The sequence below is a fragment of the Chryseobacterium flavum genome (genome assembly GCF_003385595.1).
Taxonomy (GTDB): domain Bacteria; phylum Bacteroidota; class Bacteroidia; order Flavobacteriales; family Weeksellaceae; genus Chryseobacterium; species Chryseobacterium flavum.
In genome coordinates this window covers 1-49,498 of record NZ_QNUE01000025.1, presented here as the reverse complement: position 1 = coordinate 49,498, position 49,498 = coordinate 1, and the positions used below count along the sequence as shown (strand labels likewise).

At 37.1% G+C, this 49,498-nt stretch carries 54 protein-coding genes and 1 riboswitch; of the genes, 35 read left to right on the top strand and 19 right to left on the bottom strand.

Annotated features, from left to right (window positions below):
* Positions 1 to 590: 590 nt before the first annotated feature.
* From DRF59_RS19450 to DRF59_RS19440, 3 genes are all read right to left on the bottom strand, one after another.
* A complete protein-coding gene (locus DRF59_RS19450; protein ID WP_115964069.1) occupies positions 591 to 1,313 on the bottom strand; it encodes a YwqG family protein in 723 nt (240 codons plus the stop codon).
* Between the two features lie 32 nt (positions 1,314 to 1,345).
* Positions 1,346 to 1,900 carry a putative glycolipid-binding domain-containing protein gene (locus tag DRF59_RS19445; RefSeq protein WP_115964067.1) on the bottom strand — a complete coding sequence of 185 codons (555 nt, stop codon included), beginning with the start codon at positions 1,898 to 1,900 and terminating at the stop codon, positions 1,346 to 1,348.
* A gap of 141 nt (positions 1,901 to 2,041) precedes the next feature.
* Positions 2,042 to 2,971 (bottom strand): alpha/beta fold hydrolase, encoded by a 930-nt coding sequence (locus tag DRF59_RS19440; protein WP_115964065.1) that lies wholly within the window; start codon positions 2,969 to 2,971, stop codon positions 2,042 to 2,044.
* Between the two features lie 170 nt (positions 2,972 to 3,141).
* Between DRF59_RS19440 and DRF59_RS19435 the strand changes: the two genes are divergently transcribed.
* Entirely contained in the window at positions 3,142 to 4,485 is a 1,344-nt protein-coding gene (locus DRF59_RS19435; protein WP_115964063.1) for a M28 family metallopeptidase, read from the top strand.
* 41 nt (positions 4,486 to 4,526) lie between these two features.
* Here DRF59_RS19435 and DRF59_RS19430 read toward each other — a convergent pair whose 3' ends face one another.
* From DRF59_RS19430 to DRF59_RS19420, 3 genes are read right to left on the bottom strand one after another with little or no spacing between them, the layout of a single operon-like run.
* The gene (locus DRF59_RS19430; protein ID WP_115964061.1) at positions 4,527 to 5,063 is read right to left on the bottom strand and encodes a GNAT family N-acetyltransferase; all 537 of its coding nucleotides are present in this window, start codon (positions 5,061 to 5,063) and stop codon (positions 4,527 to 4,529) included.
* 11 nt (positions 5,064 to 5,074) lie between these two features.
* Positions 5,075 to 5,470, bottom strand: a complete 396-nt coding sequence (locus DRF59_RS19425; RefSeq protein WP_317126581.1) for a VOC family protein — start codon at positions 5,468 to 5,470, stop codon at positions 5,075 to 5,077.
* Between the two features lie 16 nt (positions 5,471 to 5,486).
* Entirely contained in the window at positions 5,487 to 6,365 is an 879-nt protein-coding gene (locus tag DRF59_RS19420; protein WP_123873717.1) for a hypothetical protein, read from the bottom strand.
* A gap of 17 nt (positions 6,366 to 6,382) precedes the next feature.
* Here DRF59_RS19420 and pafA point away from each other — a divergent pair, with 17 nt between their 5' ends.
* The 3 genes from pafA to DRF59_RS19405 all read left to right on the top strand — a co-directional run bounded on the left by pafA (position 6,383) and on the right by DRF59_RS19405 (position 11,353).
* Positions 6,383 to 8,029, top strand: coding sequence for an alkaline phosphatase PafA (pafA, locus tag DRF59_RS19415; protein WP_115964056.1), 1,647 nt, complete (start codon positions 6,383 to 6,385; stop codon positions 8,027 to 8,029).
* Between the two features lie 195 nt (positions 8,030 to 8,224).
* A riboswitch (cobalamin riboswitch) is annotated at positions 8,225 to 8,401 on the top strand.
* 35 nt (positions 8,402 to 8,436) lie between these two features.
* A complete protein-coding gene (locus tag DRF59_RS19410; RefSeq protein ID WP_115964054.1) occupies positions 8,437 to 10,275 on the top strand; it encodes a TonB-dependent receptor plug domain-containing protein in 1,839 nt (612 codons plus the stop codon).
* 16 nt (positions 10,276 to 10,291) lie between these two features.
* A complete protein-coding gene (locus DRF59_RS19405) occupies positions 10,292 to 11,353 on the top strand; it encodes a DUF5074 domain-containing protein (RefSeq protein WP_115964052.1) in 1,062 nt (353 codons plus the stop codon).
* Positions 11,354 to 11,501: 148 nt separating this feature from the next.
* On the opposite strand, the gene DRF59_RS19400 is transcribed toward DRF59_RS19405, so the two are convergent.
* The 8 genes from DRF59_RS19400 to gldB all read right to left on the bottom strand — a co-directional run bounded on the left by DRF59_RS19400 (position 11,502) and on the right by gldB (position 17,854).
* Positions 11,502 to 12,920 (bottom strand): CCA tRNA nucleotidyltransferase, encoded by a 1,419-nt coding sequence (locus DRF59_RS19400; RefSeq protein WP_115964050.1) that lies wholly within the window; start codon positions 12,918 to 12,920, stop codon positions 11,502 to 11,504.
* Positions 12,921 to 12,956: 36 nt separating this feature from the next.
* A complete protein-coding gene (locus DRF59_RS19395; protein ID WP_115964048.1) occupies positions 12,957 to 13,301 on the bottom strand; it encodes a nuclear transport factor 2 family protein in 345 nt (114 codons plus the stop codon).
* A 107-nt stretch (positions 13,302 to 13,408) separates the two neighbouring features.
* Entirely contained in the window at positions 13,409 to 13,957 is a 549-nt protein-coding gene (locus DRF59_RS19390) for an L-threonylcarbamoyladenylate synthase (RefSeq protein WP_115964046.1), read from the bottom strand.
* Between the two features lie 192 nt (positions 13,958 to 14,149).
* Positions 14,150 to 14,662 carry a DinB family protein gene (locus tag DRF59_RS19385; RefSeq protein ID WP_115964044.1) on the bottom strand — a complete coding sequence of 171 codons (513 nt, stop codon included), beginning with the start codon at positions 14,660 to 14,662 and terminating at the stop codon, positions 14,150 to 14,152.
* A gap of 112 nt (positions 14,663 to 14,774) precedes the next feature.
* Positions 14,775 to 15,221, bottom strand: a complete 447-nt coding sequence (locus tag DRF59_RS19380; protein ID WP_115964042.1) for a GNAT family N-acetyltransferase — start codon at positions 15,219 to 15,221, stop codon at positions 14,775 to 14,777.
* 62 nt (positions 15,222 to 15,283) lie between these two features.
* Positions 15,284 to 16,423 (bottom strand): cystathionine gamma-synthase, encoded by a 1,140-nt coding sequence (locus tag DRF59_RS19375; RefSeq protein WP_115964040.1) that lies wholly within the window; start codon positions 16,421 to 16,423, stop codon positions 15,284 to 15,286.
* Positions 16,424 to 16,519: 96 nt separating this feature from the next.
* A complete protein-coding gene (gene gldC / locus DRF59_RS19370; protein ID WP_115964038.1) occupies positions 16,520 to 16,843 on the bottom strand; it encodes a gliding motility protein GldC in 324 nt (107 codons plus the stop codon).
* Positions 16,844 to 16,870: 27 nt separating this feature from the next.
* Complete coding sequence (gene gldB / locus DRF59_RS19365) at positions 16,871 to 17,854, bottom strand: gliding motility lipoprotein GldB (RefSeq protein ID WP_115964036.1); 984 nt, start codon at positions 17,852 to 17,854, stop codon at positions 16,871 to 16,873.
* A gap of 51 nt (positions 17,855 to 17,905) precedes the next feature.
* Between gldB and DRF59_RS19360 the strand changes: the two genes are divergently transcribed.
* The 7 genes from DRF59_RS19360 to DRF59_RS19330 all read left to right on the top strand — a co-directional run bounded on the left by DRF59_RS19360 (position 17,906) and on the right by DRF59_RS19330 (position 21,998).
* Positions 17,906 to 18,544, top strand: a complete 639-nt coding sequence (locus DRF59_RS19360; RefSeq protein WP_115964034.1) for a leucine-rich repeat domain-containing protein — start codon at positions 17,906 to 17,908, stop codon at positions 18,542 to 18,544.
* 9 nt (positions 18,545 to 18,553) lie between these two features.
* The gene (locus tag DRF59_RS19355; protein WP_115964032.1) at positions 18,554 to 19,084 is read left to right on the top strand and encodes a GNAT family N-acetyltransferase; all 531 of its coding nucleotides are present in this window, start codon (positions 18,554 to 18,556) and stop codon (positions 19,082 to 19,084) included.
* The gene (locus tag DRF59_RS19350; protein ID WP_115964030.1) at positions 19,081 to 19,611 is read left to right on the top strand and encodes a GNAT family N-acetyltransferase; all 531 of its coding nucleotides are present in this window, start codon (positions 19,081 to 19,083) and stop codon (positions 19,609 to 19,611) included. Before DRF59_RS19355 ends, DRF59_RS19350 begins: the two co-directional genes overlap by 4 nt.
* 11 nt (positions 19,612 to 19,622) lie before the next feature.
* Positions 19,623 to 20,414 carry an NAD(+) synthase gene (nadE, locus tag DRF59_RS19345; RefSeq protein ID WP_115964028.1) on the top strand — a complete coding sequence of 264 codons (792 nt, stop codon included), beginning with the start codon at positions 19,623 to 19,625 and terminating at the stop codon, positions 20,412 to 20,414.
* A 79-nt stretch (positions 20,415 to 20,493) separates the two neighbouring features.
* Complete coding sequence (locus tag DRF59_RS19340) at positions 20,494 to 20,991, top strand: ribonuclease domain-containing protein (protein WP_241505641.1); 498 nt, start codon at positions 20,494 to 20,496, stop codon at positions 20,989 to 20,991.
* A gap of 159 nt (positions 20,992 to 21,150) precedes the next feature.
* Positions 21,151 to 21,699: a matrixin family metalloprotease gene (locus DRF59_RS19335; protein ID WP_157967477.1), complete on the top strand. Its 549-nt coding sequence runs from the start codon at positions 21,151 to 21,153 to the stop codon at positions 21,697 to 21,699.
* Positions 21,696 to 21,998 carry a barstar family protein gene (locus DRF59_RS19330; protein WP_115964022.1) on the top strand — a complete coding sequence of 101 codons (303 nt, stop codon included), beginning with the start codon at positions 21,696 to 21,698 and terminating at the stop codon, positions 21,996 to 21,998. Before DRF59_RS19335 ends, DRF59_RS19330 begins: the two co-directional genes overlap by 4 nt.
* A gap of 79 nt (positions 21,999 to 22,077) precedes the next feature.
* Here the strand turns inward: DRF59_RS19330 and DRF59_RS19325 are convergent, their stop codons facing one another.
* A complete protein-coding gene (locus tag DRF59_RS19325; RefSeq protein ID WP_115964020.1) occupies positions 22,078 to 22,560 on the bottom strand; it encodes a cytidine deaminase in 483 nt (160 codons plus the stop codon).
* Positions 22,561 to 22,661: 101 nt separating this feature from the next.
* On the opposite strand from DRF59_RS19325, the gene namA reads away from it, so the two are divergent.
* The 16 genes from namA (at position 22,662) to DRF59_RS19250 (ending at position 37,415) form a co-directional block, all read left to right on the top strand.
* A complete protein-coding gene (gene namA, locus DRF59_RS19320) occupies positions 22,662 to 23,714 on the top strand; it encodes an NADPH dehydrogenase NamA (RefSeq protein WP_115964018.1) in 1,053 nt (350 codons plus the stop codon).
* A 21-nt stretch (positions 23,715 to 23,735) separates the two neighbouring features.
* Positions 23,736 to 24,026: a DUF2752 domain-containing protein gene (locus DRF59_RS19315; protein WP_115964016.1), complete on the top strand. Its 291-nt coding sequence runs from the start codon at positions 23,736 to 23,738 to the stop codon at positions 24,024 to 24,026.
* A 174-nt stretch (positions 24,027 to 24,200) separates the two neighbouring features.
* Positions 24,201 to 24,605, top strand: a complete 405-nt coding sequence (gene tssD, locus DRF59_RS19310; RefSeq protein ID WP_115964014.1) for a type VI secretion system tube protein TssD — start codon at positions 24,201 to 24,203, stop codon at positions 24,603 to 24,605.
* Positions 24,606 to 24,748: 143 nt separating this feature from the next.
* The gene (locus DRF59_RS19305) at positions 24,749 to 26,677 is read left to right on the top strand and encodes a type VI secretion system Vgr family protein (protein WP_115964012.1); all 1,929 of its coding nucleotides are present in this window, start codon (positions 24,749 to 24,751) and stop codon (positions 26,675 to 26,677) included.
* Between the two features lies 1 nt (position 26,678).
* Positions 26,679 to 26,849, top strand: coding sequence for a hypothetical protein (locus DRF59_RS21030; protein WP_157967476.1), 171 nt, complete (start codon positions 26,679 to 26,681; stop codon positions 26,847 to 26,849).
* Positions 26,850 to 26,913: 64 nt separating this feature from the next.
* Positions 26,914 to 27,888 (top strand): DUF2931 family protein, encoded by a 975-nt coding sequence (locus tag DRF59_RS19300; protein WP_241505640.1) that lies wholly within the window; start codon positions 26,914 to 26,916, stop codon positions 27,886 to 27,888.
* 32 nt (positions 27,889 to 27,920) lie between these two features.
* The gene (locus tag DRF59_RS19295) at positions 27,921 to 29,327 is read left to right on the top strand and encodes a phospholipase effector Tle1 domain-containing protein (RefSeq protein ID WP_115964008.1); all 1,407 of its coding nucleotides are present in this window, start codon (positions 27,921 to 27,923) and stop codon (positions 29,325 to 29,327) included.
* 42 nt (positions 29,328 to 29,369) lie between these two features.
* Positions 29,370 to 30,410 (top strand): hypothetical protein, encoded by a 1,041-nt coding sequence (locus DRF59_RS19290; protein WP_115964006.1) that lies wholly within the window; start codon positions 29,370 to 29,372, stop codon positions 30,408 to 30,410.
* Positions 30,411 to 30,481: 71 nt separating this feature from the next.
* Complete coding sequence (locus DRF59_RS19285; protein WP_115964004.1) at positions 30,482 to 30,973, top strand: DUF4280 domain-containing protein; 492 nt, start codon at positions 30,482 to 30,484, stop codon at positions 30,971 to 30,973.
* A 12-nt stretch (positions 30,974 to 30,985) separates the two neighbouring features.
* Positions 30,986 to 33,640, top strand: a complete 2,655-nt coding sequence (locus tag DRF59_RS19280) for an OmpA family protein (protein ID WP_115964002.1) — start codon at positions 30,986 to 30,988, stop codon at positions 33,638 to 33,640.
* Positions 33,641 to 33,650: 10 nt separating this feature from the next.
* On the top strand, positions 33,651 to 34,004 hold the full coding sequence (locus DRF59_RS19275; RefSeq protein WP_123873716.1) for a hypothetical protein: 354 nt from the start codon (positions 33,651 to 33,653) through the stop codon (positions 34,002 to 34,004).
* Between the two features lie 93 nt (positions 34,005 to 34,097).
* Complete coding sequence (locus DRF59_RS19270; RefSeq protein ID WP_115963998.1) at positions 34,098 to 34,877, top strand: hypothetical protein; 780 nt, start codon at positions 34,098 to 34,100, stop codon at positions 34,875 to 34,877.
* Positions 34,878 to 34,999: 122 nt separating this feature from the next.
* Positions 35,000 to 35,674: a hypothetical protein gene (locus tag DRF59_RS19265; RefSeq protein ID WP_123873715.1), complete on the top strand. Its 675-nt coding sequence runs from the start codon at positions 35,000 to 35,002 to the stop codon at positions 35,672 to 35,674.
* Positions 35,674 to 36,234 (top strand): LemA family protein, encoded by a 561-nt coding sequence (locus DRF59_RS19260; protein WP_115963994.1) that lies wholly within the window; start codon positions 35,674 to 35,676, stop codon positions 36,232 to 36,234. The genes DRF59_RS19265 and DRF59_RS19260 overlap by 1 nt, the downstream gene beginning before the upstream one ends.
* Positions 36,218 to 36,595: a hypothetical protein gene (locus DRF59_RS19255; RefSeq protein WP_115963992.1), complete on the top strand. Its 378-nt coding sequence runs from the start codon at positions 36,218 to 36,220 to the stop codon at positions 36,593 to 36,595. Before DRF59_RS19260 ends, DRF59_RS19255 begins: the two co-directional genes overlap by 17 nt.
* 100 nt (positions 36,596 to 36,695) lie before the next feature.
* A complete protein-coding gene (locus tag DRF59_RS19250) occupies positions 36,696 to 37,415 on the top strand; it encodes a hypothetical protein (protein ID WP_123873714.1) in 720 nt (239 codons plus the stop codon).
* Positions 37,416 to 37,492: 77 nt separating this feature from the next.
* On the opposite strand, the gene DRF59_RS19245 is transcribed toward DRF59_RS19250, so the two are convergent.
* From DRF59_RS19245 to DRF59_RS19235, 3 genes are all read right to left on the bottom strand, one after another.
* Complete coding sequence (locus DRF59_RS19245) at positions 37,493 to 39,283, bottom strand: endonuclease (RefSeq protein WP_115963988.1); 1,791 nt, start codon at positions 39,281 to 39,283, stop codon at positions 37,493 to 37,495.
* A 241-nt stretch (positions 39,284 to 39,524) separates the two neighbouring features.
* Positions 39,525 to 40,052: a DUF4136 domain-containing protein gene (locus tag DRF59_RS19240; protein ID WP_115963986.1), complete on the bottom strand. Its 528-nt coding sequence runs from the start codon at positions 40,050 to 40,052 to the stop codon at positions 39,525 to 39,527.
* Between the two features lies 1 nt (position 40,053).
* On the bottom strand, positions 40,054 to 40,236 hold the full coding sequence (locus tag DRF59_RS19235) for a DUF5522 domain-containing protein (RefSeq protein WP_047492275.1): 183 nt from the start codon (positions 40,234 to 40,236) through the stop codon (positions 40,054 to 40,056).
* Between the two features lie 39 nt (positions 40,237 to 40,275).
* Between DRF59_RS19235 and DRF59_RS19230 the strand changes: the two genes are divergently transcribed.
* A complete protein-coding gene (locus DRF59_RS19230; RefSeq protein WP_115963984.1) occupies positions 40,276 to 40,605 on the top strand; it encodes a hypothetical protein in 330 nt (109 codons plus the stop codon).
* Positions 40,606 to 40,611: 6 nt separating this feature from the next.
* Here DRF59_RS19230 and DRF59_RS19225 read toward each other — a convergent pair whose 3' ends face one another.
* Complete coding sequence (locus DRF59_RS19225; RefSeq protein ID WP_123873713.1) at positions 40,612 to 41,223, bottom strand: hypothetical protein; 612 nt, start codon at positions 41,221 to 41,223, stop codon at positions 40,612 to 40,614.
* A 149-nt stretch (positions 41,224 to 41,372) separates the two neighbouring features.
* Here DRF59_RS19225 and DRF59_RS19220 point away from each other — a divergent pair, with 149 nt between their 5' ends.
* From DRF59_RS19220 to DRF59_RS19190, 7 genes are all read left to right on the top strand, one after another.
* Entirely contained in the window at positions 41,373 to 42,281 is a 909-nt protein-coding gene (locus DRF59_RS19220; protein ID WP_115963980.1) for a 1-aminocyclopropane-1-carboxylate deaminase/D-cysteine desulfhydrase, read from the top strand.
* A 15-nt stretch (positions 42,282 to 42,296) separates the two neighbouring features.
* On the top strand, positions 42,297 to 43,355 hold the full coding sequence (locus DRF59_RS19215) for a glucosaminidase domain-containing protein (RefSeq protein ID WP_115963978.1): 1,059 nt from the start codon (positions 42,297 to 42,299) through the stop codon (positions 43,353 to 43,355).
* A gap of 73 nt (positions 43,356 to 43,428) precedes the next feature.
* The gene (hemL, locus tag DRF59_RS19210; RefSeq protein ID WP_115963976.1) at positions 43,429 to 44,718 is read left to right on the top strand and encodes a glutamate-1-semialdehyde 2,1-aminomutase; all 1,290 of its coding nucleotides are present in this window, start codon (positions 43,429 to 43,431) and stop codon (positions 44,716 to 44,718) included.
* Positions 44,719 to 44,905: 187 nt separating this feature from the next.
* A complete protein-coding gene (locus DRF59_RS19205; protein ID WP_115963974.1) occupies positions 44,906 to 46,240 on the top strand; it encodes an amidohydrolase in 1,335 nt (444 codons plus the stop codon).
* Positions 46,241 to 46,253: 13 nt separating this feature from the next.
* A complete protein-coding gene (locus tag DRF59_RS19200) occupies positions 46,254 to 46,922 on the top strand; it encodes an ankyrin repeat domain-containing protein (RefSeq protein WP_241505639.1) in 669 nt (222 codons plus the stop codon).
* A gap of 139 nt (positions 46,923 to 47,061) precedes the next feature.
* Entirely contained in the window at positions 47,062 to 47,907 is an 846-nt protein-coding gene (locus tag DRF59_RS19195; RefSeq protein WP_115963972.1) for a helix-turn-helix domain-containing protein, read from the top strand.
* Between the two features lie 80 nt (positions 47,908 to 47,987).
* Positions 47,988 to 49,226: an amidohydrolase gene (locus tag DRF59_RS19190; protein ID WP_115963970.1), complete on the top strand. Its 1,239-nt coding sequence runs from the start codon at positions 47,988 to 47,990 to the stop codon at positions 49,224 to 49,226.
* Positions 49,227 to 49,498 lie beyond the last annotated feature (272 nt).

Genomic DNA, 49,498 nt, shown 5'->3' with positions numbered 1-49,498 from the left:
GTCTTTCTGCCAGATCGTTTCCTGGGCAGACATACCCAGGGCTGTGCATAACGTCAATGCACCAAGATAAATTTTTTTCATAGGCATTTGAATTTTTTTGAAAAATAAAAATTTAAAAATGAAATAAATAGGTTTTCATGTGTATTTCATTTGTAATTTTACATACACATTTATATAATTCTTCCGCAAAAAATCATAATATTGTACAACCTGCATACAAATTGTACAAGTTTTACGGTTTCTGGAGTTTTGATGGGAGGATATCAAAGAGATGATCAATATCCGGATTCGAAATAAAAAGAGCAGAATGCTCCGTTGTAAAATTCTTCATATCAGTGTTTAATTTAGGCACAGTTATTATAATACCACAAAAATAAGCTTTTCAGTTCACTATTAAAAGACTTATATCATTTTATGTGTGCTGATTTTAATCATAAAATCATGTGGATCAGATATTTTTTGATTAACATAGTACAAAGATAATCCGCTAATACGCCAAAACCTGTCGTATTTTATCCTAATCTCAATCGGCAAAAAATAATTCAATAAAAAAAGCACGTAAAGTGCTTTAAATATATGGTAAATGAAAATCAATAAAAATCATAATACAGGCTCCATGACCCGTTATGCCTGTTTTTGGCAAACATTAAGCTGCCACTGTCTATTACATTCAGGTTAGCCTTTCCGTCAGAAGAGATCTGAAACACATATTCAAAGCCTTTTCCGAATCCATCCCCGATACCAATGCCAGGTTGGCAGAAAGAGGGATATCCTCCCAGCTTGGTACTGTAACAATGTTTGATGATATCATAATAACTATTGATGATACCTTCTCTTTCGAGCTGGAGAATCTGACGGTAAATATTAGCTTCAAGGTCTTCGAGGCCACCGCCATCCCATAACGGAGCATCTTCAGGTACCAATTGAGACCTCAGGGGAAATGGTTTCAGATACGAATTTTCATTTTTCAGATCTTTGATTACAATCTGTTCGGTATGGCTATATTCCCTGATCAGCCAGTGTCCACCCATTTTTTCAAGTGTATCCGGGAAATTATAAGAGATGAATACAGTGATAAGCTTTGTATCCCGAAGCAGTTCCGGGACAAAAGGCTGATTGGGAAGATAAAGCTGGAGCAGGGGCATCATTTGTTCTCCATCCTGATCCAGAGGAATCTCTTCACCTTCAGCATAGGCAAATACACGTCCTATCCAGGATTCTTCCAATGTATTCTGTGGTCTGAATCCCCCTGTTATAAATTCTGTAGCCGGTCTCTCTATTTTATTTTTGATCTCCTGAATTCTAAGTTCCATTTTTACAGTTTAGTTTAATATCTGGTCCGGGTTTAATTTATCTCTGAAATTTTTTCAAAAAGACCGGGATAATGAATGACCAATCCCATATCATCCATCAGGATACCGGCTTTAAAGTCTGTCTGTATATTTTCATAAAGATATTCATGGGATGCAGTTCGGGTGTATTGTTGGACGGCAGGTTTAACCTGGCGGTTCAAAACATCAATATAAATCACTTTGATCTCCCGGGAGTCATTCTGGTTCATTTTTAAATGATTGACCGGCAGGGTATTGGTAAAAGGGGTTAAAGAAATATCGATGAATTTAAAATCTTTAAAATCCGGATTGATATTGCCGTTGATTTTCCATTCACCCTGGATTTTTTCGCCTTTCAGTTCATTATATATTCCATTAACTTCGGATTCAATAATAAACTTCTGTATCAGCCAGTCCTGAGCAATGACAAGATGGTACTGTACGGAATAGATATGGTCTTTCGTACAGCCAATAATCTTTGATTCGGCAATATGGTTTTCATTTTCCTGCTTTATAGTAAAATACTCCAGGGACTGATAAAAAATTCCTTTCCAGATTAATGTATTCATTGTAGTTATTTTTAGTAGAGGTCTGCTTATGTTCAACAATAAACAGTATTGCAGAGGGTTTTCAATGCTGAACAACCGGGATTCACTGTAATGTGGATTATCCCGGACCAAATGTAAGGAAATCCCGGTAAAAATACCAGATTACTTATGTTCGTGAACAAACTTCCAGACTGTATTCAGGAATTCAGTGTTTCTTTCATAGTACAGCAAATGACCGCCATCTATTGAGCTGACCTTTTGTCTGGGAAAACGGAAGGCTTTATAATGATTGGTCCCCACTGCCTGGTCTTTCTTTCCGGTAATAACCAAAACAGGAACCTGAATATTTTGAGTAAGAAGAGTATAATTTTCGTAATATTCCGGAAATTCTTTCGGTTTGGATATCACAGCCATTCCGAAATCAATGATTCTTGGATGGAGAGAATCTATCTGATCCATTTTTCTGATGGTCTCAATATCATCTGTGAGAAATTTATATCCGATACGCTTTTTCCGCAATGAACTGCTGATCTTTGAAAGTTCTGCCTGCAGGCTGTCTTCAGGGATAGGCCTGTCAGGAGAGCCGAGAAGCTTATTGCCGTATTCGATCTGCTCTTTCACCGATTCATCATTAAGAAAATGGAGTGTAACATTTGCGAGGATGAGTCCTTTGGTATATTGCGGATATCTTTTGGCATAGTTAACAGCAATAATCCCTCCGAAAGAGTGGGCAAGTAAAAATATTTTGTCCAGCTTCAGATGTACTCTAAGCTCTTCAATATCCTGAATCATTTTGTCAAGATGATAATTTTCTGATGCCTCTGATTTTCCTGATCCGCGCTGGTCCATATAGATCATTTTCAGGTTTTTTTCCAGATTATTTCCACCCAGAAGCTCAAACGATGAATATCCCTGTCCCGGTCCACCCGGAATATAGAGGCAGGCTTCTCCTTTTCCGGAAACCTTGTATCTGATCTTCACATGGTCAGAGGTTTCAAAAAATGCTTCTGTGGGCGGCACAGAATGAATTTGCTGGGCTGGAAGAACAGTCAGGGATGCAAAAAAGAACAGAATAAACCGGATCGCTTTCATATTTTTATAACATCTGAAAGGAAGGTTTTATTACCTGCGGCCGTAAGAAATTAATATTTGCCCGAAGTTAATTAAAATAGCCGCTCAAAGATCTGAACTTTTTGTTTAATCCGGCTCATCATAATTCGTATATTATAAGTAAATTGCAGTACACTGATGTATTCCATACTATGAAAAAACTGCTTTTTACCCTGTGCTTTATTCCTGTTTTTATGAATGCACAACAGACTGTGCATCAGGATCCGGAAATTGTAAATTATGTTTCACAGGTGAATACAGATTCACTGAAGGGGCATATCAATAAACTTGTAGGATTCGGAACAAGGCATACCATGAGCTCTGTTACAGATACCAAAAGAGGAATTGGGGCCGCAAGAAACTGGGTGATGAAAAAGTTTAGGGAGTATGGGAAGAATACCAATGGGAGGATGGAGGTTTTTATACAAAATCAGACCATCCAGCCTGACGGGAAAAGGATCAATAAGCCTACTGACCTGGGAAATGTTGTTGCCATTCTTCACGGAACAGATCCTGCTGATAAAAGAATATTCATGATGAGCGGTCACCTGGATTCCAGGGTAAGTGATGTGATGAATGGCAGGGACGATGCACCGGGAGCTAACGATGACGGAAGCGGGGTAGCAGCACTGATAGAAGCGGCACGGATTCTGAGCCAATCTAAATTTCGGGCAAGTATTGTGTTCGTTGCTTTTTCAGGTGAGGAACAGGGGCTGCTGGGATCTAAAATGCTTGCCGGAAAAGCTGAAAATGAAAACTGGGAATTGGAAGCATTGTTAAATAATGACATGATTTCCAATAGTCTCAGCAGTGAAACGAATCTTACCAATACCCATCAGCTGAGGATTTTTTCTGAAGGGCTGCCTCAATATGAACTGGATAAAAAAGCACAGAATATCAGAAATTTAGGTCTGGAAAATGATGGCAGATCCAGACAGCTGGCAAGATACATCAAAGAAACAGGAGAGCGGTATATAGACAATTTTCAGATCAAACTGATTTATAGAAATGACAGGTTCCTGAGAGGAGGAGACCATACTCCGTTTGTTGAAAAAGGATTTCCGGCGGTAAGGCTGACGGAATTCAATGAAAATTTTAATCATCAGCACCAGGATATCAGAAAAGAAAACGGAATTCAGTACGGAGATCTTCCCGAATTTATGGATTTTGAATATTTTAAAAAGAACGTACAGGTAAATGTTTCAGTATTGTCAAACCTCGCAAAATCTCCGTCCGGACCGGAAAATGTAAAGATAGATGTAGACAGGCTGACTAATTTTACGGCACTTTCCTGGAAACAGCCAAAATCCGGTACTGTTTTCGGATATTACATCCTGATGCGCGAAACTGATGCTTCAATGTGGCAGAAAAAGTTTTTCACAAAAGAAACCTCCATACAGCTTCCGTACTCCAAAGATAATTATTTCTTTGCGGTACAGGCGGTAACAGCTTCCGGAAACGAAAGCCTGGCTGTTATTCCAGCAGTAGCCAGATAGCCGGTGTATGAATTTTGTGAAATAATATCAGACAGGATAGATTATTCCAGATCCAGCGTCATATATAGGGCAATTTCATCAGAATCAGCATACAGCCTCGTATTCAGCCCGGTAATATTGAATCCCATTCTTCTGTAAAACTGTATGGCGGGATAATTGGTATTCTGGGTTTCAAGTTCAATAACCCGGCAACCTGATCTTCTGGCTTCTTTAATAGCGCTTTTTATCAGCTGTATACCAATTCCCTGCCTTCTGTAATCTTCCCGGATCAGTATATTTTCAATATAAAAACTGTTGTTCCATTCTCTGCGTTCCCCAATGATCCAACCTGTAAGCTGACCATTGTGATAGGCCCCGAAAGAATTCCCTTTCTCAATACAGTCATTAAGTGTTTCAAGTTCATCATCATTTGTCTCCCATTGCTTGGAATAGGACATGTTTTTTTCTTTCAGGATAAATTCAAAAGAACCTGAATATTCGATGGAGGAAACAGAATATATCCTGTCGGTTATATAACCGTTATATCCCCAATCTGCTGCCGGATTGCTGTTTAGTCTTTCAAGTTTTTTTATTTCCATCGGTCTGCTGTTTATTGAACTTCTGTACAGATTTCTATAAGATAGTTATCGGGATCTTTAATATATGCTGTTTTCTGTCCCCAGGGTTTTATGGCAATGTCTTCATACAGTACGGCTCCGTTTCTGATCGATTTTTCAACCAGTAATTCAACATTATCGGTGATGAATCCCAATTCGATTCCAAAAGGTTTGTTTCCGGCTCCGGAGGCAATAAAACCTTCTTTCAGATTGGTATTTGCCAGGCTGACAGAAGCAAAAGAAATGGTAGTTTCTCCGGTAATAAGCTCTCCGTAATCATGTTCCGGCGTAATGAACCTGATTTCAGTATCGAAGGTATTTTTATAAAAGTTCATTGATTTTTCAACATCTTCCACATACAGAATGACATATTTGAATCTGATCATCATCTTATTGGATTTGGGATTATTTATTTCTATTTAATATATAGCTCTCGTCTGCCATCAGTTCTACATGCGGCCCGTTCAGCGGATAGTATTTCATTCCTCCGAAATGACCGAAGTGAAAGGGGTATTTCTGAGCAAGATGCCTTATTTTACTTCCGAAAGAATTGATGTGGACCAACTGAATGTCATCTTTATACTGCCGGCCGTTGGTGAAAAAAAGCATCAGATTGCACTGGTCTTTAAAATCGTAATCCTGATAGTAAAATATACTGATGTTTTCTTCCCTGCATATTAAAGTGATATCATTTATGAAATTTCTCTTGTGAAGAATTGGGAGGTTACAGTCAATCCTGATAGAAAGGTGCTCCGCATTGTTAAGCATGAAATCTGAGCCGGTGAGCTGTATAAACCGGTGTTCCGTATTTTCAGGCTTTTTCCTTTCGGCGTTATAGATCTTTTGGGACAGGATTTCGAAAGACATCCGTTCCTCAAGGAGTATAGCATTTTCTTCAATGAGCAGGTCTTCTATTTCAGCAGCCAGCTGAAAATAATAATCAAAAAGATAATAATCTCCGATTGTAATGATCAGTTGGTTTTCATTAATGCTGAGATATAGATAGGTATGGGGAAACTGCGCCTTGATCTTTTCAAGTTTATTCAGGAAAGAGTCAATAGTATTTACCTGGACTTTAGCTTTCAGTTCTGCCAGGTTATCGGAGTGGCCGCCATATCCCTGAAAGAATCTGAAAAATTTGAAGTGATACAAGTTTTCAGGAAACTTAAAATACCAGTAAACTCCTAAAATCATAGCCGGATGAATAAATAAAATTGAATACTGATCAAAATTAAATAAAATTTCACACTCCAAAACTTTCAAAACCCTTAAATTTGTGCTCAATAAAAAATTTTACTTGGATGCTTAGGAAAATTTCAATTGCGGCAGCTGCTTTCTTGTCCGTAGTTACAATCAATGCGCAGAAGAACAAAAATACTCAACTTGAAAGACCGAAATTAGTCGTAGGTCTGGTGGTAGACCAGATGCGTTGGGATTATTTATACCGTTATTACAGTAAATTCGGGAATGACGGTTTCAAAAGATTACTGAACACAGGATATTCCTTAAATAATGTTCATATCAATTATGTCCCTACAGTTACAGCATTAGGCCATACGTCCATTTATACAGGATCTGTACCTGCAATTCACGGAATTGCCGGAAATGACTGGACTGATAAGGAGACAGGTAAAGGGGTATACTGTACTGCGGATGAAAATGTACAGCCGGTAGGAACAACCAATGTAAAAACAGGAAGCCATTCCCCGAAAAATCTCTGGTCTACCACGGTAACCGATGAGCTGAGACTGGCAACAAATTTTCAGGGAAAAGTAATTGGAGTATCATTAAAAGACCGTGCTTCTATATTACCTGCGGGCCACACCCCGAATGGTGCATTCTGGTTTGATGACAGTACCGGGAATTTTATTACCAGTACATGGTATATGAATGATCTTCCACAATGGATTAAATCCTTCAATGCCCAGAATTTACCTGAAAAACTGGTAGCTAACGGCTGGAATACCTTACTTCCGATCAACCAGTATACAGAAAGTTCTCCTGATAATTCTTCATGGGAAGGATTACTGGGAAGTGCTAAAACCCCTACATTTCCATATAATAACCTGGCTAAAGATTACCAGCTTAAAAAAGATAATATCAGATATACTCCGTTTGGTAATACCCTGACCCTGAAACTTGCTGAAGCTTCTGTGGAAGGAGAGCAGCTGGGAGGAGATTCTGTTACAGACTTTTTAGCAGTTAATCTGGCTTCTACAGATTATGCCGGACATAAATACGGACCGAACTCTATTGAGGTTGAAGATGTGTATATCAGGCTGGACCAGGATTTAGCACAGTTTTTCAATTATCTTGATTCAAAAGTAGGAAAAGGGCAGTATACTGTTTTCCTTTCTGCGGATCACGGCGGAGCCCACTCTGTAGGGTTTCTTAAAGAGCATAAACTTCCGACAGGTTTCTTTGGGGAAGGAATGGAAAAAGATCTTAATCAGAAGCTGAAAGATAAGTTTGGAGCTGATCAGTTAATCAATGCTATTGATAACTACCAGATTTACTTTGACAGAAAAGCACTGGCAGATTCTAAGCTAGAGCTGGATGATGTGAAAGAATTTACAGTAAAGGAACTTGAAAAGGATCCTACTGTTTTATATGCTGTTCCGGTGGATAAGGTTCAGGAAGCAAGTATTCCGGAGCCTATTAAACAAAGAATCATCAATGGAATTAACAGACAGAGAAGTGGAGATATCCAGCTGATCTCCCATGACTCTATGCTTCCTCCATATTCCAAGACAGGAACTACCCACAGCGTTTGGAATTCGTATGATTCGCACATTCCATTAATTTTCATGGGATGGGGAGTTCAGCATGGAGAGAGTAATAAGCCGTATAATATGACAGATATTGCTCCTACAGTCTCTTCTTTATTAAAAATCCAGTTCCCGAGCGGAAATATTGGAAATCCGATTACAGAGGTAATAGGGAAATAATTATAATAACATATGATTAATATATGGCTGCTTTTAAACAGAAAGCAGCTTTTTTATTTTGCAAAATAAACCGGCCGGCATCAAGTTCAGCAGTTATAAAGCAAAAATTCTGTAGGATCTTTAAGCTGATAATTATTCTTTTAAAGCATTAATTTGATGTATAATTCCACTTTTTGCCCAATACATTTAAAAAGCTATCTTTGCAAAAATTTTGGTTTCCAATCTATTGGAATGAAAAGGGAATCGGGTGTAACTCCCGGACTGTCCCCGCAACTGTAAATCGCAATTAAAGTTTCTGTAAAAAACCACTGTGAATAACGGGAAGGTACAGAAAGTGAAAGTCAGGAGACCTGCCAGAATGCTGTAACTTAAAAAATATATTGCTTTCGGAGGAAAAGTAAAATAGTATGGATATAAAAAGATCTTTAGTACTGTTATTGTCATCTTATGGCTGTTTTCTTTTTGCACAAGAGAAGACCGTAGATACTGTTTATGTATTTGACAGTCAGATGAGCAAAGTGAAACTCTTTCATCATATAGCTTCCATTACCAACGAAGATGCAGAAAAAAATTCTTCCAATCTTTCCGAACTGCTGAGGTTCCAGTCTCCGGTTTATATCAAAGAAAATGGCCGTGGGGCCGTTTCATCGCCTTCTTTTAGAGGAACTACAGCACAGCAGACTGCCTTTGTATGGAATGGCATTAATATTAATTCCAGTTTCCTCGGGCAGGGAGATATCAACAATATTGCTTTGTTCGGATATGATCAGATCGGAATAAAATCAGGAGGCGGAAGTGTAATCTATGGAAGCGGGGCAATAGGAGGAAGTATTCATCTGGATAATAGCCTTACTTTTAATAAAGGGTTCCATACGTCTTTATTCTCTGAATATGCATCTTTTGATACCTATAATAACGTTGTCAAAGGGTCTTACAGTAATGAGCGGTTAAGCTTTAAAGTATCCGGCAGTCATTCTATAAGCCGGAATGATTATAAAGTAGAGGAAAAGGGTAAAGACTACACCAATGACAATGGACAATATTACAATACCAATATCAATATAGCAGCAGCTTATAAAATAGCCTCCCGGCATCAGATTTCGTGGATTTCGGAATTTTTTAACGGTAAACAGCATTATCCCGTTCATTTCGGAAATATGGAAGAACAGACCAAATACCATACTCAGAATATCAGGAGTCTGATTTCCTGGGATTGGAATGAAAGAAAGTTCAGTAACTCTTTTAAGACCGCATATACAGAAGAAAACTTTCAGTATTTTGGTAATATCAACGGGCCGGAGACCAGCGGGGCAGCGGGAAAGAACTATATCCTGAAAAATGATTTCAATTATTTTATCAGTCCGGAATGGAATATCAATGTTATTGGCGAATTTCAGGTAAATAAAGGGTTAGGAGAAGGGACTTCAAGAATAGGTGATATCAGCAGAAATGCGGGATCTGTGGCAGGGTTACTCCGTTATTTCCCAACCAAAGATTTACGTTTTGAAGCCGGAATTAAAAAAGATTTTGTAGAAAAGATCAGCTCACCTGTTTTATTTTCATTTTCAGGAAAATGGAATGTGGTGAAATGGTACGATGTGGGATTAAATGTTTCGCGAAATTTCAGGGCTCCCTCATTTAATGATTTATACTGGTCCCCGGGAGGAAATATGGATTTAAAACCCGAAACCTCTTATCAGTTTGAATTGAGAAATCAGTTTAAGCTCGGGAATTTTAAACTTATGATTGCCCCTTTTTATATGAATATCCGTGATATGATCCGATGGCTGCCTGCCAACAGTGGGTTTTATGCTGCATTCAACACAAATAGGGTGGAGTCGTACGGATTGGAATCACAATTGGAATTTGAAAAAAAAGTGGGAAAGCATACTTTGAGAACCCATTTCGGATATTCTTATACAAAATCTACGGATCTTGATATTCAGAAACAATTGATGTATGTCCCTTTCCATAAATTTACAGGAATGGTTGACTATCAGTATGACTTTGTTAAAGTATATGTACAGGGAATGTTTAACGGACTTACCTATACCGATTCCAATGAAAAAAGAAAGGATGCCCTTGATCCGTACTTTGTAATGAATGCCGGTGTGAATGCAACATTTTTTAAACATTATACAGTAGGCTTCAAAGTCAATAATATTTTGAATGAAACCTATTATACAATGTTGTCCTATCCGTTGCCTGAACGAAATTACAGTGTACATTTAAATATCAGTTTTTAAAATAAATTAATTAGATATGAATATCAGAAAAATTTTACCTTTTGCATTTGCTACCATGTTAGCATTTAATGTTTCATGTAGCAATGATAGTGACAGCAACACTGAAGTGCCGGTTACCTATCAGTCAGGTGTCCTTATTTCCAATGAGGGCGGATTTACTACAACGACTGCTGAAGTTTCGTTCGTAAGCAATAGTTTTAGCAGTCTATATAATAAAATTTATGAATCCAGCAATAATGAGCCTCTCGGGAAAGTGCTTCAGAGTATAGGCCTGAATGGTGACCGTGCTTACCTGGTTTCAAACGTTCCGAATAAAATTGATATCGTAAACCGATATACTTTCAAAAAACAGGCTACAGTAACTGCTAATCTTGATGGTGCAAGATATATTGCTTTTTCAGGAAATCAATATTATGTAACCAACAATAACTTTACGACAAATAAAAGGAAACTTAATGTTTATAATATATCAGATAACTCTTTTGTAAAGAGCATTGATTTCACAAATGCAGCGGAAAAAGTAGTAGAAGCTGAAGGAAGAATTGTGGTTCAGACTGACGGAGTAGGGTATGACTCCAACTGGAACCCGATTGCTACAGGATACACTGTGAGTGTTGTAAATCCTTCTACCAATGCAGTGAGCCAGACGATCACTCTTCCGAGCAACGGAATTATTAAAGATCTTATTTCCTACAAAGGAACAGCATACGTACTTGCTTCAAGTGATACCAGCTCCTATATTTATAAACTGAATACAATAAACGGAACATACACTACCACGACTCTTACAACTATTCCAAAAGCTCAGAAACTAAGAGCAGACAATAACAGGTTCTATTTCATTACAGATACCAATCAGATCTATGGAATGCCTATTGCTTCCAGCATTGTTCCGCCAGCTCCGGTTGTAACAGCTCCAGGGAATGTATATGGCTTTGATGTTATTGACGGTAAGATCTTTACTTCTGATGCAAGTTTTACAGAAGATAGTAAAGTGAATGTTTACAATGCCAGTAATGGTATCCTGCTGATAAATTTCAAAACAGGTATCGGAACCAATGGTTTCTATAAAAACTAAAACACTACGTTTCGGCGTAACCTATAATTTTTTATTTTTTTTCATCATTTGTGTTTTTTTCCGGCCGGTTCTTTTATAAGAGCCGGCCGGCTTTGTTAAAATAAAAAACCGGCTGAAGGAATCCAGCCGGTTTTTATTATTATGTAAATTATATTTTTAATCCCAGTTTTTCAGCTTCAGCAATGACAAATTTTGTTGCTTCATCTTTCTTATTGGGTATTTCTCCTTCAAGAATGGCTTCTTTTACTTTTTCTTTTAAAATACCGATTTCACGGCCAGGCTTAAGCCGGAACATCTCCATAATCTCCTCACCCGTAATAGGAGGTTGAAAATTTCTTACCTGATCCTTCTCCTCAACTTCTTTGATCTTGACAGCCACATATTCAAAATTCTTTTTAAACTTTTCCTGTTTTTTAGAATTCTTGGTTGTAATATCCGCTTTACAAAGGATAAAAAGATCTTCAAGATCTTTACCGGCATCAAACAGCAGTCTCCTTAATGCAGAATCAGAGGCATCATCCGTGATCAGAGCAATGGGCCTTGAAGAAAGTTTAACCATTTTCTGAACATATTTCATGTCACTTCCCAAAGGTAGTTTGAGTCTCTGAAAAAGTGTTTTTACCATTTTTGAACCTAAAAATTCATGGCCATGGAAAGTCCATCCTGTACCTTCCACAAATTTTTTAGTCGGGGCTTTTCCTATGTCGTGCAATAACGCAGCCCATCGCAACCAAAGATTGTCTGTATTGGCAGATATATTGTCTACCACTTCCAGCGTATGGTAAAAATTATCTTTATGGGTTTGACCTTCCACTTCCTCTACTCCTTTCAACTCTATCAGTTCCGGAATAATAATTTTTAAAAGACCGGTCTGTTCCATTAATTTTAATCCTACAGAAGGTTGGTCAGACAACATGATTTTATTAAATTCTACCATGATCCTTTCCATAGAAACGATCTTAATTCTTTCAGCTTCCTGTTTGATGGCCTGTAAAGAATTTTCTTCAACCATAAAATTCAGGGTAGAGGCAAACCGTACAGCCCTCATCATTCTTAACGGATCATCCGAATACGTTTGAGCAGGCTCCAACGGGGTTCTCAGAATTTCTTTTTCCAGATCTTCTATTCCTTTAAACGGATCAATTAATTCTCCGAAGTTATCTTTATTTAAAGAGATCGCCATTGCATTGATCGTAAAGTCCCTTCTTTTCTGGTCATCTTCCAGAGTTCCTCCTTCAACTTCCGGCTTCCGGCTGTTTTCTGTATAGCTTTCTTTTCTGGCTCCCACAAATTCAAGTTCAAGGTCTTTATACCTGATCATTGCCGTACCATATGTTTTGAAAACAGAAACCTTCAGCTTAGGATCAATATCCCGGGCCACATTCTGTGCCAGCTCAATGCCGCTCTGTTCAGTCACAAAGTCTATGTCTGTAGAAGCCTGTCTTTTCATTAAGAGGTCCCGGACATAACCTCCTACTATGTATACAGATTGGTTATTCTTTTCTGCAGCTTCAGAAATTATTTTGAAAAGTTTTAAATTTTTATTTTGGTTGAGATTAATTTTCATCGTTAGTCAATAGCGTCAAGTTCTACAATGTTTCCATTAATCATAATGGGCATACATTTTATTAATTTTTCCTTCTTCATTAAAAAACATCACTTCCACAGCATGTTTATCCATAATGGATCTGTAAAATAATGCAACAGAGTCAATTCCTGCGGTAGAGTGTATCAATTCGAAATGAAGATCAGGAAACTTTTCCAAAGCCCTTCCCCAGTAATTACGAACAGCTTCTTTTCCTTTTAGCGAACTTTCTACACCACCGGTAGCCTGAGCAATCATAGGAGTTGTAATTTCAATATCGTCAGAATAATGAGTAAGAATATCTTCCAAATCATGAGAATTCCAGGCATTGATCCACTCTTGTGCAAAATCTTTATGGTTCATATTATATTTTTATGGATAAGGTTTTTGCAAAGATAGAACTAAAAAAAGAAATCCTGCCGATATGAACAGACAAGACTCTAAAATATAAACCGATCACTACTGTAATTTTATTCTCTGAGAACTTTTATCCTGTTATCATTCCATATTTTGATTACTGAAGAACCTGTATATTTGGAAACTTTATCCCGGTCTTCTTCTACGGCGTAATCTACAAGGCTGACAATCTCATCCGAAATATCTGAAAATTTCAAAGGGCTTTTCTCTCCGCTGAAATTGGCAGAAGTAGATACCAGAGGTTTGTTAAGTTTTGTAATTAATTTTTTACAAAAGTCATTCTTTACCAGTCTTATTCCAATACTTCCATCTTCAGCAAGCAATTCTCTGGGCAAGCCTCTCGGATTTTCGTAAACAATGGTTACCGGCTTTTCACTCAGGTCAATAATTTCCCATGCCATTTCAGGAACATCAACCAGATCCTGAAGTCTTTTTTCAGATTCGACCAAAATGATCATGGACTTATTTTTTTCACGTTTCTTAATGTCAAAAATCTTATTGACAGCATCTATATTAGTAGCATCACACCCAATCCCCCAGATAGTATCAGTAGGATAAAGGATGGTTCCGCCGGATTTTAATATTTCGATAATATGTTCCATAATTGTATTGAATTCAAAACAGTTTATAAAGGTAGAAAATATTGAAAATTCCCGCAAAAAATTACGGTAAATGATTTCCTTGTTTAGTAAAGTCCTGTAAAAAGTTAAGAAAAAAAACGGGCGAGCCCGTTTATATTAATTATTCTATAGATGATCTTATTTAAATATATGTTTCGAAAAACTATTCATTTATTACATCCATCCCAGTTTAGGTAAATATCTTTCTTCTATAATGGTAAGATGATGATAATTGTGTCCTACGATCAGTTTACCTATTGTTTCTGCTGAAATTTCATTACTGTTTGCCATACCTTGCGTCTGTAAAGCAGCGGGACTGGCTGTTTCCAGGAAAATACGGGATGACTTCCTTACAAGTTTATATTCATCCAGCAAAGACTCCAGTGATCTTTCATTGGCGAAAGACTTTTCAGCATATTCATTTTCATCAAATCCCGGAAGGTTGTTTTTATCACCCCTCGAAATAGCGAGCATTCTGTATTGAAAAACCCTTTCAGTGTCTGATAGGTGTAACAAAAGCTCCTTCAGGGTCCATTTTCCTTCAGCATAAGCAAAAGTAGATTGCTCTTCAGTGAGATTGGAATAAATTCCAACAGTTTTTTCTTCAGATCTTTTTAATTCAGCGAGTAAATCTCCGGTTGGGATCTGATCTAAATATCTTTGAATATATTTTTGAAAATCGGTCATGTTATTTTTTAATTATAAGTTGAGATATAGGATTTATTAGTAAATTCCTGAATATAGAGCCATGTTGCGCAATATTCAGGAGAAACAATCATACATTATACAGGTTCAATAATTAGGAATTGCTCCACTCATAGAAATTGGCAGAATCATAAAGCTCGAAACCGCAGGATGGATATAGCTGATTGCCGATATCGTTGCCTTTACCGGTTTCCAGTAAAATTCCACAGGCGTTTGAAGATCTGCATAACTCTTTAGATCTTTCGATCAGTTCTCTGGAATATCCTTTTCCTCTGTGGGTTATATTGACATACAGGTCATTCAGGAGCCAGTAACGCTGCATTCTTGTGGACGAAAATATAGGGTACAGCTGTACAAAACCTGTCAGCTCACCGTTTTCTTCTGTCACAAAAATTTCGGATTCTTTATTTTCAATTCTTTCCCGCAGGAAATTCTCTGCAGAAGGAATATCTGATTCTTTATGATAAAAGATCCTGTATTGATCAAATAAAGATGCCAGTTGGGGCAGGTCAGCAATACCTGCTTTTCTTATGTTTTTCATAGATATCCGGTGTTGGTAACAAAAAGAGAAGGATTAACACCCTTCTCTTTTAAATATATTTGTTAGGAAAAAGCTTTCTCAAGATCAGCAATAAGATCTTCTGCATCTTCAATTCCTACACTTAGACGAACAAGGTCATCAGTAATTCCCAGTTCGGCACGTTTTTCTGCAGGAATAGAAGCATGTGTCATTAAAGCCGGGTGGTTGGCTAAAGACTCCACACCTCCCAATGATTCTGCCAAAGTAAATACTTTTACTTTCTCAAGGAATTTGATGGCATCTTCTTTTTTTCCGGATTTAAAAGTAAATGAAACCATTCCTCCGGATTCTTTCATTTGCGATTTAGCCAGTTCATATTGTGGATGAGATTCCAGGCCCGGATATATTACTTTATCAACAGCTGGGTGAGTCTCAAGATATTTTGCTACTGCAAGGCCATTATCAGAATGTCTCTGCATTCTCAATGCTAGAGTTTTGATTCCTCTCAATACAAGATAAGAATCGTGAGGTCCTAAAATACCTCCACTCGCAAACTGAATAAAGTGAAGTTTTTCTCCCAGCTCAGCATCTTTTGCAATGAGAGCTCCGGCAATAACATCAGAGTGTCCTCCTAAGTATTTGGTTGCAGAGTGCATTACAATATCAGCACCTAAATCAATCGGTCTCTGGATATAAGGCGTAGCAAAAGTATTATCCACTGCCACTAAAATATCTTTCCCCTTTGCAACTTCTACTACTGCTTTGATATCTACCAGTTTCATCAATGGATTGGTTGGAGTTTCTACCCAGATCAGTTTTGTTTTATCAGTAATAACATCAGCAATTTTAGAAGCATCATCAAAATTTACGAAAGTAAATTTCAACTGATATTTTTCAAAAAGCCTGGTAAACATTCTGTATGTACCGCCATAAAGATCATCTACAGCAATTACTTCATCGCCGGGATTTAATAATTTTAAAACACAGTCGATGGCTGCAAGACCAGAACCAAAAGCCAACCCTCTTGCTCCGTTTTCTATACTTGCCAAAGAGTCTTCCAATGCCTGTCTTGTAGGATTGGCCGCTCTTGAATATTCATATCCGGAATGTACTCCCGGACTTTTCTGTGCAAATGTAGAGGTTAAAAATACAGGTACATTTACAGAACCTGTTGCAGACTCATGATGCTGCCCTCCGTGAATTACTTTTGTATTAAAATTCATAATATTTTATAATTTATCAATAAGACAATCTAACAATGTACCAATGTTTAATTCTTGAGTATACTGATATATTGTTGCATTGAGTAGGTTTAACTATTACTTTATAGCAGATTTTACGGCAAATTCCTCTGCAACTTCTTCCATCCACTGAGCTACATCTTCTTCTCCTGTTGCCCTCTGGTAAGTATTTCCCAAAGAAATCAAAATCTGGTGGATAAACATCTTCATCTGATCTACAGGCATTTCTTTAGTCCAAAGGTCAATTCTTAGGGCTTCCATGGTTTTATCATCCCAGACAGAAATCATTGTTGCCTTGGTTTCTTCCTTTTCAATTCCTCCGTCTTGTGCATTCCAGGTGATGTTTTCCGGGATATGGTTTTCGTCCAGCTCTACATCTATCGTAATCTGAGTCTTTCTCATTTTTCTATTTTTCTAAATTCTAATTTTCTATTTAAGTTTTGGCTTATAACCGGATTCATTAAAAATTGTTGTTGCATCCATTTTCAGAAAGTCCGTCAGTTTGGTTTCCGGTTTTTCTTTAAGATAAGCCTTACAGATCTGCCAGCCGGTAAAAATTCCGATCTGAGGAGAAGATTCATTGTCAATCTCCGTATAAAACTTTGAAAATGGCCCGGGAGCAATAAAACGTTCCCCTAATCTCGGATCATCTCCAAAGATCAGGTTACTTTCCACGAAATAATTCCAGATATTCGCTTCATTGGATAAGGCCCACTCGTATTGTTTTTGGGTATAATTTATTTTCAGGTAATCAGGAAAATCAGGTAAGAAAGCATCCTGGAGAATCATTACTTTTCCGTTTAGTATCATCTGATCAATAAATTTCTGATGATCCGGTGACTCTGTTACAATATTTTCTGCAAAAACCTGTGACACCTTAGGAACAATATTCTGTGGATTCATTGATTTCTGAAAATAAAGTTCCAGCCCTTTATAGTTTGCGTTACCATCTCCCATAAATCCGGTAACATCAATAAAAAGCAGGTTTTTTTCTGAATTGTACAGAATAGGATCCTGAACCATTTGTAATGCTGATGAAAACAAATACACTTTAGGGCTCTTGAATTGCGGGAAATAATGTCTGATATGTGAAAACAAATCCTGCAGCTCTTTTTGAAGTTTTACGATGTCAATTTTTCCAATGGCTTCTTGATAGATCTTTATTTCCTCTGCATCAGTTCTTCTTTTCCCGAAATCCGTATCAGAAACCGTTCCCTGAAACCATGGAAATTTAGCTTTAAACTGCTCTAAGGGAATCTTCGGATCATAAAATTCCTTTGAAATATCTGTCATTTCAATTTTTTCAGCAGTATCTTTTACCTCAATTTTCCATTGGTTTTCCGGATCTTTTTTACAGGAATCCAATGTTAAAACTAAAACAGAAGAAAGCACAATAAATCTAAAAATCTTCATTATTTTTACATGAAATTAAGTTTACAAAAATAAGGATTAAAAAGACAATTAATGATGAAAATAAAATTATTTGCCACACTTTATCTTATTACAGTAATTTCTTTTTTCTATGGGCAGAAGCTTGAATTTAAAGATAAAAATTTTGAAAAAGCAGTACTTGAAAATTTCGATCTGAATAAGGATGGAATGTTGGAACAACAGGAAGCAGAAGCTGTTACCAACTTATTTCTGACACAGAAAGGAATTACATCAGCTGATGATTCAGGCTTGTTCCGTAATGTGAAAATGATTGTTTTGGATGATAATGCAATTCCCAGTATAACGATCAATAATCTGGAGAAGCTGGAATTGTTCTCCTGCACCGGATGTAAAACCTCATCAGTAAAAACTGAAAATCTTAAAAATCTGGCTTCACTATATCTGGATAATAATCTTTTGGAAACAATTTCATTGAAAGGAACTCCTGGTATTGACCAGTTAACATTATCTTTAAATCAGCTAAAAATAATTGATCTTACTCAGCTTAAAAAGCTGAGAAGACTGAATGTAGAACATAATAAGATTCAAAAACTTGACATTTCAAGAAATCCTGTTTTACAAACTGTAAATGTTGCCGGAAATAATATGAAAGAATCAGATATAAATAAAGGAATAAAAACTGATGTTACTATATTTGGAACCGAAGAATAAACAGATACTATGAGACTGGAAAGTGAAAGGCTGATTTTAAGGAAGCTTGAGGAAGCAGATGTTGACCGGATGTTTCTGATGGACTCTGATCCGGAGGTAATGAAGTATCTCGGGACTCCGGTTAAGAATATTGAAGAATCAAGGGAGATCATCAGGATGATTCAAAAGCAATACAAAGAAAATGGTGTTGGAAGATTGGCTGTGATTGAGAAGAAAAGCGGATTGTTTATTGGTTGGAGTGGGCTAAAGCTACTAACCATACCTGTCAACGGGTATGTGAATACCCTGGATCTGGGTTATCGTTATATCCCTGAATTCTGGGGAAAAGGCTATGCAATGGAAGCCGCTAAATTGTCACTGGATTATGGTTTTAATGAACTGAATACAGATGCGGTCTATGCCTATGCTGATTCTGGAAATACAGGTTCCAATCACATTCTGAGAAAACTGGGATTTGAAAAAAACGGAGAGTTTATGGAGTCCGGAGTGTTGTGTTTCTGGTATGAACTTAAACGTGAAAAATATTCAGGGATTTTATGAAAATAAGACAGGAAAAAGAAGAAGATTATAAACAGGTATTCTTTCTGATAAAGGATGCTTTTAAAAATATTGAGCACAGCGATCATCAGGAGCATTTTCTGGTGGAAAAACTAAGAAGATCAGATGCCTTTATTCCTGAATTATCATTAGTGGCAGAAAATGAAAACGGAGAAATTGCAGGCCATATTCTGTTTACCAGGATTACGATAGAGAACGGTCCGGAATCTTATGTATCCCTTGCTTTAGCCCCTGTTTCTGTTAAACCTGAGTTTCAGAACAGAGGAGTGGGTGCAAAGCTTATTCAGGAAGGACACACAATTGCTGAAAATCTTGGATATTCATCGGTTATCCTTATCGGTCATGAAAAATATTATCCTAGGTTTGGTTACGAAAAAACCAGTAATTTTGGAATTTCTTTTCCGTTTGAGATTCCGGAGGAAAACGGAATGGCTATAGAACTGGTAAAAGACGGATTAAAAAATATAAAAGGAGTGGTGAAATATCCACAGGAATTTGGAACAGATTAAAAATATAAACGATGCAGACACAAAAAGTAATAGATCACATTGTAAACTGGTTAAAGGATTATGCTACAAATGCCAAAGTAAACGGATATGTAATCGGGGTTTCAGGAGGAGTAGATTCAGGAGTGGTTTCTACACTGGCAGCAATGACGGGCATGAAAACGTTGCTGATCGGGATGCCGATCCGCCAGAAAGCCGATCAGGTAGATTGTGCACAGGATCATATGAATGACCTTAAATCCAGATTCCCCAATGTAGAAACAATATCGGTAAATCTTACGCCGGCTTTTGAAGAGATCTATAAAACCTTCCATGTAAACGGTGAGGTGTATCCAAATGAGAATTTGACCTTTGCCAATACAAGAGCACGTCTTAGAATGCTTACTCTTTATTATTATGGCCAGCTGAACGGACTTTTAGTATGTGGAACCGGAAATAAAGTTGAAGATTTCGGAATCGGGTTCTATACAAAATATGGAGATGGTGGAGTAGATGTTTCCCCGATTGCAGATCTTTATAAAACAGAAGTTTACACCCTGGCCAAAGGATTAAACCTGATCAGGAGTATTCAGGAAGCTATTCCTACCGATGGGCTTTGGGATGTAGACCGGACCGATGAACAACAGATCGGAGCCACATATCCGGAACTGGAAAAAATCCAGAAAGAATACGGAACCAAAACAGCAGAAGACTACGAAGGAAGGGATAAGGAAGTATTCCTGATCTTCGACAGAATGCATAAAGCAGCAAAGCATAAAATGGATCCTATCCCGATTTGTGATATTCCTGAAGAATGGAAGGCATAAGATGCCATGCAACAGTTTGCAAATGTTTGTGTTTTCTTACTGTTATATGGGTACATTGTTACATTAATGCAAATTTATTATGAACAGTAAAATAAGAGCCGTACTTTTCATGTGCCTGGGACTTCTCTTTGGAATGTCTGTAATGTATATCTACAAGAATTTTATTGAGGATAAGAAAGAACAGGTACATTCGAAATCAGAAACCATTAGTTATGGTAGTGCTTCTGCAGGAACTTCAGAGGTACAAATTTCTATAGACGAACTGACAGAAGAGAAGAAAGTAATTGCGTATGTGAAGCAAAATCATAAATTACCGGATTATTATATCACAAAAGGTGAAGCAAGAAGGCAGGGATGGAATCCGTCAAAAGGGAATCTCTGTGAAGTGCTTCCGGGAAAGGCTATTGGAGGAGATAAATTCGGCAACAGGGAAAGAAAGCTTCCGGACGGAGAAAAATATTTTGAAGCAGATGTAAACTATCACTGTGGCACCAGAAATGCAGACCGGATTATTTATACTCCAGATGGAGAGGTTTACCTGACAAAGAACCATTATAAGAGTTTCGAAAAACAATAGGTTGAATACAGACAGCTGTTATTTTGTTCCATGAATCTTCCCAATGAATGTACAGCATTTGCATCAAAATAATTATAAATCTTAATTTTGAAAAATAATATTTTTTTTTGCCTTACTGCAGTTTTAATTTTAATACTTGCATGTTCGGAGAAAAAGCAAGTGATACAGAAAGAGGAAAAACCTGCTGTAACAATACTTATTCAGCCTTTTAAGGATGTTACACCTGAAAGTCTGGAAACAGTAGCTGAAGGCATAAGAAATGTATACCCGAATGTGAAGGTGCTGGAACCTATTGATTTTCCGGAGAATACTTATTATCAGGAAAGAAACCGATACAGAGCTGATTCAATTATTAAATTTCTCAGTAAAAGGACAAAAAGCGGTTTTGTAACTATTGGTTTAACTTCAAAAGATATAAGTGCTTCAAGAGGGAAAATTAAAGATTTCGGAATAATGGGACTTGGATACAGGCCGGGAAAAGCCTGTGTGGCGTCAAAATTCAGGCTGAGCAAAAAAAATCAGGATGAGCAGTTTTTTAAGATAGCCATTCATGAACTTGGTCATACACAAGGGTTGCCACATTGCCCTGAAAAAAAATGTTTTATGAGGGATGCGGAAGGCAAAAACCCAACAGATGAAGAAACTGATTTTTGCAGAAAGTGCAAGTTTTTTTTAAAGAATAAAAATTGGAAATTTAATTTGATATGAAAACAATATATATAGACTTCACGGATATAGGTGATTATGAAGATTTTTATACCCAGCTAAAAGAGAAAATTCAGCTTCCGGAACATTTCGGGGATAATCTTGATGCCCTTTATGATACGATTACCGGAACTCTTGAGATGCCGCTCCACATGGAATTCGTCAATATGACAGTAGACCAGCTTGAGATTTTTGAAGATCTTTTAACAACCCTGGAAGATGCAGAGGAAGAAGTGGAAGACTTTAGTTTCAGCTACTATCTCGAACAATATGAAGACGACGAAGAAGAGTCGGAAGAATAAAATTAAAATTAAAAATGTTGTTTCTGATCAGAAACAACATTTTTAATTTTATTGCTCTCAAATAAGTCTTTTTTATTTTCTACAAAAAAGTTGAATCAAAATAAAAAGGAAGCAAATCTTTTACCGCATGTACCTTTACCACTTCTTCATTCATGCTTGAAAAGTAAAGATCAATGTTTTCGTTTTGCTTGGTTTCATACTCTATCAAACTCTGCCGGCAGGCCCCGCATGGAGGTATCGGAGGATTGCTCTCATGAAATTCCTTTGGTCCGCCTACCACAAAAATTTTCTTTATTTTCACATCCGGGAAATTTGCCGCTACCCAGAAAAGAGTGGTTCGTTCGGCACAAAGTCCCGATGGATAGGCTGCATTTTCCTGATTGTTTCCGGAATAGATCTCACCATTTTCTAGTAAGACGGAACATCCTACCAGAAACTGGGAATAGGGTGCATAAGCATTTTCGCGTGCCTCTTTGGCCCTGGCAAACAATTGGTTTTCTATATCGTTCAGTTCACTACTGTTTTTAAAATATTCGTAACTGATCTGTATGTCTTTTTTCATATATTGTATGACTAAAAAAGGGGGGTAAAATTAGTTCTTTTTAATGAAGTGGGCAATATTTATTCTTCATAGAAACATAACCGGAAATTATTTAAGATAAAATGCTGTATACACCAATAAAATTCAGAAATGTAGAGTTGAAAAACCGATGGGTGATGTCCCCGATGTGCATGTATTCCTGTAATGACGGAATGGCAAACGATTTTCATTTTGTTCATTATGGAAGCAGGGCACAGGGAGGAACAGGACTTATCATTGTTGAAGCTACAGGAGTTGAACCGAAAGGAAGAATCACCAATCATTGCATGGGAATATGGAATGATGATCAGGCAGAAAAGCTGGGGAAAATTGTTGATTTTATTCACAGCAATTCAGAGAGTAAAATAGGGATACAGCTGGCCCATGCAGGAAGAAAAGGATCGACCTGGAATAATAAACAAATCTCCATCGAGGAAGGCTGGGAAACTGTAGCTCCGAGCTCAATACCTTATCATCCGTCTGAAAGAATTCCACATGCATTAAGTGTGGCAGAGATAAAAGAAATTGTACAAAACTTTAAAAATGCTGCCGCGAGAGCTGTAAAAGCAGGTTTTGATATTATTGAAATTCATGGAGCACACGGATATCTTATTCATCAGTTTTTGTCTCCTCTTTCCAATATTAGAACAGATGAATATGGTGGAGACTTTGAAAACAGGATCAGGTTTCTCCTTGAAATTGTAGATGCTGTAAACGAAGAATTGAATGAAAACACGGCACTTTTTGTAAGAATATCCGGTACGGAATATGCTGAAAACGGATGGGATATTGAAAATAGTGTGGCATTGGCGAAAATTTTAAAAGAACATTCCGTGGATCTTGTGGATGTATCAAGCGGAGGAAATATTCACGGCGCTAAAATTTCTGTTTTTGACGGTTATCAGGTCCCATTTTCTTCTCAGGTAAAAAATGAGGGTGATATCAGAACGGGTGCTGTAGGTTTGATCACCAAAGTGGAACAGGCTGAAGAAATTCTTCAGAAAGGAGATGCAGACCTTATTTTCATCGCAAGAGAAATTCTGAGAAACCCATATATGGCTGTACAGGGCTCATTTGAGATGAAAGAGGATTGTTTTTTTCCACATCAGTATACCAGAGCTAAGATCTCGTCATAATCAAAAACTATAGCTGTACAGATGGATATAGAAGATTTTATGCTGACCTGTCCCAGTAAAAAATTTCTGGGGGTGGAATGTCTCGGATGCGGAGCACAGAGAGCGGTTATGCTGGTCTTCGAAGGGCGGTTTACCGAAGCATTTGAAATGTATCCTGCAGTGTATACTTTATTGTTGTTTTTTTGTTTACTTGGCATAAGCTTTATTGACAGGAAAAGAAAATATACAACAGTATTGCTGTTTATGGCATTGATTAATCTGATGATTATGATTACCTCTTATGTGTACAGGCACAGCACGTTATTTTCCTGATCGATTCGAAGAGTATATCCGTGCTATTCTTGGTAATAGCTGTTAAAAAAGTCGTAGAACTACTACAATTTATGAATCTGTTGACTAAAAACTTTTTAGATTAGAACATGAAGTCTATCTTTGTTATATAAATCCTATATACGGGATAATTATTAAGGAATAAAATTTAAGAATATGGCAGGAAATTCAAGAGGAATCTTAAAATTCAATGGAGGTGAAGGTCAAAAGTTGTTAAAGCTTAATTACAGTGTGTCAAGATCTACAGATGTTTCAGGACGTGTAGCATCTGATCCGTCAAATGCTTTGATTAAGGTAACCATTGAGGCAACAGAGAAATCTGATGTTCTGGAAAGTTTACTGAACAGTAAATATAAACCTACAAGTGGAGAAATTAATTTCAATAAATCTCATGAAGAAGGGACATTGATTACCCTGAAATGGGAAAATGGATATGTCATTCAGCATGAGGTAGATTTTGATGCTTTAGACAGTAATAATATGCTGATCAGTTTTGTTGTAAGTGCTGAAAGTATTACTTACGGAAATTCATCCTATGAGGGACTTTGGCCTTTAAGCTAAGTCTTCAGTATTGAGATATAAAAAGACTGTCCTTGTAAGACGGTCTTTTTTTACCTGGTGTAAAAACATTTTGAGGGAATTAAAACAAACAAAAATTCCTGTTTTCTTTAATAATTTTAAAACTATAACAAATCACTACAAATATGAACACATCTGAAAAATCAAATGCAACGTCTTTTCGTCCGACGCAGAATGCAGATGGTGTATCTGAGAATCATCATACCGGTATCAACCGTTTGGTAAAGCTTTCTCTGGTCATAGAAGGAAAAATTATCAAATACTATAAACATTTCAAACTAAAGCAGAGCACCAGTCATCATCACGAATTTACCCTCATCCTGGCACATGACACCTTGGGAGGCAGGCAAACCCATGCCCTGGAGGATGCCAATAAGTTCCTGGGAAAACGTCTGACTGCTGTTATTTCCTATAAAGATATAGACAATAGCCCTGAAAGAACTTTTGTAGGAGTTATTACAGGAGTTGGTTTCAGCCAGGAAAAGATGAGCCTGGGGAATATTGTACTTAGCGGCTACAGTCCGACAATTCTTCTTGACGGGGCTCCTCACATTCAGAGCTTTGGAGGTGGGCAGGCTGTTAATATGGGAATTATAGCTGAAGAAGTGATCAAGCAGGGTATTGATAAGAGTCGTTTTGATATCAGGGTAGATGCCAATAATTTTTCACAGATTATTTACAGCAGCCAATATGATGAAACCCATTACAATTATCTTGCAAGAATGGCGGAAGCATATGGGGAACAATTTTATTATGATGGGGAAGTCCTGCACTTCGGCAAGCTACCCCCACAAAACAAGCCTATTGTTTTAACCTATGGAAGCAGTGCAAATGATATCAGGGTTGAACTGAAAGCTGTTCATACCAGACCACAATTCTACGGATATAATAGTAACAGACATGAAAAACTGACTTCGGGATCTACCCCGATCAAACATGTAAGTGATCTGGCAAGAACGGCATACAGTCATAATGAAAATATTTATAAAACCCCTGCGTTACAAATTGCTCCGATAAAAGCATCTACACATCTGGATGTTGAGTATTCACAGAAAAGTGCTTCAGGCAGTGAAGCCGTAAATGTATTTTCAGTTTCGGGAAATACAACGGTTCCTTTTCTGCACCCGGGTTGTGTAGTAGATATGCAGATGCGTAAACCTGACTCCAATGAAACCTCATATTTTACAAAAATTATGATTACGGAGGCTGAACACGAAATTGATACCATAGGACATTATAAAGGAAGTTTTGCAGCGATAGCGGCAGACACAGGCTTTCTTCCAAAGCCGGAATTTACCATTCCAAAAGCGGAACCACAAACGGCTACCGTAATTTCCAACACCGATCCTGAAGGGCAGGGCAGAGTACAGGTACGGTTTGACTGGCAGACCAGCGATACCACTCACTTTATCCGTATGATGAGCCCTGATGCCGGAGGAACAGATCAGATTACCCAAAACAGGGGATATGTTGCGATTCCCGAAGTAGGAGATCAGGTGATGGTTAACTTTGTTCATAGCCATCCGGACAGGCCTTTCGTCATGGGAGGGATGTTTCATGGAGGAGTTGCTTTGGGAGGAGGAGTCAATAATCATTTAAAATCCATTCAAACCAGAAGCGGTATCCGAATATTGATGAATGATGAAGAAGGAAGTGTAACGATCCTTGATCCGAGTGGGAATAGCTACTTTATGGATGGAAAAGGAAATATCAGCATGAAAGCACCTAAAAATTTTACGTTAAATGCTGGAGAAAATATTAATATTACTGCGGGTAAAGAAATTTCAGTAAGTGCAGGAGCAAGTATTACAAGTTCCGCCAATGAAGATATTATTTCAACGGCAGGAAAAGATATGAGATTTACTGCTGCAGGTGATATCCGGGAGTCATCAGATACCAGAACAGAAATGGTGGAAAAAGAATTTAAAAGACAATCTGAAACCTCTAATGAAATTGCAGGCGAAATTTCCATGTTCAGCGAACTTGAAAATATGACCATGCAGAGCGGGAAAATTGTAGAGTTCAACAGTGCGGAAAAATCAAAACTTTTCTGATATGGCAATTATAAAAACAGCAACTAATATAGTGATAACCGTTAAAGACTCTTATCACCTTAATGTAGGTAAGAAGGTTGAAAAAATTGCCAAGAAGATTAATGTCGAGGCACAAAAGGAAAACCTTATTTTAATCAGTAATAAGAAAATAATGTCTCATGGGAATAAGTAAATTAAAAGTTCTGATACTTTTGATTTTATGCAGTTTCTCATTAATGAATTGTCAGAAGAAAAAAATGGAAGAAAAATACAACTGGCTGGGAACTATTTCTGCACCACAAGAATACCCGATGGAAATTTATCAGGGAGCTATTGTGGGCAATGATTTTACCTACAGTTTTGACAGCATATGGGGGACCCAGAATACAGGTTGGGGAAATGAAGGAGGGACGATGAGTGTTGATACTGAAACCATGGACCTGCCTCATCAACTGGAATTTACCTGGTACTCATTAGTAGAAAAGAAATTCTTCACCGGGAAATGGGATCTTGATCAGAAAAAGATTAAGAACCTTTTTGATGAGGGCTTTGTTGATCAGGATACCCGGAAAAGAACAACATATAATTCATTTGTGGTAGGGCTGGCTCCAAAAGGAAGAGTAGTTTTATGGATAAAAGGAGCAGGTAATCAGAAAGAAGTGGGTGTTTTCCAGGCTCATGATACCATCATTACCAAAGAAAAAGCATACGAAAATGCACAATATATGTTTAATGATGGATTTGCAGACAGAATGCTGAATGATCCGGAATATAAAACCTTTAAGCCGGAAATCCGGGAAAAGATAAAAGAAGAAGGATATCCTGAGCCCGATATATATGATATTTACAGGGAAAAATTCAATTGGAAACCTGTTGTTATTCTTCCGGAAGGATCTGTATGGATTGACTTTGGATTTAACAATTACAATGGAGAACAGGAAAATCTTTTTGCAAAAACTCTGGATGATAATACTTATAAAAACAGGGCCGTTCCAAAGTTCTGTGGGTTCTACTGGAGGGACAAAAATAAAAACAGATATGCTGTATGGGTAGATTCTTTTGATGAAAAAGAGATTTTTGAATTATTTCAAAAGCTGGGGAAGGACGAAGAAATTGATTTTACAATTAAAGTCAATGAAGATAATACCAGGGTATTTTTGTCTTTAGTAACTGAAAAAGAAGAACTTTCCATTACAAAAGCAAAAATCAGATTATCCCGGAAGATAGAGTGATGTATTTCTGTCATTCATAAAAAACAAGAACTATGCACAACAACCAATTTGGAAATTATACCCCTTCTATATCCAAAGAAGAAGTACTGGATATTACCATTGGGATTTTTTTTGACGGGACTTTAAATAATAAGACCAATACCGACGAAAGAAAGAAGAATACGGACGCACATAAAAAGCATGGTGGTAAAGCTAAAGATAATACCAGCTATAACAATGATTGGAGTAATGTTGCACGTATGTGGGACAATTACGATAAAAACTATGGTATTTATATAGAAGGAATCGGTACCGAAGATAAGCAGGGAGATGCTACTCTGGGATACGCTTTCGGAACAGGAGAAACGGGAATCCGATCAAAAGTAAGAAAAGGCTGTGAGGAGATCGTAAAAAAAGCCAAAAACATTAAAAGTTCAAAAAAGGCAGATAAAATTGCCGTACTTACATTTGATGTGTTTGGTTTCAGCAGGGGAGCTGCAGCTGCCAGGAATTTTGTTCATGAAATAGGAAAAGCAAAATATAAAGCAAATGCACACACCGTTTCTAATGAAGGGATGACAGTTACCTCGTATTCAGATGATGATGGAAAGAGTGTGGCTTCAGAAGATCTTCCTAAATGGGGACATCTGGGACTGAAATTACAGGAAGCCGGTCTGACGGTTGATGTTATAAAAGTAAGATTTTTGGGAATCTACGATACGGTATCTTCCTATTCCAAATATCCTCTGCCGCATTTCAGTAATGACGTGGAAGAACTGAGCCTGAATGATATTGGAAAAGCGCAGACTGTAGTACATTTTATTGCAGAAAATGAGCACAGGGAAAACTTTGATCTCACTCAGGTACATATCGGAACCGAAAAAACATTTCCAGGAGTTCACTGTGACGTTGGAGGAGCCTATGAAAACGGACAAGAAGTATGGGAAGAAGTTGAAACATCCTGGACAACCAGCAGTAAATTAGAAGCATTAAAGTCACAGCTTGAGGCAGAAGGCTGGTATACAGAGGGACAGCTTACCATTACTCCCGGATTTTATCTATCCTTAAGAGGTGTCCGTGATCTGGTAAAGACCTTCAGTTATATTCCTTTACATTTTATGGCGGAATATGGTATTCAGAAAAATCTGCCCATCACCGATAAGAAAATGATTAATGAAACATATTCTATTACATCAGATGCTTTGCTGGTAAGGGTAAAAGACCGCCTGAGACCTTATGTAATGGGAGATGGTAGGCCGTATACTTTTAAAAGGTTTAAAGATCTGCGAGATGCTTACGGAGGAAATGAAATTCCTGAAAATCAATATGCTGCCTATCAGAAAGAAGTGGAGGAACAGGATGACCTGAGAGTTCTGAGAAACAAATATCTTCACTGGTCTGCCAGGAGAGAAGGTATAGGAATGGATCCAAGGTCGGACAGAAAAAGGGTTATTCACTAAATAGACGGAGTAAAGAGTCTGAATTTTGAAGCAGGATAATTTATGCAGAAATATAATATACATACCGTTCAGAAAGATGAAACCTTAAGAAGCATAGCTTCATTGTATGGTTTTGAAAAAGATGTAATAAAGCTCTTCCACAACAATCACTGTGATGTTAAGGATATGATCCTGATTGAACTGAACGGGCAGAAACAGCTTTTTCTACCTAGAACTGCTGTTGAAGATAAAGGCAGGCTCGTGAAATTCGGAAGGGGAAACAGCCTGGTCTTTCAGCCGGAAAATAAGATCAGAAGATACGGTGTAGTGATTACCATTGAAAAAGGAGAGGCTAAAAATGAGCTTAAATTTGAAACATCGGTGCGATGGCTGAAAACTGAAAAAGGGCGGCATTTTTTTGAGATAGACAGGACATCAAATCTTTATCTGAATGAAGAAGAGGTTAATGAAATAGCAGATCTGCTGGCTTACAGGACATCCAAAGTCTTATATCCTTTACAGGTCAGTACAGATGATAAGGGAAAATTTGAGGCTGTTGAAAACCCTGAGGTATTTATACAAAGATGGGCAGGAATTAAAGAAGAACTTTATAAAGAATTTGAAGGCGAAATAGTAGAGGAGTACTGTAAAAAGATTGAAAGAGTTATCGGAGAACCTGAAAGTATAGACCTCTATCTGAGAAATGATTATTTTATAAGAACTTTATTTTTCGGGATTTACCAAAGCTTTGGCAGGAATTATTCTATTGAAGAAACAAAAAGTTTCCCTGTTATTCATAATCACATAGAGCCTCAATATCGGATAAGGCTGGAGATTGATCCGCTGAAAGACGAATATGATTTAATTAATATAGAAGGAGAAGGAAAGCTGAGTGACGAAAGAACGGTACATGATTTTATCAATAATTTACCTTTCTCACTGATTGTTAAAGATCAGCCGGATATGAATGAAGAAGGAGAGATGAGAATTCAGTCTTATCTGAATGGGAAAAACGGGTTGTTGGAATATATGTATTTGGAATGCAGTATGATGCTGAATGAAATAAAGAAAATATCAGTTGCCATAGCTATTCTTCCGGAGTGAAAACATCATAATATGAAAAAAAAGTCAGATCATAAATTTAAACTTGTAATCTCAAATAAAGATTTTCAGCCATGTCAGAAAAACATATCGTAGTGCAGGGAGCGATGTGCAAATGCCAGTTCGGACAGGCACCGGACAAGCTTAAGGTACTCACCCATCAGAAAGAATATGCAAATGATAAAAGTGCTTCTAAAAAACTGATCGTAACTACGAAAGAAATAGGAGGAGCTACTTTTGAAAAAAATACATTTGGAAACTGTACGAAAAATGGGGGGCCACCCCCGCCCTGTAAGATTATGGTTACTGAGTGGCAAAACTTTTATGATAAAGTACAGCTCAGCAATGGTGGATTTATTATTCTTGAAGATAGTAAAGCAGTATGTGCTGTTGCCGGTGCACCGTGTATTGAGATTATTGATCATGGGCAAAGAACTGAAGCCAGCCAGCAAAACTTTAAAAATGCAGATAAAGATGTGCAGCAACAAATAAATCCATTGGTGGATTCTGAAGAAATATATAATAACCAATCTTCCGGTGGTGGAGGGGAGGATAAGGGAATCTAAACAATAAAAGCAATGGCAAAAGGCGTTAAAAAAATTAAAGTTACCAGTGGTTTTACTTATCCGAAAATGTCTGTTTTGGGACAGAGAATTACGATAAAACCGGGTGAATGGGTGCAATTTGAAGTGGATGAATGGTTGCCGGGTACTACTGCAGAAGAGAAAAAGAAGGAGCTTATCTGGATGAGGCAAAGCGGAGATCGAAAAATTATTATCTATCAGGTTCCATCAGTAATAGGATATCGGTTTAGAATATCGAAGCAATTGTGTGGCAGTTACTTCTATTATATAGAAGCAAGTATGTCCGGTAAAAGGGACTTTAAAAATAATACAGGTATATATGTAAAAGGATGGTGTGAACCTAAAATAGTCAGCAGCAAATGGTCTACACAAAAAGGTAGTAAAAGCATTAAAAACAGCAATAAAGTTAATTATATTTCCTACGGACATATTGTACACCTGAACCTGATGACTGAAGGACTGAATGGGAATACTCTTATTATAGAACTTTGGAATCAGCAGAGGGCAAAAAATGATAAACTGGTGTTTGTTTACACTGATGTTCAGGTAATCGATGGTGAAGTAAATCTGAGAATAGAAAATACATATGCCTGGATGGCTTTTGTAGACAATATTCAGAATGTAGAGGAATTTTATATTAAAGTAAAAGATACCGCTTCTAAACAATATATTAAAGATAAACTCGGTGATGACCTTCATGCGATCTATCTGAATGTAAAAAATAAAGTAGCTACTTCCAATACCAATGGAGTGTATAATCAGACTCCTACCAAAGTATACAAACCTGATGTAAGTAATGCCCGCTATGAACCATGTAAATTTGAAGTGATTAACATCACTGAAAACGAAGTAAAAGACGGTAAGGCAAATAATACAACAGTTACCGTATTTGAAAATGGAAAAGGTCTGAAACATAAAAATGCCCCTCAGGAAAATATTCATAGAACGATTTTTTATAAATTTGATTCCACAATCATAGATAAAGATGGTGAGGAGATATTGAATAATATCCTGAAATTCCTTTTAGAACATAAAGGTTCAACCATAAACTTAAGCGGATACGCGTGTGTTATTGGAAAAGAAAACTATAATAAAGGATTGTCACAAAGAAGAGCAGATATTGTTAAAAAATTTTTTGCAGACGGAGGGCTGGATCCTGCAAGAATCATCTCAGTAGGTAAAGGTGAGGTGGATCCTACTGATGACAAAAAGGGAAGAGATAATATCAGGTACAAAAATGAAAAAGACTATGAGAATAACAGAAGAGTAGATATTTCCTTCACATTTAATGCGCATGATGCCCATACAATTGTTTATGAGGCTTTAGCTCCCAGCTCGGATATCAACCTTACGGTTGCAACCTCCGGACTTATCAATAAAGGCTGTTTCAGGGGTAAAGATAAACATGAGAAGAAAGTTATTGTAAAATCTCCTGAATATACATCTCCTTACGAAATAAATCAGAGTTCATTAGCATTTCCGGTTCATTCTCAGCTTGCAGCAGCTAATGTTGCTCCTTTGAATTATATATGGCCATCATTTAATCTGCTGTCCATGCAGAGCTCAGCTACAATATATAATGTTTTTATTAATTCCTGCAGATGGTTTTCCAATAAAAATAATGCCGTTGTTCAGGTAAAGGTTTTTCCGGACATCAAATGGACCGTTGAGTTTAAATGGAATCATGATCAGCCTTTTGCATACAGTTTTGGGAACAAATTACACCCTTATGATATTCAGGAAGGAAGGAAAAAGGTAATTGGTGCTGAATTTGATCGTGCAACATCCAAAAGTTTTGGAGAGATGGATCAGTCATTTGCCCTCTCACTTAAAGCAGAATGGAACAGGATTACACAAGGCAGGTCCTCGGCACCCCAAACTTTGGAGCTTGGACATAAATGGGATGGTAAAATCAGAAGAACACTGGCCCTTTTCAATAAGATGAAAAGTATGACTGAGAAGATTTCTAACTCTCCGTTATCTCAGGGAAGGGCAAGGTTTACAATAGAATCACCTAAAATTGCATTTTCAGCCCAATGGTATCTTGAAAGAGCGCCAAAAACTTCTTTGGATCTGACCCATATGGTGGTCATTGGAGTATCTGCAAAACCATTGGTTGAAGCTAAAATTGAGATCGATCTCTGGAAAATTTTTATAAAATTTGGAGGAGATGCAGTTTGTCCGGGTGCCGGAAGTATTATTTCATGGATATTGGATAAGCTCGGTAAAGAAGCCGGAATGCATTTTCTCATCAGCTTTAGTGGCGGAGCTTATGTAGATGGTAAAGTTACTATTAATACTTCTTATCCTAAAGAGACTACAGGAGAAGTTAAAACTACCGGAAAAATACAGGTGGTTGCAGAATTTAAAGCATGGGCAAAAGGAGGAGTAGGATATCTTGGATTTGAAGGAGAAGTAAAAGCGGATGCAAGTACATCTGTAACAGCAGGAATAAAGGTTGGAGCAGATAAAAATGGAATTTATACCGCTCCGGTAGCAGAATTTGCCGGTGTAAAAGCTACTTTTGTTGCTATCGGTACTGTGAAATTAGGCGTATTTAAAAGAACATTGACTTATGAAGGAGAATCAAGGTTAGTTATGCCTGATGAAATTAAGTTTGAGAAGAAATATATGAATTTTGACAATTAATAAAATTAAGATGAAACAAATATTAGTTATTTTAGGTTGTTTTTTAGCAATGAGCTGCAATTCACAAAAACAGGAAGATCCGAAACTTATTGGGAAATGGAACGGATCATTAAAAGATTCAGAAACAGGAGGTTCTGTTGAAAAAATTATTCTGGAATTTACAAAAGATGGAAAATTCATTCAGTATCTGGGAGAAGGTAAAATGCAGAATACCATAGAATCTACCTATGAAATTCAAGATGATAAAATAATCACTGTGGAAAATGAAACCAAAGAAAAGGCTGAAGGAAGTTACAGTGTGAAGAATGATACATTAACGATTACGTATGAAGGAGTAGAAAATAAATATGTGAAGCTTAAATAAAAGCTTGGTCTCCTTATTTTTCAGATCTCCACAGAAAGTAACGGAGAAGCTTTGGGAGCTCACTTAATTATTTTAGTAATAAACTTATTCAAAATGACCAGATTTACAGAACCTTATTATATTGTAGATTTTAATTCATCGGTATGTAACTTTGATATTTTTATCAATGATTTACCTGCTTTTACCCATCACGTAGGAGGGGGAATATCATCACATACTCCGATTAACCATTTTATCCTGGAATCGGGAATACAAAATATTAAATTAAACATATTACCATTAAAAGGAGAAACGTCTTTAAGATCTGATGGATTTTTCAAGATAAAAATATTCAGCTATGACTCCTCTACAGGGCAATATGACAATATAAATGAGGTCTTTAGATATGAACAGGATTTTTCACAAAGTGATGTACCTGTTAAAAATGTGATTAATGAATTTAAAGCAGAAATAAATTATAAAATTCCAGGCTGGCAGATTTCTGAATCACTTGACCCTGAATCTGTAAATAAAAATGAAATTGTAAGTTATTTTAAGTTGATTTACGAGATGTTTAAGGAGAAAAATATAGATGGTATTTATCATGAAATGAAAGATAAATTCGGAGAAATTGATACATCCTTATACCTTGGCGATGTAGATAATAAGGTTGAATTATCTACATTGTTTGAAGAGCTTGATGGCGGAAAGTATATATTGGAAGAATTTCCTGCTTCTACAGAACTGATGTTTTTTGCAGATAACAAAGTTTATACGATAGTCAGAACAGGAGGAAATCCGATAATCCGATACTACAACAAACAAACAAATGAAGAATTTCTATTTCCTGTCTTAATTCATAAAAAGAATGAAAGCTACAGGATTATCAGATAATTTCGGACAGTAACATGGAGGATAACAGGAAAAAATCATACATCAGTTACCTGATTGGGGGAACAGTACTGGTCTGTTTTCTTTATTTCATACTGTGGTTGATTTTCAAAGAAAAAATGCCAATGCATACCTATATTTCTGATTTTTATACAAATTATGATAAGTATATGCAGCGGATATTGATCCTAATTCCTTTGTTTATTTTTGTTTTCATTTTTCTTTCTTTGCTGAAGCCGAATTCTGCAAAACGTTTCTTAAGATTACAGGCTTCACTTCCAACTTCAAAAATTTATTCAGTAGCTAAAGGATTGGCAGAGGTTGAAGGAGAACTAATTATGAAAAATCCTTTATTCTCACCGGTTGCAAACGAAGCTTGTATCGGTTATTATTATACCATTGAAAATATAGACAGAGATTCAGACGGTAAAGAAACTTACCGTACAATTCACAGGGAGACACGATGTAATTTTTTTGAAATAAAAGATGATACCGGAATTATAGAAGTGGAACCGGAGGGAATTGAGCTGGTGCTATTGGGGGAAACCAATATCAATCAGGATGGCAGCAAAAGATATAAGGAAACCTTGCTTAAAAATGGTCAGAAAATGCTGTTGGTAGGCTATGCTGATTCTAAAGACGGAGTTCCTTTTATCAGAAAAGACGAATATTATAAAGTTCTGGGAATTACTTCATCATCAGGAATCACAGTTTGGAACAAATATCAGCCATTGCTGAGATCCTTTATGTTTACCTGTTCCATCATCCTTTTAATAATTATTTATATACTTACACAATAATGAATCAGACGGTCGCTATCATATTACTTATCCTGCTTGGAGTAGCCATAATCAGTTTCCTGATCAATCTGTATAACAAATTAGTCATGCTCAGATTTAATGTTGAAAAAGCTTACGGAAATATTGATGTAGTGCTGAAACAGCGTGCAGACGAAATTCCTAATTTAGTAACTGTTGCCAAGCATTTTATGAATTATGAAGAAAAAGTTCTTGCCCGCCTTACAGAGCTCAGGACTTTTTATAATAACAGTACGGATGCAAATCAGAGAACAACTTTGGCCAACGAAACTTCAAAGGCTTTGTCTTCATTTTTTGCCGTTTCAGAAAATTATCCTGAGCTGAAATCTAATAATAATTTTGTTGAATTGCAGAAGAGAATTTCTGAATTAGAGAACAGGATTGCTGACAGGAGAGAATTTTTTAATGACAGTGTAAACCTTTATAATATCGGAATTCATGAATTTCCGAATGTTATATTGGCAAAAATACTTGGATATAAAGATAAAACATTACTGGAGATAACGGATTCTGAAAAACAATATCATGGCGTTCAGTTTTAATACTTTTTTCGGATTGGAAGATAGAATAGCAGATTATCCCGAAATTACCCTATTCGGTGCAATGTTTCTGCCTCTGTTATTATTTATTCCCGTTGCGCTGATAGGCTGGATATTCAGAAAACTTTCATTCAATATGTATATTATTCATGTATTGATGTATACTTTGCTTTTCACGTTTATAGCAGGAGCAATTACAATGTTGATACTTTTTTTTATTACCGATAAAACTGGCATAAAACTGGCCTATTGCTGGCTTACGGTTTTGGTTGGAATGTTCTTTTTTAGCCTGATTAATGCCAATACAATTACCAAAATGTTCACAGATTGGTCTAAAATAATTCAGGAAAAGAAAAATCAATAACAATATATAACAAATAAAACTCTTCATGATATCGTTATAATATATTAAAAGGACAACATTTCAATCATATGATATAATTAACGATCCAAACCACAGCAATATGAAGAATGTAAAATATCTACTAATACCGATCATCTGTATAGGATTGCCGTCGTGTAATCAGCAGGAGAAGAATGGTAATATATCTCAGGTCGAGATCAGTAATGATACCCAGACCAGCCCTTTTAATCTTGCCTCACTTACTGTGGGACAGAATATCAACGATATTTTAAAGGCAGCTGGAATAACCGCAAAAGATACTGTTCATAGTGATGAGGTTACCCTGATTGGAAATGAAAGACTGGCTTTTTCTTCAGAAAAATTATTACATTTTAACGGAATAAATTTAGCGGGGAAGCATTATAAAAACACCAATAAAGTTCTCCTGCATTATGGAAAAGTAGATCAGGAAATAGGTCCTCTTGCTCATGAAAAGGAAGATGAACTTGGGATGTATCAGCTTGATATTTATACTGAACCGGAGCAAAAAGCATTGTATGAGAGTTTAAGTGAAAACCTTAATACTCCTGTTTTTAATACCATACATGAAAGTTTTGAATCTGAAGTAAAAGATAATGAGATTATTCAGACTCCCAATAAGCTCAGACAGGAAGTAGCCATCTGGAAGGATAAAGATCTTATTTATTATTATTGTGAAACGAAGGTGGATCATAAACCGGATGAATCCCTCTGTCACCTTTTTGTTTTTAAAGCGAAAGAATGGAAAGACCTTCTGAAAGGATCGGGATATCCTGATCTTGACAGCATTTCCCTGGGCTGAACTGTACTGAAGGTTGTTTATAAATTAAAAATGGCGGATCTTAAAGAGGTCCGCCATTTTTATTGTGCATGCTTAGGTTATTTTACCAGGAACTGCATTGTGCTGTTATCAAGTTTTAGAATATAAATTCCCTGACCAAGATTTTGGGTCTTAATTGAATTCCCATTCTTAAAAGGCTGGTTAATTGTCTGAAGAGATTTTCCCTGAAGATTATAAATCTCAGCTTTTTTGATCTTCTGAAGATCATTACCTTTCACATAGATCTCCTGATTTGTAACCGGATTAGGGGATATTTTAATGTTTTGAACTGTGGCATCAGAAATTTGTCTGGCTGCAGATTCCGAGTAGCATGTCCATTTAAGATCATCAATAGCGACTCTGTTAGTTGTTGAATTATTAACTAAGCTTACCGTTACATTCCCTGAAATGTTGATATTGCTGATCGTTGTTGTAGCTGCAGTTGCTCCGTAAGGAATTGTTCCTACAGTTGTGCCGTTTACTTTTACAGTAAAAGTTCCGTTGCTGCCAGAGAATTTCAGCTGTGTAGTTACCGTTAAAGAGCCGATACCGTTGGCAGAACTTCCGGATGTTAAAGAACCGTTTCTTACTGTAATTGCTTTGTTGTTGATTGTCTGGTCGGTTCTGGCATCCGTAGCTGTCCAGGAAATGCCGCCATTGCTCCATGTTCTGGTTGAATACGAAGAGGAAGTACCGGTTGGGATGTTCTCAAAATTTTCATTCACACAATCCGTAGTTGGATTGGTAGTTCCTGCATTGGTAGTTCCAGAAATGGCAGAGCTGTTTGAAGAAGAATTTCCGGCAGCATCTTTGGCCACTACATAGAAGCTGTATGTAGTAGATGGAGTTAATCCTGTAATGGTTGCAGAAGTAGAAGAAACTGTTGTTTTAAGGCTTCCGTTCATGTAAACAGCATAAGAAGAAACTCCTACGTTATCTGTTGAAGCATTCCATGTAAGAGAAATACTGCTTGAAGTGGTTCCACTGATATTTAACCCTGTAGCAGCTGTTGGAGCCTGAGTATCATTACTTGGTTGCTGAGATCCCCAGATAAGACCTACATAGTTCGGGTTATCAATAAACGGGTTTCTGTTCCCCTGAAATGTGTAGGAAGCATTATTTCTGTTGATTTCTGCCTGAGAAACCGGATCCTGGTTATGCCATGCTAAAAGAACATCAAGTTCCCATGCCTGTAGTCCCGGAAAAGTAGAACTTCCCAACATATTTCCTGAAGAAAAGGAAGAGAGTTTACTTTCGTAACGGGTTACGAAATAGAAAATCATACGGGCTACATCTCCTTTAAACTCATCAATAGGCTCGAAAACGGTCCCCGAATATCCTGAAGAAGCAGAACTTCCAAGCTTGGATCCGTTTTTAGAAGTAAATGTAGCAGACCCTACTTTTCCAAAAGGATAATTACTTCTCATTCCATTTACTTTCCCATCTGTGGCTCTGATAAAGTGGATGTCAGAAACCATTGGTGAATTCTGGTTGAATAAGCTTTGTGGAACAATATGCTCTCTGTTATAGCAGTTTCCTTCAGTAGAATATGTACCACACTGGTTGGTTCCCGGAGTATAATTATAGGGATCAATACCTGCAGGTTTTTCTGAATAGATATCCAGAATAGATCCGTCGTTTTCGTAATTTTTATCGATATCGGTTGTTTTATAACCGGTCCATAGCCCACTGTAACCTTTATCCTGATGCCCGTTGGTGATAATTGTGCTTAATGCTGTTTTTAGCGGGGCACCACTCAGTCCGTTGGCAGAGTTATAGTATCCGGCAGGCGCTTGAGCATAAACATTCACAAGTCCTGCAAATACAGAAAATAAAAAGATTTTTTTCATATTACATAATTTTCAACAAGATTACTATAATTTTCTGAATAAAAAATTACATTATTATTAATTTTTTAATGTGCTGCATTCAGTTTAAAGAAATAGTATCTAAAAAGCTGATAATCATGTGAAATATTTAAAATTCTAATATTTTCCTTAACCTTGATTCTGCATATTCTTAAAAAAAATCTACTGAAAAGACATAAAAAAAGCCAGTACGTTTTGTACTGGCAATATAATAGAGACTATTTTATTTTCTTTGTGGAGGATAGTTTTTCATGATTTCAGCCATGATTTCAGGAATTTGTTTCTGCTTTGATCTTGGAGAATCTACAGAAATTCCACTTCCGATTCCTTGCCAGACCAGTTTGTTTGTTTTGGAATCAATGAGGTCAACAATTAATGCCCCTTCATTATAGTTGCTTGTCCAAGTTCTGTTCATTCCGACACCCCAACCGAAAGGACCACCCCAGCCCCACATTCCATAAGGTGAACTGGAAGTAACATCCGTTATTTTTTTGTGGTTGGCTTTTACATTCACAATCAGATCAGGATTTTCTCCCGATTGAAGCCCTTTGCTCTGAAGTTGTCTTGAAAGCTCATTCAATACCCTGTCTTTATCAATATCATTCAACTTTAAATCATCAATTCTTATTTTGTATGTTTTATAAGAATTGAAATTGGCTGTTTCAGCATAATCTGAACGTACCTGAAAAGGACTACATGAAGTAAGACCTAATGTAGCAGATGCCAACAAGATAAAAATATATTTTTTCATTTTATTTATTTTTTTTATCGTTTTTAATGAATGTATCTGTCTTTTTATCGTACCCGTAAGGACAGTGTCTGCAGCCGCTTTTACAGCAATGACCTCTTTTCAGATGGAATTTCTCTGTAAAAACCTTGTAACCCTGTTCATTATAGTAAAAGTCTTCACCTTCTTTGATGTCAAAATGGGCCATAAGTTAAACGTTAGTCAAAAACTTTTTATATTTGTTATTATGATAATTGTATGCCAAAAGCCATTAAAAAGACTAAAAATTAACGGCATTGCTCTCTTTCCCTTTATCTTCATTAGGAAACCCGAAGATAAGGAAAATAAAGTACTTATCAATCACGAAAAGATTCATTTAAGACAGCAGCTGGAAATGCTGGTCATTTTCTTTTATATTTTTTATGTTATTGAATACTATTACTGGTTTTTCCGGTTAAAGGACAGCTATATGGCCTACAAAAGAATATCATTTGAAAGAGAAGCCTATGCCAGGGAAAAGGATTTGGGATATCTCAAAAAAAGAAAATTGTGGAGTTTTTGGAAGTATTTGAAATAATTGGTCTTACTGCTGATTCTCCCATTCGCGGTCAAAATCTTTCTGACTTTTTTCCGGTTCAAAATATTTATCATGATTTCTTCTTATGTCATAAGAAATTGTTTTTTCAATCAATGTATTCAAATCGGGCATAATCCATTCCGGTGAACCTTTCTTTTCCTGGCCGTTGGTAAATATTTTAACTGCTTTTCCGTTATTCATTTCTACTTTCATCAACAGACAGGGGGAGACATAGCCTGAACACGTGTGTCCGGTATAGACCTCTTCAGCAATTGTTCCGTTGTTGAAAATTATTTTCAATTCAAGTTCATTTCTGGGCCGGGTAGACTTTACGCCATAACGGGTTGTACTTTGAATAGATTTAATGGTTTTTAAATACATAATAACATTTTGTCTGCTTTCTGGAATATACCCCGGATACATGGCGCTTTGGGTATGATTCTCTATTTCTTTTTCAACCTCAGCATTGAACATACTGATCATTTTATCATTGGGCTTATCGGGAATATCAAATTCAGAGCGGGAAAAGTATGGATCTCCGAAAAAAATATAGAACATCCCGGCCATAAATGTGATCAGAAAAAGTACTGATATGATGACTATAATTGTTTTTTTCATACCTGTCCTGTAGTTTAAGTTAATCAAGTTAATATTATTTAAAAGTAGCTCAAAAAAATGATAACTTATCATCCGGTCTGCTGAAAACCGGAGAAACTAAATCTTTTACTATTTTTGTAGTAATAAAATTGAACAGTCCGGCAGCCAAAATGTTATTACAACTTCCAACAGAGTCCATTCCCATTCAGGAAATTTTAATTGATAAAAGTCTTAAACTTTTCATTAAAAGAGAAGATCTTATCCATCCCCTGATTTCCGGAAATAAATACTGGAAACTGTTCTACAATATTAATAAATACCTGAAGCAAAATCCGGAAAACCCCTATATTGTTACTTTTGGAGGAGCTTTTTCAAATCATATCTCTGCCGTATCTGCCGTGGGAAATCTGGCAGGGATTGCAACATTGGGAATTATCAGAGGTGAAGAACTGCAAAATAAATGGAGGGATAATCCCACTTTACTTTTTGCTAAAAGGAATGGAATGAACCTGAAATTTGTCACCCGAGAAGAATACCGTCATAAAGAAAAACTGACTGAATTCCTTCAACAGGAGTTTCCTGAGGCGCTCATTGTTCCGGAAGGAGGAACCAATGAAGAGGCTGTAGCCGGCGTAAAAATGATGCTGAATGAGCAAACCAAAGATTTTGACTATCTTTGCACCGCAGTCGGGACCGGAGGAACAATTGCCGGAATTTCAAAATTTTGTGAAGAAAATCAGAAAGTTATAGGATGTAAGGTTGTTGATGATGCTTCGCTGGAGAATAAAATATTTGAATTAACTTTGAAACATAATTTTAATCTAATAGATTCAAGTTTTGGAGGTTATGGGAAAATAAATGACGAAAATGTTCGTTTTATCAATGATTTCAAAGAAAAATATAATATTCCTTTAGAACCAATTTATACAGGAAAAATGATGCAGAAGATTTTTGAACTGATTGAAGAGGATTATTTTCCGGAAAACAGCAGTATTTTATGCTTTCATACTGGCGGATTGCAGGGGATTGAGGGAGCTAATCTGCTTTTAGAAAAACAGAATAGAAATTTAATTATATAAGTAAAATTGAAAAACATGAAAAGACTTTTCCTATCAATAAGCCTTTTAGTTTTATCAAAATTTTCTGCTCAGAGCTGGGCAACCGAAGATCAGTATATTCAGAAGTTTGCTAAATATGCGGTAGAAGAAATGGAAAAATATAAGATTCCAGCTTCTATTACTCTTGCGCAGGGTCTGTTGGAAACCGGAGGAGGACAAAGCAGACTGGCACAGGAAGGAAAGAACCACTTCGGAATAAAATGTAAAGAAGACTGGACGGGTAAAACAATGAAGCATACGGATGATGCACCTAACGAATGTTTTCGTGTGTATGATGACCCGAGACAGTCTTACGAAGACCACTCTATATTTCTGTCAACCAGAAAATATTACGCCAATCTTTTCAGATTGGACATGAAAGATTACAGAGCCTGGGCTCATGGACTAAAAAAAGCCGGGTATGCCACCAATCCGCGTTATGCTTCAATCCTGATCTCAAAGATCGAAAAATACAGACTCTATGAATATGACAATACGAATTCCAATGAAGTATTGTATGCCGTTCTTAAAATGTATCCGGACCTGAAAGACGATCGTACCTTTATGGCTCAGCTGGAGCCGTCAAAAGCAGGTAAAAAAGCGAAAGAAACGGTGACTGTAGAAGTTCCGTATAAACAGACTTCTTATGCTCAGCAACAGAAAAGAGTAGAAAGAATCAAGACGAAAGCAGAAATTCTGAATTCTATTCTTATCAAGAGCCATCCCAATGATGGACTGAAATATGTTGTTATTCCTGAAGATACGAATGTAAAATTCATTGCCAATAAATTCAAAGTCAGCGAAAGCAAACTGATGAAGTGGAATGAGCTGAACAGTGATGTATTGAAGAAAAACGATATCATTTTCCTTGAATCGAAAAATTCCACCGGAAATACTGCTACTTATAAAGCAGCATCAGGTGAAGATATGCATGACATAGCCCAGAAGTTCGGGATCAAATTACATAAATTATATGCCAAGAACAGAATGGATGAAGGTCAGCAGCCTTCAGCCGGGCAGTTGATTTATTTAATTGATAAAAAACCAAGAAACTAATTTTGCAGATAGTTTAAGTTGGCAGCTAGCCCTATTAGCTGCCGGCAAACAGCTGTCAGTTACTAACTAATATATGAAATATCAACGAAGTTCGGCTTTATTTGATGAAGCCTACAAATACATTCCGGGAGGTGTTAATTCTCCTGTCCGGGCATTCAAATCAGTAGGAGGAGTTCCTGTTTTCATGAAATCAGCCAAAGGGGCTTACCTTACCGATGCTGATGATAATACTTATATTGACTATATCAATTCCTGGGGGCCGGCGATCTTGGGTCATACCCATCCCGAAGTATTGGAAGAGCTGAAAATACAGGCAGAGAAAGGGTTTTCTTTTGGTGCACCTACAGAACTGGAAACAGAAATTGCCCGGTTTATCATTGAAAATGTTCCGAATATTGACCAGATCAGAATGGTTTCTTCAGGAACAGAAGCCTGCATGAGTGCCATCAGACTGGCAAGAGGATATACCGGTAGAGATAAAATTGTAAAATTTGAAGGATGTTACCACGGACACTCAGATTCATTCCTGATCAAAGCAGGAAGTGGAGCGGCAACATTCGGAAATCCGAATTCACCGGGAGTAACACAGGGAACTGCAAAAGATACGCTGTTAGCCCGTTATAATGATTTTGAACAGGTTGAAGATCTGTTCCGTCATAACCAGGGAGAGATTGCAGCCGTAATTATAGAACCTGTTGCCGGGAATATGGGATGTGTTTTACCTGAGAATAACTTTCTGCAAAACCTGAGACAAATCTGTGATAAAAACGGAACTTTACTTATTTTTGATGAAGTAATGACCGGATTCAGACTAGCTTTCGGAGGAGCACAGGAACTTTTTAATGTAAAAGCAGATCTGGTAACCTATGGAAAAGTTATCGGAGGAGGACTTCCGGTAGGGGCTTTTGCAGGCAGAAATGAAATTATGGATCATCTGGCTCCCAAAGGAGGAGTTTACCAGGCGGGGACTTTAAGTGGAAATCCACTGGCCATGAGAGCCGGGTTAAAAACTCTTCAGCTTATTAAGGATGATGCAGAATTTTTTAACAGACTCAATAAGACCACTGAGACTTTAGATTTTGAAATCGGGAAAATCCTGAATGAAAAAGGAATTGCCCATAAGATCAACAGAAAGGGTTCTATGATGTCTGTATTCTTCCATACCAACAGGGTTTCCAATTTTGATGAAGCTCAGGAAGCCAATCATTCCCTGTTCAATAATTTTTTCCATCAGATGTTACAAAATGGAGTTTATCTGCCACCGAGTGGTTATGAGACCTACTTCATCAGTGATGCGATCAGGGATAGAGAAATTGATATGACACTGGAAGCAGTACGAAAGTTTGAATATTCTAATGATTAATATACCAGGACCGGATTTATCCGGTCTTTTTTATTACCCTATATCCCGGTTCTGATCAGGCAGTACCTGCGTAATTGCGTAAAATATGATTATTGGTAATCACAAAGCATAAATCATACAGATTTTGTGATAAACCATACACTTTGTTCATTGCTGTTCTTTTTAACTTTGTCATAAACAGATTGGAATGAAGACTTCAGAAAATAATATATCCCGTAAAGATTTTATCAGAAACTCGGCATTGGCTGCTGCCGGATTAACATTAATACCCCATATTATGACAGCATCTCCATTTTTTGACAAAAAGCTTAGTTCAGCAAAAGGGAAGCTGATCCTTAAAAATGTACGTTTGGAAACCGGTTTTGAATATCAGGACGGAGAGGTCATTTCTACTAAAACCGATCTGTTCTGTGTAGAAGCGGAGAACGGCAAGATTATAAAGATCGGACCTAATATACCTGATTCCAAAGCTACAGATGCCAGAGGACTATTGATGCTTCCTGCATTTAAAGATATGCATATCCACCTTGATAAAACTTTTTATGGAGATAAATGGCAGGCAGTAAGAAAAAGGACCGGCGGGGTGAAGGGAATGATCGCGCTTGAACAGAAAATGCTTCCTGAAATGCTGAAAAATTCAACGTTCAAAGCTGAAAAAATGATCGAGCTGCTTCAGTCGAAAGGAACTTCATTTGCCCGTAGCCATGTGAATATTGAGCCTACTTCAAAACTTCAGTCATTAAAAAATCTGCAGAAAGCACTAGAGAATAAGAAAAATAGCTTTGGGGCGGAACTGGTAGCTTTCCCGCAGCATGGAGTATTTTATACCGATTCCGTTCCTTATCTGAAAGAAGCTGCAAAAATGGATATTGATTTTATTGGCGGGGTAGATCCGTTTAACGTGGATGGTAATATTGAAAAGGTAATGGACTTTACCGTTCAGCTGGCCCTTGATCATCATAAAGGAATTGATATCCATTTGCACGAAACAGGAGACTCAGGCCTGAAAACAGTGGAATATCTGATCAGGAAAGTAAATGAAAATCCTTCTCTGAAAGGGAAAACTTATCTGAGCCATTGCTTTATATTAGCTAAACTGGATGAGGTGAAACAGGAAGAGATTGCAGAAAAATTAGCGGAAGCACAGATTGGTATTGTTTCTACCATACCTTTCGGGAGAATGGTAATGCCGATCCCGGTTTTATATAAGCATAATGTTACTGTATTAACAGGGAATGACAGTATTGTAGATCACTGGAACACTTTCGGGACCGGAAGTGTACTTCAGAAAGCCAATTTAATGGCCCAGTTGTATGGGTATTCAACTGAATTTTTACTGTCGAGAAGTTTAAAACTTGCCACCGGAAATATTCTTCCATTAGATGACCAGGGAAAGCAGCAATGGCCGAAAGTTGGAGATAAAGCCGATTTTGTATTATTAAAGGCGGGCTGTTCGGCAGAGGCCGTATCGAGAATCTCTGATGTAGAATCATTGGTGCATCAGGGAAATGTTGTCTTTTAAACCTGATGGTAATATGATGAAGGTTTTAATATTTCTTTTAGCATTCGGAAGTATGAGTGCCTATGAAGAGAAACGAAATGATTTTCCCAAAGAAGAGATGATACAACAGAAGACCATAACAGAACTTGTCAGAAAAAATGACCTTACCGCTGTAAAGGCGGCTTTGGATAATAGGGCAGAGGTTAATACCCGTGATAAAAAGGGGCGGTCTTTATTGCTGATTGCAACAATAGAAAAGCATACCGAAATGGCCAGATTATTGGTTTCTTACAAAGCTGACGTAAACCTTCAGGATGATCAGCAGGACAGTCCGTTTTTATATGCCGGAGCAAGTGGACAAACAGAACTGGTCAGATTATTTCTGGATAATGGCGCCCGCTTCGATGTGTTTAACAGATACAAAGGAACTGCTTTGATCCCGGCTTGTGAGCGTGGACATGTGGAAACTGTGAGAACCCTGGTGAAAGTTAATAACTTTCCGGTTAATCATGTGAACCGGTTAGGATGGACAGCCTTAATGGAAGCAGTGATTTTAGGAGATGGAACAAAGAAATATCAGGAAATTGTACAGATCCTCAAAGATAACGGAGCAGATATTAATATCCCTGATCATTCCGGAAAAACACCTTTGCAGCATGCTGAATCGTTAGGATTTACAGAAATTGCCCAGATCTTGAAATAAATCAATTGGCTAGTATAGTTTTTTAGATAAAATATATAATTGAGTTGATGTTAACCGCTAAAGATATAACCTATATTCTTTTGCGGTTATTTTATTTTCTCCCGTATTTTTTATTAATTTTAGGAGAAATTCAGTCCACGTGGGTTATCATACAGATCATTTTCCTATTCTAGGAATCCAGGAGTTCAGTGAAAATCAGCTTAAAGGCTGCAATCTGCTGTTTAATGAGCTTTCCGGGGCACGTTCTATAGATGATCCTCACAAACATGATTTTTTTATCATTAATCTTTTTGAACATGGAGCAGGAGTCCATACCATAGACTTTAATGAATATCAGATAAAAGATTATCAGATCCACCTTGTTTTTCCGGATCAGGTTCATCAGTGGATCATTGAAAAAGAAACAATAGGCTATCAGCTGATGATCAGCAGGGATTGGTTTGAGAGTTTCCTGCCTTCATTAAGGTTTTCTGCCTCTTATTACCAGAATCATCCGGTGATTAACCTTTCCAAAGAAATGTTTGATATTTTCCTTTATGAATTCCGGGCTATCCGTAAAGAACTGAATGGTGAAACTATTTTCTGGGAGCTGATCCAGAAAAGGAGTGAGCTGATCGGCCTGATGGTAAGCAAATCTGTAGAAGGGGTTTTCAAGGATTTTGAAAATTATAATTCAAATCCGATTATTTCAAGGTTTTTACATCTGATTGATGAACATTTTAAAACGGAAAGATCTGTTTCTTTTTATGCCGGTAAACTCAGTATTTCAGCCAATTACCTGAATATTGTCTGTAAGAAGAACCTTAATACCCCGGCGTCATCTCTTATTCAGAACCGTATCCTGCTTGAAGCCAAACGTCTTTTAAAAGTTTCTGAAATGTCTGTGAAAGACATTGTGTATGATCTTGGGTTTTATGATCATGCCAGCTTTTCCAAATTCTTTAAAGTACAGACCGGGATGACCCCATCTCAGTTCAAAGAATAATTTATACAACAGAAGACATAATTGATACACCGGTTTTGAAGAAGAGCCGATGTAATTTTGTATTGCTAAAATATTAAGACATGCAATTCCCATATCGATTAACTGCAAAAGGAAAATACTTACTGAAAAATGTCCGCCTGGAAACAGGATTTGAATACGAAAATGAAGAGGTTACCGGAACGAAAACAGATCTTTTCAGTATTGAAATTGAGGACGGAAAGATTAAAACGGTAAAACCTAATGAGCCGGCTGCTGATGCTATAGATGTAAAAGGATTTCTGATGCTCCCGGCGTTCAGGGACATGCATATTCATCTGGATAAAACTTTATATGGACTTCCCTGGCAGGCTCTTTCTCCGAAAAGAAGAACGGTAAAAGATATGATCGCCTACGAACAGAAAATCATTCCTGAGCTGCTAAAAACCTCTGTAGGAAGAGCCGGACAGCTGATCAGCCTGCTACAGCATTACGGAACTCATTTCGCAAGAACCCATTTCAATATTGATCCCACCTCAGGACTACAGTCCCTGGAGCATCTGGAACTGGCATTGGAACATAAAAAAGATTCTTTCAAAGCCGAATTGGTAGCCTTCCCGCAACATGGAGTATATTATACGGAGTCGGCTCCTTTGATGAAAGAGGCAGCACAATTGAAAAGTGTAGGTTACATCGGCGGACTCGATCCTTTTAGTATTGACGGAAGCATTGAGAAGGTTATGGATTTCACTGTACAGCTGGCTTTGGATCATCATAAAGGAATTGATATCCATCTTCACGAAGCAGGAGAGTCCGGAATAAAAACAATCAACTATCTTATTGATAAAGCGATTGAAAATCCGCAGCTTCAGGGCAAAATATTCGTTAGCCATGCTTTTGCACTCGCACATCTTTCTCCAAAAGAAACAGAAAAAGTTGCAGAAAGGCTTGCCGCAGGTAAAGTTGGAATTGCTTCTTCTGTCCCATTTAAGGGAGCGGTGATGCCCATTCCAACTTTGAAAAAATATGGGGTAAAGGTGTTGATCGGAAATGACAATGTGCAGGATTACTGGAGCACCTTCGGATCAGGGAATATGTTACAGAAAGCCAATCTCATTGCTGAGCTATATGGATACGCAACTGAATTTGCCCTGTCGAGAGCTTTACAGTTTGCCACCCAAAGTATTCTTCCGCTGGATGACCTGGGAAAACAGCAGTGGCCGAAAGCAGGAGATGAGGCTTCGATAGTTCTTACAAGTGCTTCATGTTCTGCAGAAGCGGTTTCCAGAATGTCTGAAATTGAAGCTCTGATGAACGACGGGAATCTGTTCTGGAGAAATTAAAATACTTATATATTTTTTATATACACTTGTTTTTTGTATTCAGCCATCGGTATTTCTGATGGCTGTTTTTTAGGTAATTCTAAAATAATATTTGTTAATAAATTCATTCCATGGAGAAATTATGATATTAGTTTAGGAAGCTCAAACAATTTATGGAAAAAACTACTGGTTTAAAGATTAATCATATTAATTTTGGTAAATAATTTTTTATGGAAAAGAGAATAATTATTATTCCGGAACGGGAATATGAGTGTTATTATTTAGGGGAGAGC

Excerpts from the sequence above, each read along its gene's own strand:
- DRF59_RS19340 (WP_241505641.1), top strand. The coding sequence starts at position 20,494 with ATGAACAGTAAAATAAGAGCCGTACTTTTCATGTGCCTGGGACTTCTC.
- DRF59_RS19225 (WP_123873713.1), bottom strand. The coding sequence starts at position 41,223 with ATGAAAAAAACAATTATAGTCATCATATCAGTACTTTTTCTGATCACA.
- DRF59_RS19400 (WP_115964050.1), bottom strand. The coding sequence starts at position 12,920 with ATGAAAATTAATCTCAACCAAAATAAAAATTTAAAACTTTTCAAAATA.
- DRF59_RS19270 (WP_115963998.1), top strand. The coding sequence starts at position 34,098 with ATGACCAGATTTACAGAACCTTATTATATTGTAGATTTTAATTCATCG.
- DRF59_RS19450 (WP_115964069.1), bottom strand. The coding sequence starts at position 1,313 with ATGGAACTTAGAATTCAGGAGATCAAAAATAAAATAGAGAGACCGGCT.
- DRF59_RS19260 (WP_115963994.1), top strand. The coding sequence starts at position 35,674 with ATGAATCAGACGGTCGCTATCATATTACTTATCCTGCTTGGAGTAGCC.
- DRF59_RS19380 (WP_115964042.1), bottom strand. The coding sequence starts at position 15,221 with ATGAAAAACATAAGAAAAGCAGGTATTGCTGACCTGCCCCAACTGGCA.
- DRF59_RS19280 (WP_115964002.1), top strand. The coding sequence starts at position 30,986 with ATGGCAAAAGGCGTTAAAAAAATTAAAGTTACCAGTGGTTTTACTTAT.
- DRF59_RS19250 (WP_123873714.1), top strand. The coding sequence starts at position 36,696 with ATGAAGAATGTAAAATATCTACTAATACCGATCATCTGTATAGGATTG.
- DRF59_RS19245 (WP_115963988.1), bottom strand. The coding sequence starts at position 39,283 with ATGAAAAAAATCTTTTTATTTTCTGTATTTGCAGGACTTGTGAATGTT.
- DRF59_RS19350 (WP_115964030.1), top strand. The coding sequence starts at position 19,081 with ATGAAAATAAGACAGGAAAAAGAAGAAGATTATAAACAGGTATTCTTT.
- DRF59_RS19205 (WP_115963974.1), top strand. The coding sequence starts at position 44,906 with ATGAAGACTTCAGAAAATAATATATCCCGTAAAGATTTTATCAGAAAC.
- DRF59_RS19445 (WP_115964067.1), bottom strand. The coding sequence starts at position 1,900 with ATGAATACATTAATCTGGAAAGGAATTTTTTATCAGTCCCTGGAGTAT.
- DRF59_RS19290 (WP_115964006.1), top strand. The coding sequence starts at position 29,370 with ATGCAGAAATATAATATACATACCGTTCAGAAAGATGAAACCTTAAGA.
- pafA (WP_115964056.1), top strand. The coding sequence starts at position 6,383 with ATGCTTAGGAAAATTTCAATTGCGGCAGCTGCTTTCTTGTCCGTAGTT.
- DRF59_RS19390 (WP_115964046.1), bottom strand. The coding sequence starts at position 13,957 with ATGGAACATATTATCGAAATATTAAAATCCGGCGGAACCATCCTTTAT.
- DRF59_RS19300 (WP_241505640.1), top strand. The coding sequence starts at position 26,914 with ATGGAAGAAAAATACAACTGGCTGGGAACTATTTCTGCACCACAAGAA.
- DRF59_RS19265 (WP_123873715.1), top strand. The coding sequence starts at position 35,000 with ATGCATACCTATATTTCTGATTTTTATACAAATTATGATAAGTATATG.
- DRF59_RS19355 (WP_115964032.1), top strand. The coding sequence starts at position 18,554 with ATGAGACTGGAAAGTGAAAGGCTGATTTTAAGGAAGCTTGAGGAAGCA.
- DRF59_RS19315 (WP_115964016.1), top strand. The coding sequence starts at position 23,736 with ATGGATATAGAAGATTTTATGCTGACCTGTCCCAGTAAAAAATTTCTG.
- DRF59_RS19375 (WP_115964040.1), bottom strand. The coding sequence starts at position 16,423 with ATGAATTTTAATACAAAAGTAATTCACGGAGGGCAGCATCATGAGTCT.
- DRF59_RS19285 (WP_115964004.1), top strand. The coding sequence starts at position 30,482 with ATGTCAGAAAAACATATCGTAGTGCAGGGAGCGATGTGCAAATGCCAG.
- DRF59_RS19405 (WP_115964052.1), top strand. The coding sequence starts at position 10,292 with ATGAATATCAGAAAAATTTTACCTTTTGCATTTGCTACCATGTTAGCA.
- DRF59_RS19410 (WP_115964054.1), top strand. The coding sequence starts at position 8,437 with ATGGATATAAAAAGATCTTTAGTACTGTTATTGTCATCTTATGGCTGT.
- DRF59_RS19430 (WP_115964061.1), bottom strand. The coding sequence starts at position 5,063 with ATGGAAATAAAAAAACTTGAAAGACTAAACAGCAATCCGGCAGCAGAT.
- DRF59_RS19275 (WP_123873716.1), top strand. The coding sequence starts at position 33,651 with ATGAAACAAATATTAGTTATTTTAGGTTGTTTTTTAGCAATGAGCTGC.
- DRF59_RS19295 (WP_115964008.1), top strand. The coding sequence starts at position 27,921 with ATGCACAACAACCAATTTGGAAATTATACCCCTTCTATATCCAAAGAA.
- DRF59_RS19385 (WP_115964044.1), bottom strand. The coding sequence starts at position 14,662 with ATGACCGATTTTCAAAAATATATTCAAAGATATTTAGATCAGATCCCA.
- DRF59_RS19305 (WP_115964012.1), top strand. The coding sequence starts at position 24,749 with ATGAACACATCTGAAAAATCAAATGCAACGTCTTTTCGTCCGACGCAG.
- DRF59_RS19440 (WP_115964065.1), bottom strand. The coding sequence starts at position 2,971 with ATGAAAGCGATCCGGTTTATTCTGTTCTTTTTTGCATCCCTGACTGTT.
- DRF59_RS19360 (WP_115964034.1), top strand. The coding sequence starts at position 17,906 with ATGATGAAAATAAAATTATTTGCCACACTTTATCTTATTACAGTAATT.
- DRF59_RS19425 (WP_317126581.1), bottom strand. The coding sequence starts at position 5,470 with ATGATGATCAGATTCAAATATGTCATTCTGTATGTGGAAGATGTTGAA.
- DRF59_RS19230 (WP_115963984.1), top strand. The coding sequence starts at position 40,276 with ATGATAATTGTATGCCAAAAGCCATTAAAAAGACTAAAAATTAACGGC.
- DRF59_RS19215 (WP_115963978.1), top strand. The coding sequence starts at position 42,297 with ATGAAAAGACTTTTCCTATCAATAAGCCTTTTAGTTTTATCAAAATTT.
- DRF59_RS19235 (WP_047492275.1), bottom strand. The coding sequence starts at position 40,236 with ATGGCCCATTTTGACATCAAAGAAGGTGAAGACTTTTACTATAATGAA.
- nadE (WP_115964028.1), top strand. The coding sequence starts at position 19,623 with ATGCAGACACAAAAAGTAATAGATCACATTGTAAACTGGTTAAAGGAT.
- DRF59_RS19395 (WP_115964048.1), bottom strand. The coding sequence starts at position 13,301 with ATGAACCATAAAGATTTTGCACAAGAGTGGATCAATGCCTGGAATTCT.
- DRF59_RS19325 (WP_115964020.1), bottom strand. The coding sequence starts at position 22,560 with ATGAAAAAAGACATACAGATCAGTTACGAATATTTTAAAAACAGTAGT.
- DRF59_RS19330 (WP_115964022.1), top strand. The coding sequence starts at position 21,696 with ATGAAAACAATATATATAGACTTCACGGATATAGGTGATTATGAAGAT.
- tssD (WP_115964014.1), top strand. The coding sequence starts at position 24,201 with ATGGCAGGAAATTCAAGAGGAATCTTAAAATTCAATGGAGGTGAAGGT.
- DRF59_RS19200 (WP_241505639.1), top strand. The coding sequence starts at position 46,254 with ATGATGAAGGTTTTAATATTTCTTTTAGCATTCGGAAGTATGAGTGCC.
- DRF59_RS21030 (WP_157967476.1), top strand. The coding sequence starts at position 26,679 with ATGGCAATTATAAAAACAGCAACTAATATAGTGATAACCGTTAAAGAC.
- gldB (WP_115964036.1), bottom strand. The coding sequence starts at position 17,854 with ATGAAGATTTTTAGATTTATTGTGCTTTCTTCTGTTTTAGTTTTAACA.
- gldC (WP_115964038.1), bottom strand. The coding sequence starts at position 16,843 with ATGAGAAAGACTCAGATTACGATAGATGTAGAGCTGGACGAAAACCAT.
- DRF59_RS19220 (WP_115963980.1), top strand. The coding sequence starts at position 41,373 with ATGTTATTACAACTTCCAACAGAGTCCATTCCCATTCAGGAAATTTTA.
- DRF59_RS19190 (WP_115963970.1), top strand. The coding sequence starts at position 47,988 with ATGCAATTCCCATATCGATTAACTGCAAAAGGAAAATACTTACTGAAA.
- DRF59_RS19435 (WP_115964063.1), top strand. The coding sequence starts at position 3,142 with ATGAAAAAACTGCTTTTTACCCTGTGCTTTATTCCTGTTTTTATGAAT.
- hemL (WP_115963976.1), top strand. The coding sequence starts at position 43,429 with ATGAAATATCAACGAAGTTCGGCTTTATTTGATGAAGCCTACAAATAC.
- DRF59_RS19255 (WP_115963992.1), top strand. The coding sequence starts at position 36,218 with ATGGCGTTCAGTTTTAATACTTTTTTCGGATTGGAAGATAGAATAGCA.
- namA (WP_115964018.1), top strand. The coding sequence starts at position 22,662 with ATGCTGTATACACCAATAAAATTCAGAAATGTAGAGTTGAAAAACCGA.
- DRF59_RS19240 (WP_115963986.1), bottom strand. The coding sequence starts at position 40,052 with ATGAAAAAATATATTTTTATCTTGTTGGCATCTGCTACATTAGGTCTT.